This is a genomic window from Deinococcus betulae, from assembly GCF_020166395.1.
GTDB classification, from domain to species: Bacteria; Deinococcota; Deinococci; order Deinococcales; family Deinococcaceae; genus Deinococcus; species Deinococcus betulae.
In genome coordinates this window covers 1-54725 of record NZ_JAIQXU010000009.1, presented here as the reverse complement: position 1 = coordinate 54725, position 54725 = coordinate 1, and the positions used below count along the sequence as shown (strand labels likewise).

The 54725-nt window shown below is 67.1% G+C and carries 59 protein-coding genes, 1 tRNA gene and 1 pseudogene; 31 read left to right on the top strand and 30 right to left on the bottom strand.

Going from position 1 to position 54725, the window contains the following annotated elements:
- Positions 1-85 precede the first annotated feature (85 nt).
- The 5 genes from K7W42_RS08855 to K7W42_RS08835 all read left to right on the top strand — a co-directional run bounded on the left by K7W42_RS08855 (position 86) and on the right by K7W42_RS08835 (position 2896).
- Positions 86-1078 carry an Ig domain-containing protein gene (locus K7W42_RS08855; protein WP_224573999.1) on the top strand — a complete coding sequence of 331 codons (993 nt, stop codon included), beginning with the start codon at positions 86-88 and terminating at the stop codon, positions 1076-1078.
- Positions 1075-1533: a hypothetical protein gene (locus tag K7W42_RS08850; protein WP_224573998.1), complete on the top strand. Its 459-nt coding sequence runs from the start codon at positions 1075-1077 to the stop codon at positions 1531-1533. The genes K7W42_RS08855 and K7W42_RS08850 overlap by 4 nt, the downstream gene beginning before the upstream one ends.
- Positions 1530-2051, top strand: a complete 522-nt coding sequence (locus K7W42_RS08845) for a hypothetical protein (protein ID WP_224573996.1) — start codon at positions 1530-1532, stop codon at positions 2049-2051. Before K7W42_RS08850 ends, K7W42_RS08845 begins: the two co-directional genes overlap by 4 nt.
- Positions 2052-2159: 108 nt before the next feature.
- Complete coding sequence (locus K7W42_RS08840) at positions 2160-2360, top strand: RNA-binding S4 domain-containing protein (protein ID WP_157459369.1); 201 nt, start codon at positions 2160-2162, stop codon at positions 2358-2360.
- A 2-nt stretch (positions 2361-2362) separates the two neighbouring features.
- Positions 2363-2896 (top strand): DUF1684 domain-containing protein, encoded by a 534-nt coding sequence (locus tag K7W42_RS08835; protein ID WP_439648858.1) that lies wholly within the window; start codon positions 2363-2365, stop codon positions 2894-2896.
- Positions 2897-2936: 40 nt separating this feature from the next.
- Here K7W42_RS08835 and K7W42_RS08830 read toward each other — a convergent pair whose 3' ends face one another.
- Positions 2937-3581: a ComF family protein gene (locus K7W42_RS08830; protein ID WP_224573994.1), complete on the bottom strand. Its 645-nt coding sequence runs from the start codon at positions 3579-3581 to the stop codon at positions 2937-2939.
- Positions 3578-4087: a hypothetical protein gene (locus K7W42_RS08825; RefSeq protein WP_224573992.1), complete on the bottom strand. Its 510-nt coding sequence runs from the start codon at positions 4085-4087 to the stop codon at positions 3578-3580. Before K7W42_RS08825 ends, K7W42_RS08830 begins: the two co-directional genes overlap by 4 nt.
- A gap of 434 nt (positions 4088-4521) precedes the next feature.
- On the opposite strand from K7W42_RS08825, the gene K7W42_RS08820 reads away from it, so the two are divergent.
- On the top strand, positions 4522-4800 hold the full coding sequence (locus K7W42_RS08820; RefSeq protein ID WP_157459366.1) for a hypothetical protein: 279 nt from the start codon (positions 4522-4524) through the stop codon (positions 4798-4800).
- Between the two features lie 336 nt (positions 4801-5136).
- On the opposite strand, the gene K7W42_RS08815 is transcribed toward K7W42_RS08820, so the two are convergent.
- The 6 genes from K7W42_RS08815 to gatC all read right to left on the bottom strand — a co-directional run bounded on the left by K7W42_RS08815 (position 5137) and on the right by gatC (position 10780).
- Positions 5137-5574: a hypothetical protein gene (locus K7W42_RS08815; protein WP_224573990.1), complete on the bottom strand. Its 438-nt coding sequence runs from the start codon at positions 5572-5574 to the stop codon at positions 5137-5139.
- On the bottom strand, positions 5571-6098 hold the full coding sequence (locus K7W42_RS08810; RefSeq protein WP_224573988.1) for a DinB family protein: 528 nt from the start codon (positions 6096-6098) through the stop codon (positions 5571-5573). The genes K7W42_RS08815 and K7W42_RS08810 overlap by 4 nt, the downstream gene beginning before the upstream one ends.
- 351 nt (positions 6099-6449) lie before the next feature.
- Positions 6450-8360, bottom strand: coding sequence for an endonuclease (locus K7W42_RS08805; RefSeq protein ID WP_224573986.1), 1911 nt, complete (start codon positions 8358-8360; stop codon positions 6450-6452).
- Positions 8361-8432: 72 nt separating this feature from the next.
- Positions 8433-9146, bottom strand: a complete 714-nt coding sequence (locus K7W42_RS08800) for a hypothetical protein (RefSeq protein ID WP_224573984.1) — start codon at positions 9144-9146, stop codon at positions 8433-8435.
- A 63-nt stretch (positions 9147-9209) separates the two neighbouring features.
- Positions 9210-10487 (bottom strand): serine--tRNA ligase, encoded by a 1278-nt coding sequence (gene serS / locus K7W42_RS08795; protein WP_224573981.1) that lies wholly within the window; start codon positions 10485-10487, stop codon positions 9210-9212.
- Entirely contained in the window at positions 10487-10780 is a 294-nt protein-coding gene (gene gatC / locus K7W42_RS08790) for an Asp-tRNA(Asn)/Glu-tRNA(Gln) amidotransferase subunit GatC (protein WP_157459359.1), read from the bottom strand. The genes serS and gatC overlap by 1 nt, the downstream gene beginning before the upstream one ends.
- 169 nt (positions 10781-10949) lie before the next feature.
- Here gatC and K7W42_RS08785 point away from each other — a divergent pair, with 169 nt between their 5' ends.
- Both K7W42_RS08785 and K7W42_RS08780 read left to right on the top strand, forming a co-directional pair.
- Positions 10950-12428 (top strand): serine hydrolase, encoded by a 1479-nt coding sequence (locus K7W42_RS08785; protein WP_224573978.1) that lies wholly within the window; start codon positions 10950-10952, stop codon positions 12426-12428.
- Positions 12429-12653: 225 nt separating this feature from the next.
- Positions 12654-13223, top strand: a complete 570-nt coding sequence (locus tag K7W42_RS08780; protein WP_224573975.1) for a flagellar hook assembly protein FlgD — start codon at positions 12654-12656, stop codon at positions 13221-13223.
- A 200-nt stretch (positions 13224-13423) separates the two neighbouring features.
- Here the strand turns inward: K7W42_RS08780 and K7W42_RS08775 are convergent, their stop codons facing one another.
- On the bottom strand, positions 13424-13708 hold the full coding sequence (locus tag K7W42_RS08775) for a DUF427 domain-containing protein (RefSeq protein WP_224573972.1): 285 nt from the start codon (positions 13706-13708) through the stop codon (positions 13424-13426).
- Positions 13709-13814: 106 nt separating this feature from the next.
- Between K7W42_RS08775 and K7W42_RS08770 the strand changes: the two genes are divergently transcribed.
- The 4 genes from K7W42_RS08770 to K7W42_RS08755 all read left to right on the top strand — a co-directional run bounded on the left by K7W42_RS08770 (position 13815) and on the right by K7W42_RS08755 (position 19296).
- Positions 13815-16901, top strand: a complete 3087-nt coding sequence (locus tag K7W42_RS08770; RefSeq protein ID WP_224573969.1) for an alpha-amylase family glycosyl hydrolase — start codon at positions 13815-13817, stop codon at positions 16899-16901.
- Positions 16902-17030: 129 nt separating this feature from the next.
- Positions 17031-17669, top strand: coding sequence for a DUF47 domain-containing protein (locus K7W42_RS08765; protein WP_224573967.1), 639 nt, complete (start codon positions 17031-17033; stop codon positions 17667-17669).
- Positions 17670-17686: 17 nt separating this feature from the next.
- A complete protein-coding gene (locus K7W42_RS08760; RefSeq protein WP_224573965.1) occupies positions 17687-18685 on the top strand; it encodes an inorganic phosphate transporter in 999 nt (332 codons plus the stop codon).
- A 71-nt stretch (positions 18686-18756) separates the two neighbouring features.
- Entirely contained in the window at positions 18757-19296 is a 540-nt protein-coding gene (locus K7W42_RS08755; protein WP_224573963.1) for a GNAT family N-acetyltransferase, read from the top strand.
- Between the two features lie 121 nt (positions 19297-19417).
- Here the strand turns inward: K7W42_RS08755 and K7W42_RS08750 are convergent, their stop codons facing one another.
- Both K7W42_RS08750 and proS read right to left on the bottom strand, forming a co-directional pair.
- Entirely contained in the window at positions 19418-19903 is a 486-nt protein-coding gene (locus K7W42_RS08750) for a DinB family protein (protein ID WP_224573961.1), read from the bottom strand.
- A 186-nt stretch (positions 19904-20089) separates the two neighbouring features.
- Complete coding sequence (gene proS / locus K7W42_RS08745; protein WP_224573959.1) at positions 20090-21574, bottom strand: proline--tRNA ligase; 1485 nt, start codon at positions 21572-21574, stop codon at positions 20090-20092.
- A 111-nt stretch (positions 21575-21685) separates the two neighbouring features.
- Between proS and ybiA the strand changes: the two genes are divergently transcribed.
- The 10 genes and pseudogenes from ybiA (at position 21686) to K7W42_RS08695 (ending at position 30375) form a co-directional block, all read left to right on the top strand.
- Positions 21686-22162, top strand: coding sequence for a riboflavin biosynthesis intermediates N-glycosidase (gene ybiA / locus K7W42_RS08740; RefSeq protein ID WP_224573957.1), 477 nt, complete (start codon positions 21686-21688; stop codon positions 22160-22162).
- A 34-nt stretch (positions 22163-22196) separates the two neighbouring features.
- Positions 22197-23207, top strand: a pseudogene (locus tag K7W42_RS08735) (IS630 family transposase); the annotation flags it as partial.
- A gap of 105 nt (positions 23208-23312) precedes the next feature.
- Positions 23313-23576 (top strand): DUF2171 domain-containing protein, encoded by a 264-nt coding sequence (locus K7W42_RS08730; protein ID WP_224574136.1) that lies wholly within the window; start codon positions 23313-23315, stop codon positions 23574-23576.
- A 197-nt stretch (positions 23577-23773) separates the two neighbouring features.
- A complete protein-coding gene (locus K7W42_RS08725; RefSeq protein WP_224573954.1) occupies positions 23774-24610 on the top strand; it encodes an alpha/beta fold hydrolase in 837 nt (278 codons plus the stop codon).
- A gap of 111 nt (positions 24611-24721) precedes the next feature.
- Positions 24722-26656 (top strand): alpha-amylase family protein, encoded by a 1935-nt coding sequence (locus K7W42_RS08720; RefSeq protein WP_224573952.1) that lies wholly within the window; start codon positions 24722-24724, stop codon positions 26654-26656.
- A 191-nt stretch (positions 26657-26847) separates the two neighbouring features.
- On the top strand, positions 26848-27045 hold the full coding sequence (locus K7W42_RS08715; protein WP_224573950.1) for a cupin domain-containing protein: 198 nt from the start codon (positions 26848-26850) through the stop codon (positions 27043-27045).
- 57 nt (positions 27046-27102) lie between these two features.
- Entirely contained in the window at positions 27103-27525 is a 423-nt protein-coding gene (locus K7W42_RS08710) for a pyridoxamine 5'-phosphate oxidase family protein (RefSeq protein WP_224573948.1), read from the top strand.
- Positions 27526-27683: 158 nt separating this feature from the next.
- Positions 27684-28796: a tetratricopeptide repeat protein gene (locus K7W42_RS08705; RefSeq protein WP_224573946.1), complete on the top strand. Its 1113-nt coding sequence runs from the start codon at positions 27684-27686 to the stop codon at positions 28794-28796.
- Positions 28699-29325 (top strand): diguanylate cyclase domain-containing protein, encoded by a 627-nt coding sequence (locus tag K7W42_RS08700; RefSeq protein WP_224573944.1) that lies wholly within the window; start codon positions 28699-28701, stop codon positions 29323-29325. The genes K7W42_RS08705 and K7W42_RS08700 overlap by 98 nt, the downstream gene beginning before the upstream one ends.
- A 510-nt stretch (positions 29326-29835) precedes the next feature.
- The gene (locus K7W42_RS08695; RefSeq protein ID WP_224573942.1) at positions 29836-30375 is read left to right on the top strand and encodes an HD domain-containing protein; all 540 of its coding nucleotides are present in this window, start codon (positions 29836-29838) and stop codon (positions 30373-30375) included.
- A 110-nt stretch (positions 30376-30485) separates the two neighbouring features.
- On the opposite strand, the gene sufD is transcribed toward K7W42_RS08695, so the two are convergent.
- From sufD to sufC, 8 genes are read right to left on the bottom strand one after another with little or no spacing between them, the layout of a single operon-like run.
- Entirely contained in the window at positions 30486-31838 is a 1353-nt protein-coding gene (sufD, locus tag K7W42_RS08690) for a Fe-S cluster assembly protein SufD (protein ID WP_224573940.1), read from the bottom strand.
- A gap of 31 nt (positions 31839-31869) precedes the next feature.
- Positions 31870-32226, bottom strand: a complete 357-nt coding sequence (locus K7W42_RS08685; protein WP_224573939.1) for a DUF1304 domain-containing protein — start codon at positions 32224-32226, stop codon at positions 31870-31872.
- 48 nt (positions 32227-32274) lie between these two features.
- Positions 32275-32700, bottom strand: a complete 426-nt coding sequence (locus tag K7W42_RS08680) for a DUF7832 domain-containing protein (RefSeq protein ID WP_224573937.1) — start codon at positions 32698-32700, stop codon at positions 32275-32277.
- 5 nt (positions 32701-32705) lie between these two features.
- Positions 32706-34112: a Fe-S cluster assembly protein SufB gene (gene sufB / locus K7W42_RS08675; protein WP_157459339.1), complete on the bottom strand. Its 1407-nt coding sequence runs from the start codon at positions 34110-34112 to the stop codon at positions 32706-32708.
- 18 nt (positions 34113-34130) lie between these two features.
- Positions 34131-34469 carry a DUF4377 domain-containing protein gene (locus tag K7W42_RS08670; RefSeq protein WP_224573935.1) on the bottom strand — a complete coding sequence of 113 codons (339 nt, stop codon included), beginning with the start codon at positions 34467-34469 and terminating at the stop codon, positions 34131-34133.
- A gap of 9 nt (positions 34470-34478) precedes the next feature.
- Positions 34479-34691 carry a Txe/YoeB family addiction module toxin gene (locus K7W42_RS23250; RefSeq protein ID WP_224574133.1) on the bottom strand — a complete coding sequence of 71 codons (213 nt, stop codon included), beginning with the start codon at positions 34689-34691 and terminating at the stop codon, positions 34479-34481.
- 41 nt (positions 34692-34732) lie between these two features.
- Entirely contained in the window at positions 34733-35005 is a 273-nt protein-coding gene (locus K7W42_RS08660) for a type II toxin-antitoxin system Phd/YefM family antitoxin (RefSeq protein WP_224573934.1), read from the bottom strand.
- A 24-nt stretch (positions 35006-35029) separates the two neighbouring features.
- Positions 35030-35785 carry a Fe-S cluster assembly ATPase SufC gene (gene sufC, locus K7W42_RS08655; protein ID WP_224573932.1) on the bottom strand — a complete coding sequence of 252 codons (756 nt, stop codon included), beginning with the start codon at positions 35783-35785 and terminating at the stop codon, positions 35030-35032.
- A gap of 178 nt (positions 35786-35963) precedes the next feature.
- On the opposite strand from sufC, the gene K7W42_RS08650 reads away from it, so the two are divergent.
- The 5 genes from K7W42_RS08650 to K7W42_RS08630 all read left to right on the top strand — a co-directional run bounded on the left by K7W42_RS08650 (position 35964) and on the right by K7W42_RS08630 (position 40493).
- Positions 35964-36656, top strand: coding sequence for a MotA/TolQ/ExbB proton channel family protein (locus K7W42_RS08650; protein ID WP_224573930.1), 693 nt, complete (start codon positions 35964-35966; stop codon positions 36654-36656).
- 4 nt (positions 36657-36660) lie between these two features.
- Positions 36661-37083 (top strand): ExbD/TolR family protein, encoded by a 423-nt coding sequence (locus K7W42_RS08645; RefSeq protein WP_157459335.1) that lies wholly within the window; start codon positions 36661-36663, stop codon positions 37081-37083.
- On the top strand, positions 37080-38861 hold the full coding sequence (locus K7W42_RS08640) for a hypothetical protein (protein WP_224574145.1): 1782 nt from the start codon (positions 37080-37082) through the stop codon (positions 38859-38861). Before K7W42_RS08645 ends, K7W42_RS08640 begins: the two co-directional genes overlap by 4 nt.
- A gap of 105 nt (positions 38862-38966) precedes the next feature.
- On the top strand, positions 38967-39668 hold the full coding sequence (locus tag K7W42_RS08635; RefSeq protein WP_224573928.1) for a hypothetical protein: 702 nt from the start codon (positions 38967-38969) through the stop codon (positions 39666-39668).
- 48 nt (positions 39669-39716) lie between these two features.
- On the top strand, positions 39717-40493 hold the full coding sequence (locus K7W42_RS08630; RefSeq protein WP_224573925.1) for a type III pantothenate kinase: 777 nt from the start codon (positions 39717-39719) through the stop codon (positions 40491-40493).
- A 55-nt stretch (positions 40494-40548) separates the two neighbouring features.
- On the opposite strand, the gene K7W42_RS08625 is transcribed toward K7W42_RS08630, so the two are convergent.
- The 3 genes from K7W42_RS08625 to K7W42_RS08615 form a co-directional block, all read right to left on the bottom strand.
- Positions 40549-41727 carry a zinc-dependent alcohol dehydrogenase gene (locus K7W42_RS08625; protein ID WP_224573923.1) on the bottom strand — a complete coding sequence of 393 codons (1179 nt, stop codon included), beginning with the start codon at positions 41725-41727 and terminating at the stop codon, positions 40549-40551.
- Positions 41724-42485, bottom strand: coding sequence for an SRPBCC family protein (locus K7W42_RS08620; protein ID WP_224573921.1), 762 nt, complete (start codon positions 42483-42485; stop codon positions 41724-41726). Before K7W42_RS08620 ends, K7W42_RS08625 begins: the two co-directional genes overlap by 4 nt.
- 178 nt (positions 42486-42663) lie before the next feature.
- A complete protein-coding gene (locus tag K7W42_RS08615; RefSeq protein ID WP_224573919.1) occupies positions 42664-43683 on the bottom strand; it encodes an SDR family NAD(P)-dependent oxidoreductase in 1020 nt (339 codons plus the stop codon).
- 387 nt (positions 43684-44070) lie between these two features.
- Here K7W42_RS08615 and K7W42_RS08610 point away from each other — a divergent pair, with 387 nt between their 5' ends.
- Complete coding sequence (locus tag K7W42_RS08610; RefSeq protein WP_224573918.1) at positions 44071-44970, top strand: cobalamin-binding protein; 900 nt, start codon at positions 44071-44073, stop codon at positions 44968-44970.
- Between the two features lie 281 nt (positions 44971-45251).
- On the opposite strand, the gene K7W42_RS08605 is transcribed toward K7W42_RS08610, so the two are convergent.
- From K7W42_RS08605 to purE, 7 genes are all read right to left on the bottom strand, one after another.
- A complete protein-coding gene (locus K7W42_RS08605) occupies positions 45252-45458 on the bottom strand; it encodes a hypothetical protein (protein WP_224573914.1) in 207 nt (68 codons plus the stop codon).
- Between the two features lie 141 nt (positions 45459-45599).
- Positions 45600-46541 carry a LysM peptidoglycan-binding domain-containing protein gene (locus K7W42_RS08600; RefSeq protein WP_224573912.1) on the bottom strand — a complete coding sequence of 314 codons (942 nt, stop codon included), beginning with the start codon at positions 46539-46541 and terminating at the stop codon, positions 45600-45602.
- 85 nt (positions 46542-46626) lie between these two features.
- Positions 46627-47787: a hypothetical protein gene (locus K7W42_RS08595; RefSeq protein WP_224573910.1), complete on the bottom strand. Its 1161-nt coding sequence runs from the start codon at positions 47785-47787 to the stop codon at positions 46627-46629.
- 52 nt (positions 47788-47839) lie between these two features.
- Positions 47840-48685 carry a metal ABC transporter substrate-binding protein gene (locus tag K7W42_RS08590; RefSeq protein ID WP_224573907.1) on the bottom strand — a complete coding sequence of 282 codons (846 nt, stop codon included), beginning with the start codon at positions 48683-48685 and terminating at the stop codon, positions 47840-47842.
- A complete protein-coding gene (locus tag K7W42_RS08585; RefSeq protein WP_224573905.1) occupies positions 48682-49755 on the bottom strand; it encodes a CobW family GTP-binding protein in 1074 nt (357 codons plus the stop codon). The genes K7W42_RS08590 and K7W42_RS08585 overlap by 4 nt, the downstream gene beginning before the upstream one ends.
- Before the next feature lie 419 nt (positions 49756-50174).
- Positions 50175-51302: a 5-(carboxyamino)imidazole ribonucleotide synthase gene (gene purK / locus K7W42_RS08580; RefSeq protein ID WP_224573902.1), complete on the bottom strand. Its 1128-nt coding sequence runs from the start codon at positions 51300-51302 to the stop codon at positions 50175-50177.
- On the bottom strand, positions 51299-51796 hold the full coding sequence (purE, locus tag K7W42_RS08575) for a 5-(carboxyamino)imidazole ribonucleotide mutase (RefSeq protein ID WP_439648859.1): 498 nt from the start codon (positions 51794-51796) through the stop codon (positions 51299-51301). Before purE ends, purK begins: the two co-directional genes overlap by 4 nt.
- A gap of 140 nt (positions 51797-51936) precedes the next feature.
- Between purE and K7W42_RS08570 the strand changes: the two genes are divergently transcribed.
- The 3 genes from K7W42_RS08570 to K7W42_RS08560 all read left to right on the top strand — a co-directional run bounded on the left by K7W42_RS08570 (position 51937) and on the right by K7W42_RS08560 (position 53848).
- The gene (locus K7W42_RS08570; RefSeq protein WP_224573900.1) at positions 51937-53115 is read left to right on the top strand and encodes a glutamate ligase domain-containing protein; all 1179 of its coding nucleotides are present in this window, start codon (positions 51937-51939) and stop codon (positions 53113-53115) included.
- A gap of 37 nt (positions 53116-53152) precedes the next feature.
- Positions 53153-53228 (top strand) — tRNA-Lys (locus tag K7W42_RS08565).
- A gap of 233 nt (positions 53229-53461) precedes the next feature.
- Positions 53462-53848: a hypothetical protein gene (locus K7W42_RS08560; protein WP_224573898.1), complete on the top strand. Its 387-nt coding sequence runs from the start codon at positions 53462-53464 to the stop codon at positions 53846-53848.
- A 14-nt stretch (positions 53849-53862) separates the two neighbouring features.
- On the opposite strand, the gene K7W42_RS08555 is transcribed toward K7W42_RS08560, so the two are convergent.
- Entirely contained in the window at positions 53863-54474 is a 612-nt protein-coding gene (locus K7W42_RS08555) for a restriction endonuclease (protein WP_224573897.1), read from the bottom strand.
- Positions 54475-54725: the final 251 nt, after the last annotated feature.

The following is a 54725-nucleotide window of genomic DNA, read 5'->3' as shown; positions in this document are numbered from 1 at the left end:
GTTCCCAGCTCAGAGGACGCCGCCGGGCCGCCCACATGCAGACCTCACCGCAGCAGGGCGGGGACACGGGTAAACTGCTGTGCATATGGCACTTTCCCGTTCGACGGGCCGCGCGGGTGCGTGGCTGCTGGGCGCCCTGCTGGCCGGCGCGCTGGCTGGCTGCGGCCAGGAAATCACCGGCACCTCGGCCACCACCGGGCGCGACGCCCTGGCGTTTGTCGAGGCGCCGTCCGGGCTGCCCCCGGTGTACCTAAACGAGCCGTACACGGCCCCAGTGACCGTGGCGGGTGGAGCGGGGCCGTACACCGTACGCGCGACGGGCGGCACCCTACCGCCGGGCATCAACCTCAAAGGGCAGCAGCTGGTGGGCACCCCCACCAAGACCGGCACCTACACCTTCACGTTGGAAGTCACCGATTCGACCCTCAGCACGAGGTCGAAAACCGTCACGCTGACGGTGCAGGACCTGCCGCCCCTGAGCCTGGCCCTGAACCTGCCGGCCGGCCAGATTCGCGGCGAGACCCGCATTCCACTGACCATCAACGCGCCGCGCGCCGTTCGGGCCGCGCGCTTTGGATGGGAGCTGCCAGCCGGCGTGACCGTCACGCGCGTGCAACCCGAGGGCAGCAACGTGGTGTTCTGGCGCCAGGAGGGGCGGCGCGTGCTGGTGGACATCGGCTTCAAGGCGCTGCCGCGCACCGCTGCGCGAGTGGCGCTGCTGACCGTCAAACCCACTGCCATGGTGACCCTCGCCAGCCCTGTCCTGGCCTACGAGGGCCGCGACGGCGAGGGCAAGTTGCTGGCCCAGAAGCTCTTCCCCGACGAGGAAAAGAAGCTGGCCGAGCAGAAGGCGGCGGAACAAAAAGCCGCTGACCAGAAAGCGGCGGAGCAGAAGGCCGCAGAGCAAAAAGCAGCCGAGCAGCAAGCGGCGCCGGCCGTAGCGCCCACGACCACCCCAACCGGGACGTCAGGGACGACCCCGGCGGCGCCAGCCCCAGCCACACCAGCGCCGACTGTTCCAAGCACCTCACCAGCCCCAGTGACGCCCCCGCCGGCGGCGCCCGGAGACCAGAAATGAGGGCCATCCTCCGCACCGCCCTGACCGGCGCGGCCCTGCTGACTTCGCTGGCCGTGGCCACCACCGCCCCCACCCTGACCCTGGCCCAGCAGGCCAAGAAGGCCGAGGTGATTGTGCGCGCCAAGCTGGGCACCAGCGTGGAAGTCAAAGACGGCGCCGTGACCTATCTGGTTTACCCGCTGACAGTCACCGAAACCATTGCGGGCGACCCCGCGCAGCTGCCGAAGCAGGAGGGCGCCCCGGCCCTGTTCGTCCTCAAAGACCTGGCCGACGTGCCGGCCCTGCGGCCGGGGCTGGAGGTGGTGGCGCTGCTGTACACGGCGCGGCTGGACAGTCCCTTTGTGGGCTTTAACCAGGGCTTTTACCCGGTAACCGACGGGCGTGTGGACGCCGGCACCATCACCGACCCGGCTAAGCTGCGTGAGGCCCTGGTGGCCGCGCGGGGAACGCCATGAAGCGGGTGCTGCTGACCCTGCTGCTGCTGGCCCCTCTAGCCAGTGGCGCCCAGGCCGCCACCGTCAAACTGCGGCCCCAGGGCGACGAGCTGACCAGGGCGGTGCAGGCGGCCCTGACGGCCCTGAGCAGTCCCGACCTGCCGGTCACGCTGGACACCAAGAGCGGCGTGGTGCTGGCCCTGGGCGGCGCGGCGCCCTTTAACCCGGATGTGGCGGCGCGGGTGGTCACCGTCAACGGTGAGCGGCGCATCGAGTTCAACCCGCGGGGGCCGCTGCCGCTGCAAGACGCCCTGCGCGCGGAGCTGGCGCGCGAACTGCGCCTGACCGACTGGACGCCCGCCTCTGCCCGTACCCGCCTGAGCGGCGCCGACCTGAATGGCGACGGCAAGATTGACCTGGCCGACCTGGCCGTGCTGATGAACAACCACGGCAAGACGACCCCGGTGGGTGACCTGAGTGGCGACGGCAAGGTGGACGACGCCGACGTGAGATTGTTTGCCGCGCAGTACAGGCCCTGAGGGCAAGCCTCGATTGACCGCACGATTCCCGCACTGCATGGGCCGGTCAGGGCTGAGGGACCGGCCTCTCACGGTTCCGGGCGGCCCAACCCTGTTACGCTGCCCGGCATGACGAATGAACAGGACACCATGGACCTTCAGGATTTCCTGAAACTGCGCGGGCTGGTCGAAACGGGCGGCGAGGCCAAGTTCCGGGTGCAGGGCGGCGAGGTGCGCCTGAACGGCGACATCGAAACGCGCCGCCGCAAGAAGCTGCGCCGGGGCGACGTGGTGGAATACGCCGGGCAGCGCGTGAAGGTGGACTGGTAAGTGTGACCGCCTACGCGGACGCCCTGCTGGACTTTCGCCGCCGCAAGGATGAGCATTTTGCCGCTGGCAACGGCCCCGTGGACGCAGCGACCTTTCGCGGCCTGAGCTACTTTGCGCCCGATGAAGCGTGGGCGTTTACCCTGCCGCTGACCCAGCTCCCCCAGGACGCCAGCGCCGAGTTTCCGCTGGAGACCAATACCGGCGAGGTGCGCGTGATGGCCCGCTACGGCGAGGTCACGGTGCCGCTGCCTGGCGGCCAGCACACCCTGCTGGTGTTCGCCCCCCTGGGCGAGGAGGCGCCGGCGCGCGTTTTCCTGCCATTCCGGGACGCCACCAGTGGCACTGAGACCTACGGCGCCGGGCGTTACCTGGACGCCCCGCTGGATCAGCAACTGGGCGGCGACGGCCCCCTGATCCGGGTGGATTTCAATCTGGCCTACCACCCCTACTGCGCCTACAGCCCGCAGTGGACCTGTCCCCTGCCGCCCCGCGAGAACTGGCTCAGTGAAGCCGTACCAGTCGGGGAAAAACTGTAGGCAGAAGGCGCTGCGCGGGAAATCACCGCGCACCGCCTCTTCATCTGGCCACCACGGCCATATACACCGCCTGTACGCCAGAGGCCAGCAGCGCTTCCTGGCAAGCCAGGCCTGTTTGACCGGTGGTAAACACGTCGTCCACCAAGAGCACCGCGCCTGGCGGCAACATGGCAGAACCCCGCTCAAAAGCCCCCCGGAGGTCTTCCCGTTCGGCGGCGCGGCGGCGGGCCTGCTGGGCGCCTGCCTGCGTGCGGCGCAGGGCGTTCACGCACGGCACTCCCAGCCCCGTGGCCAGAGTGCGGGCCAGCAGTTCGGCTTGGTTAAAACCGCGCTCGCGTTGACGGCTGGGATGCAGCGGCACCGGCACCACCGCCTGCACCGCCCACTCGGCGGGCACGCCAGCAGCCAGGGCGGACCCTAGTACCCCGGCCAGTTCGCGCACCTGGGCGTATTTCAGTGCCCTCACCGCACGCCGGCGGGCCCCCGAATACGGCCCCAGCGTCAGTAGATGCGCCTCGGGACGTGGGCGCAGGGGGCTGAAATGCTCCACACGTGCGCGCAGGGCCGCGCGGCACGCTGCACAGAGACCCGCCTGCGTTCCCAGTTGCGCGCCGCAGCCGGGGCAGGGGCGGGGCAGCAAGGCACGGCCCAGTTGCCCCAGCCGGGCCAGCAGTGGTCCACTCATCCGCTCAGCTCGTCCAGAAACAGAGGTGGGCGGGTGGCCTCAACGCGCTGCCAGGCCGTGTTCAGGCCGTCGGGGTCCAGCATGGGTGCGGCCAGGGCAAAACAGGCAAGGTGGTGGGCGCACACCTGCGCCACCCCGGCTTCGCCCAATCGGGCGCGTTCTCCCGGCGTCAGCAGGGCCGCAAACGCCGCCGGTTCGCCCAGCGCCGGGTGACTGCCCTCACGGATGGCCGCCCGCAAAAAGGCCGCCACCTCGCCCGGATTCAGCCAGAACCCAAACATCAGCTGGTCCGACAGGCTGTCCAGGCGCCGCATCCACACCGCGTCCAGGCCCTCACGCACCAGGCGGCGGGCCAGTTCCTGACGTTCCAGCCGCACGGCCGCGTAACCGGCCAGGGTTAATTGGTCCCCCGGCGGCGCCACCCGGCCCCCCACGGCGCGGCGCAGGCGGTAAGCCAGCACATACCCCTGATATTCCTGCAACAGTTCGGACACCGGGGCCGTCACACGGGCAGTCTAGGCCAGAGAAGGCAAGCACACTGTCGGTTTGAGCGGCGCAATCAATGGCACTGTGCTAGCGGAGGCTGTTCTCTTGTACGGGCGTTGGTTTAGCCCTTGCGGTGAGAATGACCTATTGACTAGGGCGGTGGCAGACCGTTGGTGAGACAGAAGCCCTACCAGTGGAGGTACGCCCAGCCTGAGAGCGCCTCCCATATGAGGGCCCCCAGACCAGACACACCCCTTTTTCACGCCCGTCCAACAGAGCTGGGTCATGCTGCGCCCATCAGCAAGAACACCCCGGCGGGGGGACAAAGGCCACCAGGCCACCCCGTAAGCTTGAAAGCGAACCTCAAGCCGTGCCCCGCTGTCCACACCGTCCCGGACACTGCTGTCGTCTGCCGTTTTCTTCGCCGCTTTCCCCCTCCAAGGAGCAAAGACCTATGCACCTGCTGCGCCGCGCCCACGCTTTCGAGTACCGCGCCCCCACTGGCGATGACCGCCTGGGGACGGCCGATATCTGGACGAACGCCGGCGCCACACGCGCCGTGGTGGTCTTGCAAGGGATTCCGGCCAGCGACAGCGCCCGCGCCCTGTCGGCCCTGCATGACTCGGCGCTGCCGTACCTGCTGCGCCCCGACACGCGCCTGCTGGTCCTGAACCTGCGCCCGCGCGCCCAGGGCGAGAAGGCCCGGGCAACCGTCCTTCCCCTGAGCGCGTAAGGCAGCGCCGGGCAGGCATAGGGTGGCGTCGGTCTCCCCAGCGGTATTCAAGGGGACAGTAAGGTAACCGATACGCCAACAGACGACGATGGCCCCACTGATACCGGCGGGGCCATTCAAGTGGCTGGAGAGAGCAGCGCCGTCAGGCAGGCAGATGTAGAAAGGAGGCGGGCGCGATCCCACTTAGTGAGCGCTCTAGACAGCGGGCTGTGTCAGCGGAGTCGCTAAGAATGGATGACGAAGTCAACTGCGCCCCCGCCCCGTTGCAGACCAGCATTGGCATGTCCCCACAGGCTTGCTGATTCCCTCTGAACGGCCGTCGCCCCTCCCTCTTCCCTACTCCAGCACGAAGCGCACGCCCGGTTCAAAGGTCACCTCGGCCACCCTGGCGCGCGGCAGCACGGCGTTACGGCGCCAGGGCATCCAGTCGGTCTGCCCCTGAGCGCTGCGCAGAAAGCCGCGCACGCCGACCTCCACATAGCGGGCCGGGCCAACCAGCAGCGCAGCCAGGGCCGCGCGGACGACTTCCGGGTCGCGCAGGGGACCAGTCAGGCGGGCTGAAGGCACACCTGCGTCCGTATCCAGGCTCGCCTCCTCCCCTTCCCGGCGCAGGGCCGCCGGATGCGGGCGGTAGAGGTCCAGTGTGAAGCCTTCCAGCATCAGCAGCGCCGCGCGGGCCTGGGCTTCGGGGAGTGGCTGGGCAAAGGCCACATGCAGGTCCAGTTCAAAGCCGCGCACCCCCTTGTCGGTGCGGGTCTGGGCGGGCTGCGTCACGCGCCGGCACTCCGTTCCAGGGCGCGGCGGTGCTGGTACAGGTGGGCGGTCACCATCCTCACCCAGTCCAGGGCGTCCAGCTCGCCAAAAAAAGGATGCCAGAGGGTGCGGCCCGGCGTGGCGCGCAGGTCAGCAGTCACCGTGTCCAGCGCAGCGCGGCCCTGTGCCCAGCGGTCTGGCCACTCGGCCCAGGCCACGCCGGCTTCACTGGGACGGGTGTGGGGAGGCGCCACGCGGCGGCCGTCCGGCGTCAGTTCGCCGGGGGTCTGGGGACCGGGGCGCACCTCGCGGTCAGACAGCAGCAGGCCAATGCCGCGCGCAATCCCGCTGTTAATCAGCAGGACGTGTTCGGTCTCCTGGGCCGGGGTCCAGTCGCGGCCCGGCTGCACCTGCGTCCAGTCGGCCTGCCGGCCCTGCAGGTGGGCTTCCAGGCGGTCAAATTCGCGGTTCAGACGCTCGCGGGTAGCCTCGGGCGTGTCGCCAAACGCCGCCAGCACCGCGCGGTCAAAGGGAGAGGTGGACATGGGCGCAGTGTACGCCGGGGCCCGCTCCGTCAGGATTCAGGTTGCTTTTCACAACTAGGAAAACTGAGTGCCCTGGTTCAGAAGTTCGCACGCGCAGAAGCAAGGCTCTGCACTCGGACGGCGGCCTTCATCGCCTTGATGTTGAGAAGGTGATTCATCAGCGCTGCCAAACCCCGCTCTGAGGGGGGTACATGAACTGCTGACCGCTCCTCCCTGCATCCCGCCTCATCGAGACTTTGAGTGAAGCGGTGCAGTCAATCCTTGAAACCAGCCGTAAGCAGAGAATTCTCGGATCTGAAGGGAGCAACCTGACGTCCTCTCAGCAGATAGATGCTCCAGATGACAGCCCGCTCAGCCCCCCAGGCCCGCTGTAAAGTCCAGCTCAGCGGCCCACTCCGGGTGGTCAATCAGCGGGTTGCGGTTGCCCTGCGCGGCAAAAATCGCGGCGTTCCGGTGGCGTTCCCAGTCGCCCGGAGGCTGCGCCGCGTGCCAGGCCAGCAGGATCGCCAGGTGCCGGGGCGCATACTGGCGCACCACGCCGGGATACCGCAGCAGGAAATACAGCGTGGCCCGCGCCGCCGCACCTTTGCCCGCCGCCGGCTCGAATTCGCCCGGTTCACGCCGGCCACACTCGCTGCGCAGCGCCTCGCCGAAGTCGGGAAAGTCAAAGTACGGCGTGTTGCCCCGGAACGAGTTGCAGTCTGGCTCGCAGGCAAACAGGTGATGCAGGTCACCGCGCATGGGCTCGCGCGCCCCAAACCAGCTTTGCGGCACCACATGCTCGCAGTTGTAGGGAAAAGCTGCTTCCAGGGTGTCGGGGTGGAGCCCCTCCTGCGCGGCCAGGCGGGTGCGGCGGTCCTCGGCAGCCTGGTCGGCGGCGATCAGTTCGGCGGGACTGTGAACACGGCCCGAGTACAGGCTGCGAATCTGCCCGTCCGGCCACAGGTCCACCCAGGGGTACAGCTCGCGCGCCGGGTTATACCGCCTGGGCCGGGTGTGGGTGCGGGTCAGCAGGGCGCTCAGGGCCGAAAAGCGCTCGGCTGGGAGGCTGCTGTCCGGCAGATCGCCGTAATAGGCGGCGGCCTGGGCGGCGTCGGCGGGGTCCAGGTAGGGCTGGGCCTCGTCGGGGACTGGGGCAGCTGCAGGGGCCACCCGCAGCTTCAGCGTGACGGGCAGCGTCACCGTGCCGTCGGGAGTGGGGGTCACGGTGCCTAGATTCAGGGTGCTGGCGGCTGGCACGGCGCGTTCTGTGGGCGGCGCAGGACGCGGGGCGTTCAGCAGGTCACGGATCAGCGGCGTCTGGGCCTCGGGGCGGCCGCGCAGGTCCTGCAGAATCCGGCTGACCCGCACGCCCTCGTTGGCAATCCAGTCAATGACAGTATCGGGGTCGCCGGGCGCGGCGGGGCGGCCATCCCGGCGCAGCACCCGGCCCTGCGCGTCGGTGCGCGGCACGCCGCTGTGATGCAGCGCCACGACCTCCCAGGCGTCGTTGAACACGGGACTGCCGCTGCTGCCGGGCGCCGTGTCGGTCTCGTAGTGGAGGAAGTCCGGCAGCCGGTCCACCAGCCGGTTTTCCCGCAGCGCCACCTGCTTGGGTTCGCCGCTGGGGTGCTGAATGATGCTCAGGGCTTCGCCAATCACATGCTTGTCGGGGGCGTCCAGCAGCGGCAGCCAGCCGAAACCCGCCGTGTCCCCGGCAACAGCCACCAGCGTGTAATCCAGCGCCTCATTCGTGATGAACAGGGTCTCCGGTGCCAGTGGCAGGGTCACGCGCTCCCGCAGGGTGCCGTCCAAGCGCAACTCGTACCAGAACTCCGCCTGCGCGGTGCGAGCGTCCTCGGCCGCGCCCAGCACGTGGTGGTTGGTCACGATCACCTGCGGGCTGCACAGCCAGCCGGTGCCGTAGCCCACCGTGCGCCCCTGCGCACCCCGCAGCACGATGCGCGCCACGGCATTGGCGGCCGCCCGCGCCTGTTCCAGATACGCCACGCCCACGAGGTCGTTGGCGCCCAGCAACCGCTCCAGGTTGCCGCGTGCCTCTGGGGGCAGGCGCGGGGCCACGTCGGCGGGGGCTTCCTCGCCGCGCGCCAGCGCCTGGGCGTCGGGCAAGGGCACATGCAGCCGGGTCAGGCGGGCGGCCAGACGCTCGGGGCTGTCGGCCACCTCACCAAAGGTCAGCCCCTCCAGCCGGGCGCGGCGCTGCGACTGGCGCAGAGCAAAGCGGGCCTGCGTTTCCTGCACGACCTGACTGGGGGTATCCATGTGACCAGCATAACATTCTGTCCACAGTTACTTTTTTAAAAGTTTTTTGAATTAAACAGAATGCCCATCGGCTCAGGGCTTGGGAAGACTGTCACTCAGAAAGGTCCAGGTGACACCGCTGCCCAGGGTATCGCCCTGCACCGTGACCGTACTGCGGTAAATCGTCTGCCCGAACGCCTGCACCTGTCCGGTGGAGCGCGACTGCACGGCCAGTGCATTCCAGCCGGTCTTCAGCGCCAGGTTCACACTGCGCGCTTCTTCCAGCAGGACAGTGGGCTCTGAGGTGCGGCTGCGGCACACCCGCTGCCCACTGACGGTAACGTCGTGGGGCACGTACAGCAGGTTCACAGCGGCCTCACCCCGCCGGGCACGCAATTGGGGCGGCAGAATCGCTGGACTGTTGGCGGCGCCGAGGGCCGGTGCGCCCACAGGCAGGGAGGTCAGCACAAACGCCTCGGTGCCCGGGCAGCTGAGTGTCACCGTGTTCAGCGAGCAATCGGCGCCTTCCCACAGACCCAGGGCGGTCAGCAGGGAGGCCCGTGGCAAGCCGGCGGGCGGCTGAGCAGCACTGACGGTAAAAGCACCGTTTGCCGCCACCTCCCCTATCGCCGCGCCGCCCGCCACCCAGCGCAGGGTCGCAGCCTGGCCCGGCCACCGCTCGGCGCGGCCCGAGAGGCTCAGGGTCTGACCGAGTGCGCTGCTGGACAATGGCGGCAGGGGATTAGGGGTCAGCGGCGGGGCGCAGGCGGTCAGGGCCAGCACAGGGGCCAGAACAAAACGCTTCACGCCCCTAGCGTCAAGGGCAGGCGCCGCCGCTGTGGCCGCACCTGCCCCGCTGGCCGCCCTGACTTACCGCACCGGCTGGCCCAGGGTCGCCTTGCCGCCCAGATAAGGACGCAGGGCGGCGGGCACCCGAATGGTCCCATCGGCCTGCTGGTGGTTTTCGAGCAGCGGCACCAGAATGCGTGGCGCGGCGATGCCGGTGTTGTTGAGGGTGTGCGCGTACACCAGCTTGCCGGCCTCGTCGCGGTAACGCAGCCCCGTGCGCCGCGCTTGCCAGTCGCCCAGGTACGAGCAGGAGTGCGTTTCGCGGTACAGCCCCTCGCTGGGCACCCAGGTTTCGATGTCGTACATCAGCACCTTGCCCGCGCCCATGTCGCCCGTGCAGTTCTGCACCACACGGTAGGGCAGCTCCAGCGCCGTGAGCAGCGCCTCGGCGTTGCCCAGAATGGTCTGGAACCAGCGCAGGCCCACTTCCTCGCTGGCCTCACACAGCACGTATTGCTCGACTTTACGGAACTCGTGTACGCGAATCAGGCCGCGCACGTCACGCCCCGCCGACCCGGCCTCGCTGCGAAACGCCGCGCTGATGGCCGCGTAAGTCATAGGCAGCTGGTCAAGGGTCAGCTGCTCGCCGGCATACAGGCTGTTGACGGGCACTTCGGCGGTGCCGGCCAGCATCAGCTCGTCGCCCTCAATCTTGTAGACCTGATCCTCACCGCCTGGAAAGTGCCCGCTGCCCACAAAAGCGTCTGGGCGGGCCAGTGCAGTAGTCGACAGCGGCGTAAAGCCGCGCCCCGCCAGGAAGTCCATGGCGAACATCAGCACGGCCATTTCCAGCATGACCGCGTCACCTTTCAGCAGGTAGCTGCGGCTGCCCGACACGCGGGCCACGCGCTCAGGGTCGCTCCAGCCCTGGCGGGTCAGCAGGTCCACGTGGTCCAGCGGCGCAAAGTCGAAGGTGGGCAAGGTGCCCTCACGGCGCAGTTCCACGTTCTCGCTGTCATCCTTGCCCACCGGTACGCTGGGGTGCGGAATGTTGGGCACGCGCAGCAGCAGCTGTTTGAGGTTGTCCTCATGGGCGCGCAGGGCGGGTTCCAGGCCCCTGAGTTCCTCGGCCAGTTCCTTGCCCTTCTGAATCAGGGCGGGGCGCTCATCGGAGGTGGCTTTGGGCACCAGCTTGGCGTTGGCGTTGCGCTCGGCCTGCATGGCCTCTATGCGCTGCTTGAGTTCCACGAGTTCGCGGTCCAGCCGCAGCACCTCGTCAATGTCCAGGGCCACGCCCTTGACCTGAACAGCATGCTTGACGGCGCCGGCATTCTCCCGAATAAATTTGAGGTCGAGCATCAGCCGGCCTCGACTGTACGGGGCACGCGGATATGTCCGTCGGGCAGGCTGTCGGGCGCCAGAGCCGTCACGACCGATTGCGGCAAAACCTCGCCGGGCACGTCGTCCCGCAGCACATTCACCAGGTTGACGGGGCGCTGCATTTCTTCAACCCCACTCGTGTCCAGTTCACCCAGTTGCTCGAAGTAGCCCAGCATGCGGTTCAGGTCACTGTGCATCGCCGCGCGTTCTTCTGGGGTCAGGTGCAGCCGGGCCAGCTGCGCGAGGTGGTCGAGTTGGGCCGCGTCAATCATGCCGAGCAGTATAGAGAGCATTCAAGGGCCGGGCGGCAGCCCCCGGAAGGCCCGCAGGGCAGCCAGCAAAGCCTCTGCCGGGTGACCAGCCCAGGAACGCCCTGGCCCGCAGTCGGGCCACGCCTGACCTCTTTGGAACCTCTGGCACCATTCGCGCGTAAATCAGAGCATGCGACCTCTTTCCGTCCTCGCCGCTGCCCTGACCCTTACGGCCACTGCCCAGGCCCAGACCCCCGCTGCTGTCGCTCAGGCGGTCACGCGCCTGCTCAGCGGCCAGGCCCAGGAGGCCGACTTTGCGCCGTCCTTTCTGGCGCAGGTGCCGTTTCAGGCGCTGACTCTGAACCTGGACGCCCTGCGCACCCAGTACGGCGCGTTTGTGAGGGTTGAGGAACAGGGCGGGACGCTGCGGGCGGTGTTTGAACGCGGCGCGCTCCTTCTTCCCTCGGTGTCACTGGATGACCAGGGCCGATTTGTCACGCTGCTGTTTGCCCCGGTGCCGCCCAGCACTGCCGAGGCCGCCGGGCGCGAGGCGGCGCTGCGCGCCCTCTTTGAGGTGCCGCTGAGAACCGACCTCCTGACCCCGGAGTTTCTGGCGGCTGTGCCCGCCGCAGAGCTGAGCGCGCTGCTGGACAGCATCCGGGCAGAGTCCGGCACGCTGCAAACGGTCACCATCGAAGGCCAGGGGGCCCTCCTGACCTTCTCGGACGGCACGGTGCGGGTCACGAGCCTGACGCTCGACCCTCAGGGCCGCATTGCCGGGCTGCTGCTGGCCCCGCCGCGCGAGGCCGTCAGCTTCGCCTCGCTGGAGGAGGCCCGCGCCGCCTTCGCCGCCCTGCCCGGCCAGGTCAGCCTGCTGGTGCAGGAGGTGGGCGGCTCTGGGCTGGCCAAACCCGTGCTGGCTGAACTCAATGCAGGGCGCCCGCTGGCGGTGGCCTCGGCGTTCAAGCTGGCGGTGCTGGGTGAGCTGCAGGCCCAGGTGCAGGCGGGCACGCGGGCCTGGACCGACGAGATCACGCTGCAGGATGCCGACCGGGTGCCGTCGAGTGCGGCGCTGGAGGGCGCCCCTGCTGGCAGCCGCTTCACGCTGCGCGACCTGGCCGCGCGCATGATGGCGGTCAGCGACAACACCGCCACCGACCTGCTGCTGCGCGCCGTGGGCCGGGCGGGCGTGGAAGCGCGGCTGGGCCAGGCCGCCCTGCCCAGCACCCGCGAGGCCTTTGCCCTGAAAAACCCGGCCAATGCAGACTTGCTGCGCGCCTACCGCGCCGCCACCCTCAACCCGACGGCCCGGCGCGCGGTGCTGGCCCAAGCGGCCACGGCGTCGCTGGCTGGCCTGGAGGGCTGGGGCAACCGCCCCCTGGCCCTGGACGTGGAATGGTTCGTCAGTGCCCGGCGGCTGTGCACCCTGATGGCCGGTGTCTCGGCCCTCCCCGAAACGCAGCTGAATCCGGGGGTGGCCAGCGCCGCCGACTTTCGGGCGGTCAGCTACAAGGGTGGCAGCGAGCCCGGCGTCCTGAACCTGACCACGCAGGTCACCACCCAGGCGGGCCGGACCCTGTGTGTCACCGCCACCTGGAACGCCCCACAGGCCCTGAATGAGGAGCGCTTTACCGACCTCTACGGAGCACTGCTGAACATGCTGCGGTAATCCACTCAGCACAGAACCTCACCTCTGGGGGCAGATCACACCCCCTCAATGCCGCCTCCGCCGCGGACTCTTGCGGTCACTCGTCCTGTTCGCCCCAGAGCGGCTGAGGTTCTGCCGTTCACCGCGCTGGGCTCCGCTGTCCGTGACCTGCTCTGTGGGCAAACCCTCACGCTTTCTTCAGCGGGCCTCACGCAGCGTCAGGCAGCCCGCCTCAGAGTGAAGGGCATGACCCCGCGTCTTCTTCTGACCGCTGCCCTGCTGGGGACGTCCCTGGCCCACGCCCAGACCACCATCTTCACCATTCCGGCGTTGCCGCCAGGCCGCACGGCGCCGGCCACGCCTGCCACGCCGGCCCCCACCACCCCGGCAGCCCCCAGCACCGGCGCCAACACCCTGCCCACCACGGGCGAGGTGCTGGAGATCCCGCACAGCGCGGCCCTGAGCGGTGCAGGCAGCCTGAAAGTCGGACAGGCCGACACCTGGACCTTTACCCTGAGTAACCAGGGCGAGGAACCCATCCGCCTGGAACACGGCGCCTGCGACGTGCGCTTTGAGGTGCTGAACGCCGCTGGCCAGGTGGTGCGCCCCAATCCCACCGACACCATCTGCACCCTGCAAATCGTGCTGACCGAGGTGGGACCAGGCGAAACGATGGACGTGCAGGCCATCCGCTGGGACGGGCGCGACGCCCAGGGCCGCGCGCTGCCAGCAGGCGAGTACATCATCCGCGCGGTCTTCAGCGGCGCGGGCGTGCGCATTGTCGCCGAGGACTTTCCGGTCACGCTAGAAAACTGAAGTCGGGTCAGTAGACGGGCGGAGAGGCAACCTCTCCGCCCAGCCTTTCGCCCCTACAGCGGCTAGCGGCCATTTTCCTGCCTTGCCTGCCTCAGAGCGGTCAGAGGACGCCGAGCATGACACCCGACTCTGCACTCAGGAAGGCACCGAACGGACTGCGCCGGCAGTGGCCCTCCTTTCGACCAGCGCCACCTCGTTCTTCAATCCTCAGACACCTGCACGCCCTTCCAGAAAGCCACGCGGCCCTGAATCTGGCGGGCGGCGTCTTTGGGTTCAGGGTAGAACCACGCCGCGTCCCTGTTGTCCTGACCGTCTACAGACAGGGTGTGATAACTCGCCTCGCCCTTCCAGGGGCAGGTGGTGTGGGTGGTGCTGGGCCGCAGATATTCGGCCTTCACACTGTCAGCCGGGAAGTAATGGTTGCCTTCCACGACCACCGTATCGTTCGACTGGGCAATGACGGCGCCGTTCCAGGTGGCTTTCATAGGCCCCAGGGTAAGCCGTGCCCAGTTGGATAACCGTCAGCCTTCCCCCCGACCTGCCGGCTCCCATTGACATTCGGAAGCGCTTCCCCATTCAATAAAGCTCTACATGAAACGCTTCCAGACCTTCGGGCATGCCGGTGCCCTGATTGCCCTGACCCTGTCGCTGTCGGCCTGCCACCCCTTTCGCTCGCCGGAAGCGGCGCCCCGCAGCTGGCAAGACGAGGTGATCTACTTCGCCATGACCGACCGCTTTGCCAGCGGCAGCGCGGCCAACGACAACGGCGCCAACCGGGACGCAGGTGACCGGGCCGATAAAACCAACCCTCTGGGCTGGCACGGCGGCGACTTTGCCGGCCTGAAGGCCAAGATTGAAGAGGGGTACTTTAAGCGCATGGGCTTTACGGCCATCTGGGTGACCCCGGTGGTGGTGCAGGTGCCGGCCATTCCCGTGGGCAGCGGCCCCAACCAGGGCAAGGCGTTTGCCGGCTACCACGGCTACTGGGCCGAGGACTTTAAAAAGATTGACCCCCACTACGGCACCCTGGCCGAGTACCAGGCCCTGATTGACGCGGCGCACAAAAATGGCCTGAAAGTCATTCAGGACATCGTGGTCAACCACGCTGGCTACGGCGCAGCCCTGACCAAGACCAACCCCGAGTGGTTCCATACCGACAACCCAGACGGCAACCCGAACACCGACGACGGCGACTGCCAGCAGTCAAGCAACAAAACCACCGACTGTCCTCTGGCCGGCCTGCCAGACTTCAAGCAGGAATTGCCCGCCGTGACCGCGTACCTGAATGACTTTGTGCGCTACTGGCGGGACACCACCCAGATTGACGGCTTACGCATTGACACCATGAAGCATGTGCCCGATAGCTACTGGCAGCAGTTTTTCGCAGCGGGCGGTGCGGGTGACCCGGCCAGACTCTGGTCGGTGGGCGAGGTGTTTGACGGCAACCCGGCGTACCTGGCGGGCTTTATGGACAAGCTGGGGTCGCCCAGCGTGTTTGACTTCGCGCTGTACTTCGCCATGAAAGACCACCTGACGAGTGCCGGCGGCAATCTGGACCGCGTGGCCGACGTGTTCGCGCAGGACGGCGCCTACCGCGACCCCACCCGCCTGACCACCTTCGTGGACAACCACGACGTGCGCCGCTTTGTCAGCGAGGTCGCCGAACGGGGCGGCAGTGCGGCGCAGGCGGCTGAGCGGCTGGACATGGCGCTGTCCACCATTTATTTCTCGCGCGGGACGCCCAGCGTCTGGCAGGGCACCGAGTACGCCCAGACCGGCAAGGGCGACCCCTACGATTACCCCCTGGGCCAGGGCAACCGCGAGGACATGGACTTCAGCCGACTGGCGGGCAGCACCCTGGATGAGCGCCTGGGCACCCTGGCTGCCGCACGCGCCCAGTACCGCGCCCTGACGCGCGGGGCCCAGCAGGAACTCTGGCGTCCTAATGGCGGGGCTCCCATGCTGGCCTACCGCCGGGTGGTCACGGGCGTGAACGGCGCCGCCGGGCAGCCGGTGGTGTTTGTGGTCAACGGCGGCGACACGGCCCTGGACCTGTCCACCCTCAGCGGCGGCGGGATTCCGCTGCTGGGCACTTTCTCGGGCACGGCGCTGACCGAGGTCACCGGCAAGGCGAACACCCTGACCGTCAGCAGCGGCAAACTGGTGGGCACCGTGCCGCCGCGCAGTGTGCTGGCCGTCACGGCCCCCGCCGGCGCGGGAGCGGCGGGCACCGTCAACCCCAGCTTGCCCGAGGTGGCGGCCCTGAGCGTCCAGGCGGGCGACAGCGCTGCCCAGCTGTCATGGACCCCCAGCAGCGACGCGAAGGTCAGCGGCTACCGCCTCTATGTCCGGCAGGGCGGCGCCGAGCGCCTGGTGAATTTTGCGCCGCTGGGCCGTGACCAGGGGACTTATCTGCTGAGGGGCCTGAGCAACGACGTGGCCGCCACCTTCCGCGTGGTGACGGTGGACGCCAGTGGCGCCGAAAGTAAGGGCAGCAGCGTGACAGGCACGCCCAGCAGCGGCAACACCGTCAAGGTCACCTTCACCGTGGACGCCCGCAGCCAGGGCAACGGCCCTATTGAGCTGCGCCGCTTCGACACAGGCCAGCAGGTCGAATTGCCCATGACCCAGACCTCGCGCGGTCTCTGGAAGACCGAGGTCACGCTGCCCCTCTTCCGCGAGATCAAGTTCAAGTTTGGCAACGACGGCCCTGGAGCCAAAAACAGCGGCTACGAAGGCCCCGGCCAGGGCGACCGCGCGTATGTGGTGGGCGTCAGCGGCGCCTACACCGGCACCTACGACTTCATTGACAAGCCTGTCCCGACGGCGACCATTGAGGGCCAGGTGACCGGCGCAGGGCAACCCCTGAGCGGCGCCCTGGTCGAGGCCACCACGGCTGACCCGAACCTCAACTACGCCCTGACGTTTGCCGACGGCACCTACACGCTGTTCGCCCCAGCCGGCGCCCAGACCCTGAAGGCCAGCGCCGGCGGCTATCTGGACGCCACCCGCGCGGCCACGGCCCCGCAAACCGGCGCCGACCTGACCCTGAGCCGCGACACCCGCACCAAGTACAGCATTGACGGCAACTTGGCCGATTGGACGGCGCCCAAAGTGACCGTGCAGAGCCCGGCGGAGGGGGTCTTCGGGGCCAACAACAACTGGCTGAGTCTGCGCGCCGACAGCGACAGCCAGTACCTTTACCTCGCCTACACCTACCGCGTGGCAGGTAACAGCGCCATTCTGTATCTGGACACAGGCGCAGGCGGCGCGGCCCAGGCCGACAATTTTGACGCCTGGAAGCGTGCCGCCACCTTCAGCGGCGGCGTGAATGGCGTGGACGCCTTTGTGGCCCGATACGAGAACCAGACCGCACAACTGCGGCGCGTGCAGAGCGCCTCGGCCACGCCGGAAGTGAACGCCGCTGACTACTTCCAGGCCGCCAGCGGCACCTTGCCCGAGCAAACCGTGGAGTTGGCCATTCCCTGGACGGCCCTGGGCCTGAGTGCGCCGCCCGCAGGCGGCGTGAAGGTCATGGGCGGCATCTTTGGCGGTGACGGCTACGGCGCCGGCGACATCATCCCCGACGCCGGCAGCACACCGGGGGGCGCCAACACCATTGGCAGCGACGGCGAGCAGCGGCGCGCGACCTTCACGGCGCCGATCACGGTGCCCTGACGCCCGCGCTTCCCCATCACTTACACTAGACCCCTAAGCGGGAGGCCCACCCAGACGCCTCCCGCTCCGCTTTGCCCGCCCGAGCTGACATTTCTATGACATTCGGGCACAAGATTCGGGAGGATTGTCATGGTTCTGTCTAAATTCATGCCCAGCAACCCCAAGTTCAGCGAGAAGTTCACGGCGTCGGCGCGCAATGCCCACGCCACAGCCCAGGCCCTGGTGGACCTGCTGGAGAACTACACGGATGTCGAGGCCAAGGTCCAGCGCGTGCGCGACCTGGAACACGAGGGGGACCGCCTGACCAGCGAGATCACCAACCTGCTGGCCGAGTCCTTTATCGTGCCGTTTGACCGCGAGGACATCATCAGCCTGAACAACGAGCTGGACGACCTAGTGGACGACATGGAAGACGCCGCCCGCAAGCTCAGCCTGTACGGCGTGCAGCAGCCGCTGCCCCAGATGGCCGAGCTGGCGCGCGTGGTGGCCGCGCAGTGTGACCTGCTGGCCCAGGGCATGCCGCTGCTGGAGCAGGGCAGCCGGGTGGGCGAACTGACGCGCATCACCAGCGAAATCCGGGCGCTGGAAGACCAGGGCGACACCATCAGTGACCAGGTGCAGCGCCACCTCTACGACAGCGTGAAGGATGTCCCGGACATGATTCGCGCCATGCGCGGCGGCGAGATTGTCAATCTGATTGAAGACGCCAGCGACCAGGCGCAGCGCGTGGCCAAAACCATCGAGAGCATCCTGCTCAAGAACGCGTAAGGACTGACGGCCCAACTATGGAAACGGCTCTGATTGGCCTGATTGTTATCGTGACACTGGCCCTGATTTTTGACTTTATCAACGGCTTTCATGACACCGCCAACGCCATTGCGACCAGCGTGGCCACTAAGGTCCTCACCCCGGCCCAGGCCATCGCCATGGCCGCCGTCTTGAACGTGGTGGGCGCGCTGACGGGCACGGCGGTCGCCAAGACCATCTCCAAGGACATCGTGCCGCAGGAGTTCGCCACGCTGGAACTGGTGGGCGCCACGCTGCTGAGCGCGATTTTCTGGAACCTCTTTACCTGGTGGAAGGGCCTGCCCAGTTCGTCCAGTCACGCCCTGGTCTTTAGCCTCGTGGGCGCCGGGGTGGCGGCGGGTGGCTGGGGCATCATCATTCCCAAGGGCGTGCAGAAAACGCTGACGGGCCTGGTGACCAGCCCGGCACTGGGCTTCCTTATACCGATTCTGCTGATGTTCCTGCTGTCGTGGCTGGTGCTGCGCTGGATGAAGCCGCGCGTGGTGACCCGCACCTTCCGCACCCTGCAAATTTTCAGCGCCGCTTTCATGGCTTTTTCACACGGTGGCAACGACGCGCAGAAAACGATGGGCATCATCACCTTCGCGCTGGCGGCCTACCTGGGCACCGAAATCGAAACAGTGCCGCTGTGGGTCATCCTGTCGGCAGCGGCCGCGATGGGTGCCGGCACCGCTATTGGTGGCTGGCGCATCATCAAGACGATGGGCTTCAAGGTCGTGGACCTCAAGCCGGTGGACGGGTTCGTGGCCGAAACCAGCGCGGCCCTGATTATCGAAACCGCCAGCCGCCTGGGGATTCCAGTCAGCACCACGCACACCATCTCGACCAGCATCATGGGCGTGGGCACCACCAAGGGCTTTAAAAAGGTCAAGTGGCAGGTGGCCGGGCGCATCGTGCAGGCGTGGATTTTTACCATCCCCGTGTGCATCGCGCTGGGCTGGGTGTTTCACAAAATCATCCTGGCGCTGGGCGTGTAACGCCGGAGGCCAACACGGAGACGCCGCACATGCAGCACGCGGCGTCTTTTTTGGTCTCTACACTGCCGGGCGTGCCTGTTCTGACCTTGCGTGACCGTCAGCCCGGTGACCTTCCTGTCCTGTGGCGCTGGCTGCACGGGGAACCGTCACCCGCCTGGCAGCAGTGGGACGCCCCCTATTTTCATGCGGCGCGCCCACCGTCAACCACCACCCTGGAAGACTTCATGGCCCGCGTGCAGGCACAGGAGCCTTCGTCAGACCGGCGCATCATTGCCCTGGACGGCCAGTGCATCGGCCAGGTGACGAGAAACGAAGAAGCCCCCACGGGCGGCGGCTGGTGGGAACTGGGCATCCTGATTTACGATCCACAGCACTGGGGCGGCGGCCTGGGCACGAAGGCCCTGCGGCAGTGGACGGCCGCCACCTTTGCCGAGACAGATGCCCACGTCATCACGCTAACCACCTGGAGTGGTAATGGGCGCATGATCCGCGCCGCCGAGCGGGTAGGCTACCGCGAATGCGCCCGGATTCCGGAAGCGAGGCTGTGGCAAGGCCGCCGCTGGGACAGCGTGAAACTGGCATGCCTGAGACGGATGGCGTCCGATTCCTGAGGTTTCGGGAAAGCACCACATCCTCATCCATCTCCCGCAGCCCGTCTCCTTTGCTTCTCGCTCCGCTCGGGTTGACCGTAACGAGTCAACCGCAATTCATATGAGGGACAGCTAGCCGCCCTCAGGCTTCATCCGTTGACAGGCGTTCGAGCAGCACCAGCTGCCCCAGGTGATAGGCATTGTGGTCCGCCACCAGCAGGAAGGCCCGCAGCCAGGTCTGGTCATCTTTGCCGTTTGGCACGAGGGCCAGCAGGTCGGTGTGCGGGTCATCCAACAACTCCAGAAGCGCGGCCTGGTCCTGCTGGAAGGCTTCTACCTGCTCCTGCCAGTCCTGCGCGCTTCCCTCTTTTTTCTGCGGCCAATAGGCTTGTGGCCAGGGCACCGCCTCGTAAGGTGCTGGCCGTATGAAGTCCAGAATGTCGCGCTCCGTAAAGCGCAGGTGCCACAGCACCTCGAAGGCGGAATACGGCACGCCGGCCCACCGCCGGTTGATGCTGTCCAGCGGAAAGTCAGCCAGCACGGCCTCTGCCGTCAGGTGGGCTTGCCCCTGGGTCAGCAGGGCGCGCACATGGGCCCGCAGGGCGGCGTCGGTAGCGGCAGGCAGCATAGGCCAGTGTAAGCGGGGCCAAGACCAAACCGCCGCCTGATACTCAGGCGGCGGCTCATCTTCGCTCAAGGGCACTGGCGTCTGCCCATTGTCCGTTTGCTCGGATCCTCTGCCCATTCTCCGTTTCGTCGGCTCCCCAGTCAGAGCAATCTGTCTACCAGAGGTTTTCCCACTGCCCAACCGCCCTTAGTACTGACGACCGAAAATCACGCGCTTGCCGTAGGCGCTGGGCCGGCCGCACTTGACGCAGACGCCCTCTCCGGCTTCGTGGAAGAACTCGGCGTCGTCCAGGGGCACATTGCGGGTGGTGGCCTTGGTGTCGTCCTTGATGCTCTTTTCGCACGCCGCGTCGCCGCAGTGGTAGGCGCGCGCCCAGTTGCCGCCCTCAATGGCCTCTTGGAAGGCTTCGTAGGTGTCCACGGTCAGGGTATGGTTCAGCAGGTACTCGGTGGCGCGGCCATACAGCCAGTCGTGAATCTCGTCCAGGCGGGCCGTCATGCCGCTGACCGCCTCAGCGCGGGCCAGGGTTTCTTTTTCCTCGCCGTTGCGGTTTTTCACGACCACAACGCCGCTCTCCAGGTCACGGGGGCCCAGTTCAATCCGCACGGGCACGCCCTTGAGTTCCCAGTCGTTGTACTTGAAGCCGTTGGTCACGCCGTCGCGCTTGTCCACCTTGACGCGCAGCCCCTGGGCGCGCAGTTCGGCGGCCAGCTTTTCGCCTTCCTCGACCATCTGGTCAAAGTTGTCTTTGCGGCCCACAGGAATCACCACGACCTGAATGGGCGCGATGCGGGGCGGCATGATGAGGCCAAAGTCGTCCCCGTGCGTCATGATGATCGCGCCAATAATCCGGCTGGAAATCGCCCAGGAGGTCGTGTGGGCAAATTCTTCTTTCTGCTCGCGCGTCTGGAACTTCACGTCGAAGGCCCTGGAAAAGTTCTGGCCCAGGTAGTGGCTGGTGCCAGACTGCAGCGCCTTGCCGTCCCGCATCATGCCTTCAATGGAGTAGGTCGCCACGGCGCCGGCAAAGCGCTCGCTGGCGGTTTTCTCGCCGCGCACCACGGGCAGCGCCAGAATGTCACGGCAGAACTCGTGGTAGATGTCGAGCATCTGGCGCACTTCGGCGCGGGCCTCGGGCTCGTCGGCGTGGGCGGTGTGGCCCTCGTGCCAGAAAAACTCAGAGGTGCGCAGAAACGCCTTGGTGCGCAGCTCGGCGCGGAACACGCTCCCCCACTGGTAGTGCAAGAAGGGCAGGTCGCGGTAGGAGTTGAGCCAGCCGCTCCACATGTGCCCGATGATGGTTTCGCTGGTGGGACGCATGACGTAGGGCTCGGCCAGTTCCTCGGTGCCGATTTTGTTCACCGTGAACAGCTCGGGGGCAAAGCCTTCAACGTGGTCGGCTTCTTTCATGATGAAGCCCATGGGAATCAGGGTCGGAAACACCAGTGACTCGTGGCCCGTCGCCTTGAAACGGTCATCTAGCCAGCGCACGATGTTTTCCCACAGCGCGCTGCCGTAGGGCCGCACGACCATGGCGCCGGCCACCGGGCTGTTGTCGGCCAGGTCGGCCTTTTTCACGACCTCGTTGTACCAGTCGTTAAAGTCCACGCTCTGGGGGGTGACGCCGTACTGCGCCGCTTTCTTGTCCTGTTTGCCGCCGTCTTTCGTCATCGCCCCGCATGATACCGGGCGCGGGGACAAGCTGAATCGGCCAGATAGAAGAGGCGGGCCAGGCCAGGTGGCGCAGGACACGCACGCAGGCGAAGGACAACACTGTCACGCATGACCGTGCCCACCCACTACTTTTACCGGACGGCGCACCCGTTCTCCAATTTTCACCCAAGCCGTTTTGTCGAGCACGGCGTGACCTATCACTGGGCCGAGCAGTACCTGATGGCGCGCAAGGCCAGCCTGTTTGGCGATGAAGCCACGCTGGCACAGATTCTGGCCGCCTCTACCCCAGCCGAATGCAAAGCGCTGGGCCGCCGGGTCACGCCCTATGACGACGGGCTGTGGGCGCAGGTACGCGCCGAGATTGCCCTGGACATGCTGCGGCTGAAGTTCGGGCAAAACCCGGACCTACGCGACTTTCTTCTAGGCACCGGAGCGGCCGAACTAGTCGAAGCGGCCGCCAATGACCGCATCTGGGGCATAGGCTTTGACGAAGCCCAGGCCGAGGGCGCGCGGCAGGCCTGGGGGCAGAACCTGCTGGGCAGGGCACTGATGGCGGTGCGGGCCGAGCTGACGGGCACCTATTGATCACTGCGTAAATAGGTAGCATCTGTGTGTGACCGTGCCTCCCTGGCGACCCAGCCGCCTCACCCGCAACCAACTGGAAGAACGACGTCTCGCCGCTCAACCTGTACTGAACGACACCCGTCGCACGACCCGCGCCTGGCGCACCAGTTCGGCGTCGCTGAAGTCACGATCCGGGCCTGGCGAGCCCGGCTCAGACGGAACGGCGAGGACGCGCTGCGCGCGTTCCGCGCCACCGGCCGCCCCGAGAAGCTCACGGGCGCACAGCAGGACGAGATCGGTCTGATCCTGGATGGTGATGCCCGATTACACGGCTTCGAGACCAGCGGGTGGACCACGTCAAAAATCCGGCATGTGATCGGTGTGACGTACGGCATCTGGCTTGATGGCGCGCATCTGTCGCGAAAACTGAAACGCTGGGGGTTCTCGTATCAGCGGCCCGCGGTGCGGGCCGTAGAGCGCAATGAAGACGACATTGCCAGCTGGGTGCGCGTCCACCGGGACGCGCTGGGAAAAAAAAGTCCGTGAAGGTGCCACACTCGTGTTCCTGGACGAGAGTGGCTTCAGCCTGAAAACAACGAAGGTCCGCACGTGGGGGCGCTGCGGCCAGACTCCCATCATCCCGACCAAACTGCGCTGGGAGCACCTGTCCGTGATCGGTGCCATGACGACAGGTGGACAATTTCTGCACCACACGCACCGCGGCGCGGTGCGCTCAGCGCAGGTCGTGGAGTTCCTTGCGCATGTCTTGCGCCACGTGGCCGGCGAAGTCGTCGTGGTGCTGGATCGAGCCATGATCCACCGGTCAAAAGCCGTTCAGGCGTTCGTGCAGGAGCACGAACGCCTGTCGTTGGTCTACCTGCCGCCGTATGCGCCGGAACTGAACCCGATTGAATTGATCTGGGCAGATCTCAAGCGGAATGTGGTGGGGAACTTCTGCGCGCTATCGGTGGCAGCGTTGAAAAAGCGCTTGACAGTCGGATGGCAGCGAATCCGGCGCAGAGGGTTGCCACTGGCCTTCATCCGGGGTACGCCCTTCACCGCGTCGTTATCGATTGAAGCAAGAATCAGTAAGCATTCACTCAAGGCCGAGTTGAAGTGCCCTGAATCTTCCTGCCATCAGGCGGCCATCTTGGCGGCACACACTGGCGGCATGACCCAGAATCAAGCCGGTGAAATCAGCGACCGCATTGCCCAGAGCGTCAAAACCCGTCTGGAACAGGGCGGCGACCACCTTCAGGTGAAAGACGTGAACGGTGAGCACGTGGGCACGGTGGACCATCTGGAAGACGGCCGCGTGAAGCTGACCAAAAACGACAGCGCCGATGGCCAGCACCACTATGTCGAGCTGTCGCAGGTCGAGAGTGTGGATGACGTAGCGGTGTACCTGAACGTCGAGCGCAGCGCCCTCGCCTGAGCGCAGACCCCCTCTGTCCACCACTGCGGCTGCCTTGCGGTGGTGGTTTTTGTGGCCTGCCGCCGGTTTTCAGGAGCGGCCAACAGTTCCTCAGGAGGCTTAAAGGGGCGCCTCAGAGAAGCGCGGCTGTAGGCCTCTACGGTATGAAACGCACGCTTTAACCATTTCTCTCGCCCTTCTCTCCCCGGAGGTTCTCCATGCCGACCATTCAGACCAAACACACCCTGGCCCCGCAGACCGAGCTGTATTACGAGACCTACGGCGAGGGCCGCCCCGTGGTGCTGATTCACGGCTGGCCGCTCTCAGGCCGGATGTGGGAAGCGCAGATTGACGCCCTGCGCCACGGCGGTTACCGGGTCGTCACCTATGACCGCCGGGGCTTCGGGCAGTCCGGCAAAACGGCCACCGGCTACGACTACGAGACCTTTGCCCATGACCTCAATGACCTGCTTGAGGGCCTGAATCTGAACGACGTGACCCTGGTGGGCTTCTCGATGGGCGGCGGCGAGGTCAGCCGTTACGCGGGACTGTTCGGCACCCAGCGTCTGCGCAGCGCCATGCTTGTGGCGTCGGTGGCGCCATACCTGCTCAAAACGGCCGACAACCCGGACGGCGGCCTGACCCAGACCGAGGTCGAAACCATGGTCGAGCAGGTGGCCAAGAACCGCCCGCAGTTCCTGGCGGGCTTTACTCAGAAATTCCTGAACTGGCGCGAACACAAGGGCAAGCTGGGCGACGAGTTTCTGGATTTTGCGGCCAGCCTGTACCTCCAGGCCTCGCCAGTGGCCACCCAGGAGTGCGTGCGCGCCTTTGGCATGACTGACTTCCGGGCCGACCTGGCCAAACTAACGGTGCCCACGCTGGTCGTGCACGGGGACAAAGACCAGATCGTGCCGCTGGAAGCGAGCGGGCAGCGCGTGCCGCAGTATCAGCCTGGGGCCGAACTGCATGTCATGAAGGGCGCGCCACACGGCCTGAACGCCACCCACGCCGAGGACTTCAACAAGATTCTGCTGGATTTCGTGGCCCGCTGACCGCCACGCCCCGCCGGGCCGCCAGCCCCAATGACCGGGGCTGGCGGCCCCTTGTCATGGGGCGCCCCTGAAATATGGAAACAGTTCCAAATTCAGTCTATGCTGGGCGATATGGCTCAAGTTGACCCCCTCCTGCCGCTGGATGCTGGGGCTGTGCGGCACGCCTTTGACGATGACCGCGAGGCCGACACCTTCGCCCTGCGCCTGAAGCGCTACGGCCCCGAACTGCAAGAGAGCCTGCGGGCGGTGTACGGCGACCAGATAGGGGCCCTGCTGCCGGAGCTGTTAGAAGTTATGCTGCATGCCTTTCACACCCGCCCCGCGGACCTCAAGCGGCTGGATGAGGCCCGGCTGCTGCGCCCGGACTGGTTACAGCAGCCGGACATGGTGGGCTACGTGGCCTACGCTGACCGCTTTGCCGGCACCCTCCGGGGCGTGCAGGACCATGTGCCGTATCTGGAGGGGCTGGGCATCAAATATCTGCACCTGATGCCGCTGCTCCGGCCCAGGGACGGCGAGAACGACGGCGGCTACGCGGTGGCCGATTACCGCGCGGTGCGCCCTGACCTGGGCAGCATGGATGACCTCTCGGCGCTGGCGGCCGACCTGCGGGGGCGGGGCATCAGCCTGGTACTGGACCTCGTGTTGAACCATGTGGCGCAGGAACACGACTGGGCGCAGCAGGCGCGTGCCGGAGACCCCATCTACCGCGACTACTTTCATCTCTTCCCTGACCGCAGTGGGCCAGACCAGTACGAACGCACCCTGCCTGAAATCTTTCCTGATTTTGCGCCGGGCAACTTCACCTGGAATGACGAGGTGGAGGGCTGGGTCTGGACCACCTTCAACACCTATCAGTGGGACCTGAACTGGAGTAATCCGGCGGTGCTGCGCGAGTTCGTCGAGATTATCCTGTACCTGGCCAACCGGGGCGTGGAAGTGTTCCGGCTGGACGCCATCGCGTTCCTGTGGAAACGGCCCGGCACCGACTGCCAGAACCAGCCCGAGGTCCATCACCTGACCCGCGCGTTGCGGGCCTGCGCGCGGATTGTGGCCCCGGCGGTGGCCTTCAAGGCCGAGGCGATTGTGGCCCCTGCCGAGCTGATTCATTACCTGGGCACGCGGGACCACCACGGGCGGGTCAGCGACATGGCGTACCACAACAGCCTGATGGTACAGCTCTGGAGCAGCCTCGCCAGCCGGAACGTGCGCCTGTTTGAAGAGGCCCTGCGCGCCTTTCCGCCCAAACCGACCAACACCACCTGGGGCATGTACGTGCGCTGCCACGACGACATCGGCTGGGCGGTCAGCGACGAGGACGCGGCCCGTGTGGGCCTGAGCGGGCCAGGTCACCGCCACTTTCTCAGTGACTTTTACAGCGGCGAGTTTCCGGGCAGTTTTGCGCGCGGGCTGGTGTTTCAGCACAACCCGCAGACCGGCGACCGGCGCATCAGCGGGTCGTGCGCCAGCCTGGCTGGCCTGGAAGCGGCGCTGGACGCGGGCGATCCCCGGCAGACAGACCTGGCCGTGCGGCGCATCCTGCTGCTGCACGCCGTCACGCTGGGCTTTGGCGGGGTGCCGCTGCTGTATATGGGCGACGAACTGGCGCTGCTGAATGACCCCGACTACGGCGACACCCCCGAACACGCCCTGGATAACCGCTGGGTCCACCGCCCCCGCATGGACTGGGTGCGCGCGCAGGAAGTAATGGCCGACCCCAGCACCCCGCACGGGCGCGTGAATGCGGGCCTGCGCCACCTGATTGCGGCGCGCCGTGGGCTGGCCCACCTCCACGCCAGCGTCGAGAGCCGCCCCGTGGACAGCCCCGACCCCTGCGTGCTGCTGCTGCGCCGCGACCATCCGCAGGGCGTGCTGCTGGGCGTGTACAACTTCAGCGAACACACCATCAACTTTCCGGCCTGGGCACTGCGCGATCAGCTGGGGCCGCAGGCGCTGGACCACCTGGCGGGCAGCGCCTTTACCTTCGGGCACGCGCCAGTGGTGCTGGACCCCTACCGTGCCCTGTGGCTGACCGCTGCGCCGTGAACACCGGGCGCGGCCCTGATGGGTACTCCAGCGCAGCTTGACACCTGGCGGGCTGACCACGGCTGGACCACTGCCTGGCGTGGCGGAAGCTACGAGTGTCATCACGACCATTCCATCGCCCCTGAAGTGCTGGCGGTGATGCGCGGGCAGGCAACGGTCACGCTGGGCGGCGTGGGCGGCCCGCAGGCGACGTGCTGGTCGTGCCCGCAGGCACGGAACACGGCAACGCCGGAAGCAGTCCCGACTGTCTCGTAGTGGGCGCCTCTGCCAGGGCCCGTGACTGGGCCCTGTGCCGCCCCGAAGACACGAACCCGGCAGAGGCTGTGCGCCGCATCGCCCGTGTGCCCGCCCCTGAACGCGACCCCGTGACCGGCAATCCCTGGGCGTAACCAAACGGTCAAGGCCGCTGCATCATCCGGCGCGCGGGGCTACCTACCATCGGAGGCATGGCAAAACCATCCATGAAAGCCCTGGCACAGCTGATGCGCGGCCTGGACTACTGCCTCCTGACCACCGTGACCAGCTACGGCCACCTGGGGTCGCGGCCCATGAGCAACAACGGCGAGGTGGACTACGACGGCACCAGCTATTTCTTTACCTGGGCCGAATCCCGCGCCGCGCGCGACATCGAGAAAAACAAACACGTGCAGCTCAATTTTCAGGCCCAGAAACGCACGCTGTTTATCGCCGTGCAGGGCGAGGCGACCCTGACCAGTGACCGCGAAGCGATGGAACCCCACTGGCAAGGCAGTCTGGAGCAGTGGTTCAAAGACGGCCTGGACACGCCGGGGCTGACCATGATTCAGGTTGAGGCGCGGCGCATCAAATGGTGGGGCGAGGAAGAAGGCGAGCTGGAGCTGGAGCGGTAGCCCCAGGGCAGGGCCGCTGGGCCCGGCGACCAGGCAGGCAGAAGGGCGGCCGCTGGTCGCTTTCCTCTGGTCGCCCTCCTTTTCACGGGGATGCCAGAGCTGACTTGAGCCTCCTGTTCTGCAAGGTGGGTGTCAGACGCGCGGCTTATCCTCAGGGGATGAACGGCGGGGCCACCACAAGAAGCGCGCGGGGCCAGCCGACCGATACAGAGCGGCTGGACTTAGACGCGCAGTTGGCCCAGGCAGACGAACTGCTGGTGGTGGACCCGGCCCGCGCCGAGGCTGTGGCGCGCGCCGCAGCCGCGCAGGCCCAGCGCGACAGAGACCAGTTGAGGTTTGGGCAGGCTCAGGTGCTGCTGGGGGCCACACTGTTTTTTCAGGCCCAGTACGAGGACGCCCAGAAGGCCTTTGGGCGGGCGCTGGACGCCGCCCGGCAGCAAGGGGACCAGGCGCTGGAGGCGCGGGCACTGAACGGAATCGGCAACGTCATCAGCCACCTGGGCGACTACGCCGGGGCGCTAGAACGCTTTCTGGATAGTTCGCGGCTGGCCCTGGCTGCTGGGGACGAGCAGGGCCGTGTCCGGGTGCTGAACAACATCGCCGCCGTCTGGTCCGAGCTGGGTGAAAACGCCAGCGCGCTTCAGGCGCATCAAGAAGTGGTAGAGGTGGCCGGGCAACTGGGCGACAGCGCCCTGCAAAGCAGCGCCCGCGTCAATCTGATGGTGGATTATCACGCGCTGGGCGACTATGAGCAGGCCCTGGCGCTGGCCAAAGACATACGGCCAAACCTTCAGACCAGAGACCTGAAACAGCATCTGGTCGTGACGCAAGCGTATGAAGGAGACAGCCTGCTGCGACTGGGCCAGCTGGACGCCGCCCGGCAGACCCTGCTGAGCGCCCTGCCGCTGGCCGAGGCCATCGGGGAACAGGTGCATCTGTGCATGATGCTGCTGAGTCTGGGCCTGACCTACTTGCAGCAGGGCCAGACGCTGCTGGCGCTGCCTCACCTGGAGCGCGCCTTGCAGCTGGCGCAGGAACACAAGATCAGCGGGCAGGAACGGGACGCGCTGGGCGCCCTGAGCGAGGTCCATGAAACCCTGGGCGACTACCCCGGGCGCCCTGAGCGCCCTGCGGGCTCACCACACGCTGGAACGCCAGATTCATGCCGAGGACGTGGACCGCAAGACCCGGTTCCTGACCGCGCAGTTTCAGCTGGACACCCTGCGGCGCGAGGCCGAGCAGGAACGTCAGCGCACCCAGAAGCTGCTTGAAGACCACACGGCGCTGCAAGAGGACCACGCGCTGCTGGCCCACCGGGCCGCCCATGATCCCCTGACGGGCCTGGCCAACCGAGCGCACTTTCAAGCGGTGGCTGAACAGACCCTGCAACGCGGCCAGGCCCTGCCGGTGGGCCTGCTGTTTCTGGACTTGGACGGCTTTAAGGCGGTCAATGACACCCTGGGCCACGACGCCGGAGACGACCTGCTGCGCCAGGTGGGGGCGAGGCTGCGCGCCGAGGTGCGCCGCGAAGACCTGGTGGCCCGGCCCGGCGGCGACGAATTTACCGTGTTGCTGCCGGCCCTGCGCGACCCTCAGGACGCCCGCGCTATTGGCCTCAAGCTCTTGCAGGCGCTGTCCCAGCCTTTCACGGTGCAGGGGCAGTCGGTGGCCATCAGCGCTTCTGTGGGCGCAGCCGTGGCCCCGCAGGACGGCCTGGCATTTGCAGAGTTGCAGCGCCGCGCCGATGAAGCCATGTACCGCGTCAAACACAGTGGGCGCAACGGCGTTCAAACCGCCTGAAAGGACGACGTGGGCCGCTGTGAACAGGTGGCCAGTGTCTGTGAAGAGCAGTTCGCGCTGAGGCGCCGTTCTCCAGGTGGACTTGCCCCAGAGCCTCTTCGGAAGACGACCTCTATACACTTATGGGGAAGGAGTTGACGCGCTGGGTTCAGGCCAGGAGAGCGAACGGCGCCCTCACGCCTTGGTCAGAGGGCAAAGACGTTCAGAGTGCCGCCCGGTCTCTGTGGCCTGACGCCACGGAACAGCGGTCTTCCGTTCTGCTGATGGAGCACCAGCACGTCCCCATCAGCCTGCCGTCTGTTCCGCCTATACACCGCCAGCGCATCAGTTTTCCTCTCTTCATAAGGAGTTGGCTCAGTCTCCAACTCCGCCCGACTTGAACCGTTCTTGCGAACGGTGGGAACAGCGTCTGTCTCAACTCCACTGATTCTCAGGGCTATCACTCACTCTCTCCGACTGCGTGAAAGCACAAAAGGCTCATGCCGGCCGAAGACCTTTATATGCTGCCTCATGCCGCCGCACCTGCCCGCCCAGTTGGAGTTTCTGCTCATGTGTGACCGCCTCAAGGCCGTAAGGCGCAGCACCTTTCTTCACGACGGCAGCCGACCCGAGAACAGCGCTGAACATTCCTGGCACCTGGCCCTGATGGCACTGACCCTGGCCGAGTACGCCGCGCCCGGCACGAAGCTGCCGCGCGTGGTGGAACTGCTGCTGACCCACGACCTGGTCGAGATTCACGCCGGAGACCTGCACTTTGCCGCCAGCCCCGAAGCACACGCCCGGCAGCTGAGGGCTGAGACCGAAGCCGCCGAACAGCTCTTTGCCCTGCTGCCCGAGCCGCAACGCGCCACTTTTCACGCCCTGCATGCCGAATTTGAGGCCGCGCAGACGCCGGAAGCCCAGTTTGCCCGCGCGCTGGACGCCCTTCAGCCTCTGCTGCTGACCTGGGCCGGGGGCGGCCTGGGCTGCGCCATGCGCGAGCCTGACCTGACGGCCGCGCGCCTGCGGGCGCTCAAGGAGCCTCGCCTACGCGCCTTTCCGGCGCTGTGAACCCTGGCTCAAACGGTGCTGGCCGACGCGGTGGAGGTCGGAACCCTCCCGGCATAACAACGCCGCCCGGCCTTAAAGCGGCGGGGCGGCGAAGGCGGCCGGCTCTGGCGTTAAACCGCGCCGACCTTGCGGGCGATGATCCCCTCGATGTACTTCACGACGCTTTTCAGCGGCACGCGGCCCAGCACATCTTCCAGGAACGCCGTGACGAGCATCTTCTCGGCCGTTTCCCGGCTGATGCCGCGCGAGCGCAGGAAGAACAGGGCTTCCTGATCCACCGGGCTGGTGGTGCTGCCGTGCGAGCAACGCACGTCGTTCGCATTGATTTCCAGCTGCGGGACCGAGAAGTTGCGGGCTTCGCTGGACAGCATCAGGGTGCGGTGCTTCTGGTAGGCGTCGGTCTTCTGGGCCCCCAGGTCCACCTTGATCATGCCGCTGAACACGCCGACACTGGCGTCGTCGTTCACGCCCTTGTACAGCAGGTCGCTGTGAGCATTACCGGCAGCGTGGTGCTGCAGGGTGTAGTGGTCAAAGTGCTGGTTTTCGTTGGCAAAGTACAGGGCCAGCATCTCGCTGTCGGCGCCCTGGCCGCGCAGGTAGCTCTGCATCTCGGTGCGCGACAGGGTGCCGCCCATCGTAACTACCAGGCTGTTCAGGGTGGCGTCGCGCTCCACGTCGCCGCGCTGGCGCTGAATGTGGGTCACACCCTCGCCCCAGTTCTGAATGGACACGTAGCGCAGGCGGGCGCCGGCCTTGACCACCAGTTCCACGGCGCCAATCGCGTAGGTGCCGGGCAGGGCGTCACTGGCCTGCTCATCAATGAAGGTCACCTGGGCGTTGTCCTCGGCCACGACCAGCGTGCGGGTGGCGGTGTAGGTGCCGGCCTCGCTCATGACGCGGAAGGAGCCCAGGGGCAGTTCAACCTCGACCCCACGCGGCACGTACACGAACGCCCCGTTGGTCCACAGGGCCGCCGCCAGCGCCGAGAACTTCCCTTCGCTGGGGTCAGGGCTCTTGCTGGGGGTGGTGCCGGGCGCGGCAATCGTGGTGTCGTCGGGCACTTCGGCGGGCACCACGGAATAGAGGTACTGCTGCACCTTGTCGGCGTGCTGCTCTACGGCCGTTTTTAGGTCGGTAAAGATCACGCCCTTCTCGGTCAGCTCGGCGGGCAGTTCGGTGCGGTAGACCACGTCGGGGCCGTCCAGGACCAGAAAAGCGCCCACGTCGGTGCCAGTCAGGCGCTCCTGCACGCTGACGGGGAGGGCCGCCACATTGCTTACGGCGTCACGCTTGCCGTGGGGGCGCAGGGCCGTGAAGTCCACGTCCACCTGGGTGTATTTCCAGGCTTCGACGCTTTCGGTGGGCACCTGCAAGGTATTGAAGAGGTCCAGGCTTTCGCGGCGCTTGCTCGTCAGCCACTCGGGGCCGCCGTGCGCGGCCAGTTGATCGGTGAATTGGGTCATGGGGTCTCCTGAAACAGCGACTCTGGCGGCGTCAGCGGCCCAGCCAGAGCAGCAGCAGTCCCAGCGTGGCCGGGACCGTCTGAACGAAATGGATTCTTGGGTTGCGGGTGGACGTGGCGCCGTACACGCCGGCCACCAGCACACACAGCAGGAAAAAGACCTTGACGGAAAACTGGTCGGTCACTAGGCCCCAGAGCAGGCCAGCCGCCAGGAAGCCGTTGTACAGCCCCTGATTCGCCGCGAGGCTCCGGGTCTGGGCCGCCAGGGCGGGCGTGGTGCCAAACGCCTTCATGGCGCGTGGGGTTTCCCAGAGGAACATCTCCAACACCAGAATGTATACATGAATCAGGGCGACGGCGCCCACCACAACATTGCCAAGAAGGGTCATGTTTTCCTTTGCAAAAAGAGGCCAGCGGGACGCCGCAGCTGTCTCACCTCAGCGCCCGGCCTGCCACTCGGCATAGCGCTCATCAATCAGCCCAGCCACACGGACGGCGCTGTCCCAGGTGTCGGGCACATGGTAGAAGGACGGCAGATCGTCAAACAGGTTGAAGTAATCGTTGAGGTATTCTCCGCCGCCCATCTCAGAGGCGTAGTAGTGCCGGGCGAAGGCATTGCCCTCTGCCGTGAGCATGTCACTGGTCAGAACCCCACCCCAGGCCTCAAACACCTGGGCGCCGGTCTGGTGCCGACCTCGAAGCGCTTCGGCGTCGGCGGCGAGACCATCTGCCAGGAGATTTCGCCCGGCCAACCAGCTGATAAACATGCCGGTGTGAACGAACCCCTGTGACGGCGGCAGCTCCGGCGGAAAATCGCCGTCATAGTGCCACTTGGCCTTGTCGTAGCAGACGCCCCCGCCCATGCGCCTTAGCCGACCGAGCCTTCCATTTCCAGTTCGATCAGGCGGTTCAGTTCGACGGCGTATTCCAGCGGCAGTTCCTTGGCAATCGGCTCAATGAAGCCGCGCACGATCAGGCCGGCGGCCTCGTCTTCGCTCAGGCCACGGCTCTGGAGGTACAGAATCTGGTCGTCGTTGATCTTGGAGACGGTCGCTTCGTGGCCCACGCTGGCGTCCTTTTCCTCAATCTCGATGTACGGGTAGGTGTCGGTGCGGGCTTCCTCATCCAGCAACAGGGCGTCGCACTCCACGTTGGTCTTGCTGCCTTTGGCGCCTTCGTAGATTTTCACCAGGCCCCGGTAAGAGCTGCGGCCTGAGTCCTTGGAAATGCTCTTGGAGACGATGGTGCCGCTGGTGTGCGGGGCAAAGTGGACGATCTTGGCGCCCGCGTCCTGGTGCTGGCCGCGTCCGGCCATCGCGATGCTCAGCACTTCGCCACGCGCGCCTTCTTCCAACAGGTAGCAGGCGGGGTACTTCATGGTGACCTTGCTGCCCAGGTTGCCGTCCACCCATTCCATCACGCCGTTGCCGTACACGGCGGCGCGCTGGGTCACGAGGTTGTAAACGTTGTGGCTCCAGTTCTGAATGGTGGAGTAACGGAAGCGCGCGCCCTCTTTCACCACGATTTCAATGACGCCCGAGTGGAACGAGTCGCTGGAGTACGCCGGGGCCGTGCAGCCCTCGATGTAGTGGGCCTGCGCGCCCTCGTCAATGATGATCAGGGTGCGCTCGAACTGCCCGCTGCTTTCCGCGTTGATGCGGAAGTACGTTTGCAGGGGAATGTCCACCTTCACGCCCTTGGGCACGTACACGAACGACCCGCCACTCCACACGGCGCTGTTCACGGCCGCAAACTTGTTGTCTTCGGGCGGCACGATGGTGGCAAAGTGCTCGCGGAACAGCTCGGGGTATTCCTTCAGGCCGTCCTCAATGGACAGGAAGACCACGCCCAGCTTTTCCCACTCCTCTTTGAGGTTGTGGTACACCATCTCCGACTCGTACTGGGCGCCTACACCAGCCAGTGCGGCGCGCTCGGCTTCGGGGATGCCCAGGCGCTCGAAGGTTTCTTTGACGTCCTGCGGCACGTCGTCCCAGGAGCGGGCGTTGAAGCCTTCGGGCTTGATGTAGTAGTAGATCTCGTCGAGGTTCAGGCCGCTGAGGTCCGCGCCCCATTCGGGCATGGGCTTGCTCAGGAAGATGTCCAGGGCCTTGAGACGAAAATCCAGCATCCACTGGGGCTCGTCTTTGGCCTTGGAGATCATCTCGACGACGTCGCGACTCAGGCCCTTGGGGGCCTTGATGGCGTAGCGTTCAGGGTTGCTCCAGCCGTATTCGTAGCTGGTGTTGATTTCACTTGCTTCAGGATTGACGGTCATGCAGTCTCCTTAGGTGGGTTAGCAGGGGCGGGTGGGCGTGGTGGCGTCGGCCACCACCGGTTCGGTGGGCGTTTTTTCCTTTACCCCGAGCAGGCGCCACTCGGGCGGCGAACAGGGCGGGCGCTCCTTGGCTTCGTCTTTCACACTCAGGACGTAGCGGTGGCCGGGCTCGAAGGTGAAGCCCTGAATCTCGTTGTTCAGCGTCACCCAGGAGCCGTTTTCGGGCTGGCGGTATTCCAAGCAACTGGTGGAGGCTTCACACGCTCCTGCCGCTTGCCGCAGCTCGATGGTCGTGCCCTGCTGGGCACAGGCCGTCAGGGCCAGCGCGGCGATAAGGGGCAGAAGGACAGGGCGCATAGAAGCTCCTTATTCGTAGTGAGAGCGGCAGGCAATGACCGTAATCGCGTCATCGTCTACGGCGTACACGAGGCGGTGTTCAGCAGTAAGGCGGCGGGACCAGAAACCCGCGTACTCATGCTTGAGGGGTTCGGGCTTACCTGTGCCCTCAAAGGGTGTGGGGAGGCATTCGTCCAGCAGGCGGTGAAGCTTCCGGAGCAGCTTCGGCTCATGGTGGTGCAGCCACAGATAGTCGGCTCAGCCATTGGGCGTGAAACTCAGGTTCACTCGGGCGCGTCTGTCTGCAAGTCCGTCAGGTTCTTGCGGATGGCCCGGCCCTGGCGGTACTGCTCCACCGAATCCAGCAGGTGGCGGCGGTTGGCCGGGTTGGCCAGCAGGTGATGGGTTTCCTTCCAGGCTTCGTACTGCTCCAGAGGAATCAGGACCACGGCCTCGCCAGAGTCAAGCGTGATAATGGTTTCATCACTGTTCTGGACGGTTTCCTGGGCAATGCGCTCCAGGTTGTCTTTGGCAAACTTCAGCGAGTATGCGGTCATGAGTCCTCCTGCTGAATCTGTCCCTTATGCCGTCGCCAGTTCCTTGACCCAGTCGTAGCCCTGGGTGTCCATCTTCTTGGCCAGCTCAGGGCCGCCGGTCTGCACGACTTTGCCGTCCAGAATGATGTGCACCTTGTCAGGCACGATGTAGTCCAGCAGGCGCTGGTAGTGGGTAATGATGAGGCCGCCCAGGTTTTCGCCGCGCATGGAGTTCACGCCCTTGGCGACAATCTTCAGCGCGTCCACGTCCAGACCGCTATCGGTCTCGTCCATGATGATGTAGTTGGGTTCCAGCATCAGCATCTGCAGAATCTCGTTGCGCTTCTTCTCGCCGCCAGAAAAACCTGCGTTCAGGTAGCGCTCCACGATGCTCTCGTCCCATTCCAGGGTCTTCAGGGCGCTTTGCAGCTTGCCGTAGAACTCGGCAAAGCCCACCTCTTCGCCTTCGGCCTTACGGGCCTGCATCGCCAGGCGCAGGAAGTTGGCGATGGTCACGCCGGGAATCTCGACGGGGTATTGGAAGGCCAGGAAGACGCCCAGGCGGGCGCGCTCGTCAGGTTCCATCTCCAGAATGTTCTGCCCGTCCACCAGGATTTCACCCTCGGTCACGGTGTATTCGGGGTCGCCCACAATCACTTTGGCCAGGGTGCTTTTGCCGTTGCCGTTTGGCCCCATGATGGCGTGCAGTTCGCCGCGCGGGACGACCAGGTTAATGCCTTTGAGAATGGGCTGTCCCTCCACAGAGGCGTGCAGGTTGCGGATTTCGAGCTGGTGGGTCATGAGGCTCCTTCGGGAATCACCGGGGGTTTGTTAGGAATGATTCCTACTTACTGGCCTATTTTACCCGCCAGAGACTGCAAAGTCGAGTGAGTTGCTGGGGATTGCGGCCGTGTCCTCATGAGGGAGGCGCACCGCTTTTTCACGCTCCCCACGCGGGCGCGTGCTACCCGTAGGGGCCATGACCAGCCTCGATTTACTGCGCGCCGCCGGGCCTCTGCTCTGGGTGCTCCTGGCCCTGTCGGTGTATGTGGTGTACCTGATTGCCGTGCGCGCGCAGGCTCTGGCGCGGCTGGGACAGGACGCCCGCACCCTGACCGAGCGCGCCCGCGCCGTCACCGCCGAAAGTGGCCCCGCCGCCGCTCTGGCCGAAGTCGACCGCGCCGCCCACCCTAGCCCCGCTGCCGGGGTGCTGCGCGCCGGATTGGCCCGCGCTGACCGGGGCGTGGACGCCGCCGAGCGCGCCATGCAGGCCGCGCTGCTGGACGCCGAGGAGCGGCTGTATGCGGGCCTAAGCACCCTGGGCACCGCTGCGCAAGTGGCGCCGCTGCTGGGCCTGCTGGGCACCGTGATCGGCATGGTGCGGTCGTTTCTGGTCTTCAGCCAGACCACGGCGCCTACACCCGCGCAACTGGCCACCGGCATCAGCGAGGCGCTGGTGAACACGGCGGCGGGGCTGGTCGTCGCCATCCTGGCCTACGTGGCGCGCGGCGCCCTGCGTGCCCGCGCTGACCGGATTGCCACCCAGGCCGAGCAGGTGCGCGAGGAACTGCCGGGCTGGCTGATCCGCGCCCCGGCGGCCCCGGTGTGGGCAGGGTCAGCCCCAGAAGCGCCTTTGCCCGAGGTCGCCCTGAATTTCGGCGGAGCGCGCTGAACGCATGACCCGCCGCCTTCGCCGCCGCCACCGGGACGCGGACCCTATCACCTTCGACTTTGCCCCCATGGTGGACGTGGTGCTGCTGCTGCTGATTTTCTTTTTCCTGACCAGCACGCTGGGCGCCCGGCAAAACGCCCTGCCGCTAGACCTGCCGCGCGCCAGCAGCAGCGTGCAGGAAACGCCGGACCTGCCCGTGGTGAGCGTCAACCGCGCCGGACAGATTTTTCTGAATGGCAAGGAAACGACCCTGACCCGCCTGGGGGCGCTGCTGAGGCCCCTGGCGGCGACCAGTGGCGGCGTGGTGGGCCTGCGCGCCGATGAGGGCGGGCGCTACGGCACCGTGGTAGGAGTCATGGACGAGATTAAAAAGGCAGGCGGCACCCGCCTGGCCCTGGGTACCGAGACCCCAGAGGCCGCGCCGTGACCGCCGCGCCCTTCCCACGCCCGCGCGAACGCCACGAAGGGCGCCGCGCCGCGCTGGCGACCCTGCTGCTGCACGCCGCGCTGCTGGGCGGGGCGCTGCTGTGGCGCGCGCCGCCGCCAGCGGCGGGCCCGGTGCCGGACGCGTCCCGCGCCCCCCTGGAGGTGGTGACGCTGCGCCCGGTTCCGGTGACGCCGCCCACCACGCCCACGCGGCCCCTGACGCCCCCAGTGACGACCACCTCGCCCGCCCAACCTCAGACCCCGCCAGTGGCGGCCACCCCACCAGCCGACGCAACCCCGGAGCCGACGCAACCACCCACGCCCCAGCCCACCCCACCCACAGCGGCGCCGTCTCCGGCCGCCACAAGTCCCGTCCCCGAGGCAGTACCGGCGGCGCCTGGGAGGACAGCGGCCCCAAGCTCTCCGCTAGTGGCCGTGCCTGGGGCCAGCGAGCCAGTTCTAGCTCCCTCCTCCCCGGCACCGACCTCGCCCACTCCCGTCGAGGCCACGCCTGAAGTGCCTGAGCCAGCGCCAGTGTCTCCGGCTTCCGAGCAGACGCCCACCCCAGCCGAAGCGGCGCCTGCACCAGCGTCGGCTGAGCCCATTCCAGCCCCAGCGGGCGAAGCGGTCACTGCACTGCCCCGGCGCGAGGACCTGACCCCAGAGACAAACCCGGCTTTGCCGGCCACCGCTTCCGCTGGCCAGGACACCGCCTCAGGGCCGCCCGAACCGGCCGCTGAAGCTCGGGGGTCAGCAGATCAGGCCGTACCCACGTCAAGCACACCCGAACCGGAGCCGGCAAGGGGAACGCCCGCGCCTACCCCACCCGCTGAGGCAGCGGCGCGGCCGGTTGCCCCGACCACGCCTACAGCCTCTCTTCCGGCCACGCCGGTGTCGCCTGCCCGTGGACCACAGGTGGACTCTGGCACCCCTGAAGCCGCTCAGGCCAGCGCCCGGCCCAGCACCCCGGCCACCTCTATTCCAGCTGTGCCCGCAGCTTCTGCGGCGACCACCACTAGGCCGGCGCCAACCACGCCTGCCGACTCTGCGGCGGCCTCCAGCACCCGGCCACCGTCCACCCCACCAGCCACCGACCCCGCCCAGACCACAACCCGCCCCGCGCCCTCGGGCCAGCCGTCCGCTGGAGCACCCGCCGACGGAGGGACGCCAGTTGCGAGCCGCCTTGGACCACCCAGCCAGGGAGAACCTTCGGCCGCCACACCGGGGTCGCGGCCGGCTGGTCCAGCGTCACCTACCGGAGGCCCAGACGAGGGCGGCGGGGCACCTGGCCGCCCTGGGCCGGCCAGTGGGACAGGTACGGCCGACACCCCAGGAGCAGGGGCACGCGCCGCGCCGGCTGCATCAGGGGCCAACCCCGTTCAGACCCCCTCGGCCCCCCGACCAGCGGCGGCCCCGGCCGCCAGCAGCGCGCGCCCTCTGGGCTGCACGGTGGGCATTGACGTGCGCGGCCTGGGCAATTTCCAGCGTGACATGACCAGCATCGTGTATGCGGGCGGGCAGCAGCTGTGGCCTGACGCCGAACTGATTAAGGGCGTGGGCAGCGCCCTCGTTCAGGAGGGCAATCTGCACACCTACGTCACCACGGAGGCCGCGCTGGCCGCCTTTCCCAATCTCACCCGCCTGAAGGCCGAGCGCATTCAGGCCAGCCGCTTTGCCCCAACCTCGAGCGTCTTTACCGACGTCAGCCTCTCGCCGGAATCCGCCGCGCAGTTCCGGGCAGCGGGTGAGGCCTGCCGCGTCGTGTACCTCAAGAACTGAGGAGGTCGTGGTGGGGGGCTCTGCCCATCACGACGCTCTTTGCCCACTCTTCGCCCCGTCCGGTTCATCAAGGTGACCGGCGACCGACTGAATAAGGAGACCCCTATGCCCACCCCCCGCCCCCTGTTGGCCCTGAGCCTCATCTTGCTGCTGACGGCCCCCGCCCAGGCCTGGGTACCCCAACTGGACGAAACGAGCGCCAAAGCAGTGATTGACAGCGCCTACAGCCGCCGCGACCCGGTGCCGACCTACCTGAGTCTGAATCTGGAGGTCAAAGACGGCGCCTTTGTGGCGGGCCAGGCGGCCGTGACTACCTTTGACGGCGGCGACGCCTGCCTGGCCGACTGGCTAGCCGCCCCCGGTGACTTTGCGCGGGGCAGCCGCCCCCTGGCCGTGACCGCCAGCGGACAGGCCGATGGGCTGTTCTTTCAGGCCCAGGCCGCCCGCGACAGCTTTAAGAACCTGACGGTCAAAGACGCGCTGGCCGAGGACGCCGCCAAGGGCCGCCTGCCTGCCGGGCAGTTGCGCGTGGACCTTGCCGTGCGGGGCCTGCCCAGCGAGAAGGCCAGAAGCGCCTATCTGGTGCGCCTGAAGGGCAAGGGGGGGCAGCTGCTGGCCCCCGCCCGCAGCACCTATGTCAACGATTTCAAGCAGGAGGGCAGCACCTGGGGCGGTACCCTGGTCTACTACTTCGAGCCTCTCAAGGCGGGCCTAGGGGCCACCGACCGCGCCGAGCTGCTCTTGCGCACCGAGGCCGACACCAGCTGCGCCTACAGCATTCCGCTGGACCTGAGCCTCTTTCAGTAGGCGGGGGCGCCGAACACGCCCGGCCACGCGCCCCGTACAATGCGGGGCGTGCCTGCTTTTCCTCTCCTGGCCGCAGACATTGGCAACACCAGCACCGTTCTGGGCCTGGCCGATGAAGGGCTGAACCTGACCCACACCTGGCGCGTGCGCACCAACCGCGACGTGTTGCCCGACGACCTGGCCCTGCAACTTCAGGGGCTGTTCGCCCTGGCAGGAGCCGCGCCGCCCCACTCGGCCATTCTGAGCAGCGTGGCGCCGCCCGTGGGCCAGAACTACGCGCTGGCGCTCAAGCGGCATTTTGGGGTGACGCCCTTTGAGGTCAGCGCGACCAACCTCCCTGACGTGCGGGTGGAGCTGGATATCCCCGACGCCGTGGGGGCCGACCGCCTGTGCAACCTGTTCGGCGCCGAGCAGTACCTGAGCGCCCACGAATACGCCGTGGTGGTGGACTTTGGCACCTCCACCAACTTTGACGTGATCGGGCGGGGCCGCCGCTTTATAGGCGGGGTGCTGGCCACGGGCGCGCAGGTCAGTGCCGACGCCCTGTTCGCCCGCGCCGCCAAGCTGCCGCGCATTGCGCTGGAAGCTCCCCAGACCGCCATTGGCAAAAACACCACGCACGCGCTGCAATCGGGCCTGGTGTACGGCTACGCCGAGATGGTGGACGGCCTGCTGCGCCGCATCCGCGCCGAATTGCCGGGGCCAGCGGTGGCGGTGGCCACCGGCGGCTTTGCCCGCACCGTGGAAGGCATCTGCCGGGAGATTGACCACTACGACGACACCCTGACCCTACGCGGCCTGGTTGAACTCTGGGCCAGCCGCTAAAGAGACAGAGAAAGGGAGAGACCGAAGCGCGCCTCTCCCCTTCCCTATTCCCACCTTAGGCCCAGGGGTTCAGAACCACCTTGATGCAGCCGTCGTGCTTGTCGCGGAACGTCTTGTAGAGGGCTGGGGCCTCGTCCAGTGAGGCGCGGTGGGTGACCACAAAACTGGGGTCAATCTCGCCGGCTTCAATGCGCGAGAGCAGCGGGGCAATATGGCGCTGGGTGTGGGTCTGGCCCATCTTGAACGTCAGCCCCTTGGCAAAGGCCGCGCCCATCGGCACTTTATCGATCAGGCCGCCGTACACGCCGGGCAGGCTGACGGTGCCGCCCTTGGCGCAGCTCAGCAGCGCCCAGCGCAGGGCCGTGATGCGGTCAAAGCTCAGTTTCAGCCTCTGCTTGGCCGTATCCACCAGAGCGCCGGGACCGTGCCCGTGGGCCTCCATGCCCACCGCGTCTATGACGTGGTCGGGGCCGCGCCCCCCGGTGGCTTCGCGTAGGGCCACCAGCACGTCGTCCTGCTCGTAGTTGATGACCTGGCAGCCGGCCGCCTCGGCCATCGCCAGGCGTTCGGGCACGCGGTCCACGACGATGACGTGGGCCGCGCCCAGCATCTGCGCGCTGCGGGCCGCAAATTGGCCCACGGGGCCGGCCCCGAACACCGCCACCACGTCACGCCCCGGCACAATGCCGCAGTTCTCGGCGGCCTGGTAGCCCGTGGGAAAGATGTCGGTCAGGAACAGCACCTGTTCGTCGCGCAGGTCGGATTCAATCTTGTGGGGGCCAATGTCGGCAAACGGCACGCGCACGTACTGGGCCTGCCCACCCGCGTAGCCGCCGTACATGTGCGAGTACCCGAACAGGCCGCCGCCGCTGACCCCGCCGTACAGCGCCTCGGCCATGCGGTGATTGGGGTTGGAGTTGTCGCAGGCGCTGAACAGGCCCCGCCGGCAAGGGTCGCACACCCCGCAGGCGATGTTAAACGGCACGACCACGCGGTCGCCTGGCTTCAGCTTTTTCACGTCGCGGCCGACTTCCACGACCTCACCCATGAACTCGTGGCCCAGGATGTCACCCTTTTCCATGCTGGGAATCACTCCGTCCAGCAGGTGCAGGTCCGAGCCGCAGATGGCCGTGGAGGTGATTTTGATGATGGCATCGGTGGGCAGCAGCAGCGTGGGGTCGGGCACGGTCTCCACGCCGACCTTGTTCGTTCCCTGCCAGACAATCGCTTTCATGCGGCACCTCCCTGGGGCGCGCGGCCGCTGCTCTGGCCCTCGGTGGTGGGGGCAAAGCCCAGTTCCTGTTCCCGTTTAAAGCGCATCAGGTCATCGCGCAGCTGCTGGGCAGGTTCCTCGCCAGTCAGGCGGGCCACAATAGCGCCCGCCGTGCCCGCCGGGGGGCGGTAGGTCAGGCGCACCACGACCTCGGTGCCCCGGTGACCGGGGGCCGCGCGGAACAGGACTTCCCCATGGTTGGGCACCGCCGCGCCCTCCACACTGGCCCAGGCCAGGCGCTGGCCCGGCTCGTCGGCGGTGATGTCGGCCTCCCAGCTCACCTCGCCGGTGGGAGCCTTCACCGTCCAGCGCGAGCGCCCAGCGTCCAGCACCTCTACCCGCTCCAGATGGGTCATCAGGCGGGGGAGGCCAGCCAGGTCGCGCCAGACGGCATACAGTTCGGCGGCGGGTTTGCCGACCGTCACAGCGTCACTGACCAGCACCTCGCCCTCTTTGTTCTGACGGATCTTCAGGGCTGTCGCCAGTGGGTTACGTCCGGTGGCCGCCAGGGCCACCAGGCCAGCCCCCACCCCACCCAGCACGATTTTTTGCAAGGGGCGGGCGCTGCGCAGGCCCGCGCCCATCAGGGCCACACCCACCGTGCCCACCACCGAACGCTCGCGCGCGGGCATGTGGGCCCCGGTGCTGTGGGTGTCCGGAGTATCGGAAGCTGAATCGGAAAGGGCGGGAGGGGTGGGCTGGGTGTCGTCCTGACTCATGGTGACCTCCTGAAAGCTGTGGGAGCAGTCAATCCAGCGCGGGCGGGTAGGAGTGCGGTCTGCCTTACTGTGTGACCACTGCCTCAAGGCTCAGGTCCTCTCTGCTCGCCCAGATGACAGCGGCGTCAAGGCGGTGGCCAGGGGCCTTAGGGCTGCGCTTGAGTTGCCGCAAGGTGTCTTAAGCTTCAGCCTCTCCCCCATTCTGTCCGGCTGGTTTCTGGTTGAACTCGGCTTCGGCAGCACTTTTCAGCGGATTGGCACGGGTCAGGGCGGTTTCGACCTCATGGCCAGTCACCGCCTGCGTGGTCCGGCCAGGGCCGGGCAGCAGGCGGCTGCCCAGCGCCAGCAGGTCGGCGGTCAGTTGCGGCGCCAGTGCCTGCGCGGTGCTCAGCAGCCAGGCGGGGGCGCCAATGGTGGCCTCGGCGTCGCCGCGCACCAGGGCCGTGACGATGCGGCGGGCCGCTTCATGGGCATCCAGAGTCAGCCCCGGCAGGTTGTCCAGGGTGGCAAACAGGGTGTACTCACGCGCCTGCTGGCCCTTGATGGGAGCGTTGCGGGGGCTGCCAGTCCGCATCAGGCCCGGCAGCACGGTGGTGACGGTCACACCCTCGCGGGCCAGTTCGGCGCGCAGCGCCTGGCCCAGCCCCGCAGCGGCAAACTTGCTGACCGAATACGGCGCCAGATGGGGCACGGCCACCTTGCCGCCCAGCGACGACACGATGACCACGCGCCCGCCGCCGCGCAGGTGCGGCAGGGCGGCGCGCACGAGCCGCAGCGGCGCCAGAGCGTTGACCTCCAGAGACTGCCGGAAATCGGCTTCGGTGGTGTTGGCCAGCGGTCCCACCTGAATAATGCCGGCGTTGTTGATCAGCACGTCCAGGCGGCCGTGGGCGCGCACCGTTTCGGCCACGGCCCGGTCCAGGTCAGCCGCCTGGGTCACGTCACCTGCCACCACACTGACACGCCCTGGCGCATTCAGGCTGGCCTGGGCGCGGTGCAAGTCGGCCTCGGTGCGGGCCATCAGCGTGACGCGCGCGCCACGGGTCAGCAGTTCCTGGGCCAGCGCCAGCCCCAGCCCCCGCGAGCCGCCCGTGACCAGCGTCACCTTGCCGCTGAGGTCATAGGGGGGCGTCAGGGCGCGGCGGGCGAGGGTCGCCCCCACAGCGGCGGCCAGCAGCAGACGTTTCGGGATTCGCATACGGGCATTGTGTGCGGCCAACCTTAAAGAGCAGCCCTGCATGAAGAGGACGACAAGTTCAGATTCAGGGGTATGGTCCTGGCCTGTTGACAGGGGCGCATAAGTGGCGGGCGTAACTTGTGGTCGTCGCTTCGGTCAGGGACGGCAGGGGGCGTGTCCGCCCTTGGAAGGCCCTCACCTGCATACAGGAGATGCTCGCGCTACAGGGCAGCGCAGGAACCCTGCAAAACGTTGACCTGCCTTCTGACAGCCGCTGACCCAGGAGACACCAGGGCAGAGACCAGGAGGATGACCAATCGCCCCTGATCAGACGGGAGTTATGGTGTGTGCCGCCGACCGTCACCAGCTTCACGTGGACCAGGCGCGACTGCTCTACCCTGGGACCCTATGACGCTCACTGCGCCTGCCCGCATTGTTAGCCTGCTGCCCAGCGCCACGGATTTGCTGTTTGACCTGGGGCTGGGCGGGCAGGTCGTGGGCGTCAGCCACTCCTGCGACCACCCCGGCGCGGCTGGCCAGCCGGTGCTGACCCGCTCGATCGTGGACGCCGGCGCCCCGCAGGCCGAGATTGACCGCGCCGTGAGCGAGGCGGTGCGCGAGGGCCGCGCCCTGTACCAGGTGGACGGCCCGCTGCTGGACACTCTGCAGCCCGACCTGGTGGTGACGCAGGGGGTTTGCGAGGTCTGCGCGGTTACCCCCGGCACCATTGAAACGGCGGTGCGCTACCTGCCGGGCTGCCTGCCCGCCGCCCAGGTGCTGAGCCTGGAAGGCCGCAGCGTGGCGGGCATTCTGGACGATCTGCGTGCCCTGGCGGGCGTCGCCGGCGTGCCGGAGCGCGGCGACGCGCTGGCCGCCCAGGCCCGTCAAGACTGGAACGCCGTGGTGCCCGTCAACCACGCGCCGCGTGTGCTGACGCTGGAATGGACAGACCCGCCCTTTTACGGCGGCCACTGGGTGCCTGAACAGGTGGAGCGCGCCGGCGGCGTGAATGTTCTGGGCGAGGCAGGCACCGACTCGGGCCGCGCCACCTGGGCGCAGATTGAGGCGCTGGACCCGGATGTCGTGGTGGTGATGTGCTGCGGCTTCGACCTGCCCGAGAATCTGGGCTTTGCCCGCACCCTGCTGGGACGCGAGCTACGCGCCGTCCAGACGGGGCAGCTGTGGGCCACCGACGCGAACGCCCTGTTCAGCCGTCCGGCCCTGGGCGTGGTGCGCGGCGCGGCGGTGCTGGCCGATCTGCTGCGCGGCCAGTCCACGCCGGGTGCCAGCATGCGGGTAACGGCCTGAGACGAGCAGACTGAGAGCAGCTTTCCGTTGCTTTGACGCTGAGCCGTCGCCACCTGCTCTCGCACGAAGGCTGCTATCGGCAAGCAAAGACCCGCCCCGCTGCGCCGTCTCGCGAGGCCGCTCAGGCACGTCCACAAGAAGAAGTCCCGCAACCTCTGGACGGTGCCATCCGCCAGTGCAGCCTCTCAGTACAGGCCGCTACCTCTTCCTCAAACATGGGCATGGCTGTGCTCACAAGAAGCAAACGGGACGCCCTCAACCTGATGCAGGCCAGTTGCGCCCTAACCTGCCCGCCAGGCCCGCCACCACCCCCGCACCGACCAGCCCCAGGCGGCCAACGTGCCCAGACCCAGCACGGCCACCACCAGGGGCGGCCACCCCACGCCAGCCGCATACAGGGTCAGCAGGGCGCCCAGCACCCCCAGCCCAAACACCGACCAGAACAGCAGCCCCAGCAGCTGCACCACCAGACCAATCAACGCGTCCATGCATTCAGGGTGACGCAGGGGGCATGATGGGCGGATGGTGGCCTGTAGGAGCCAGAACTGAGGGCATGGAACCTCACACGGGCGATTCTTTCAGGTCTCGTCCGTCGGCACGGCGCACAGCCAGCAAGCAGCGCGACCTGCTTAGCTGTGACCCACCAGACGGCGCACCAGGGCGTCGTAGCCCTTGGGGTACACCGGGAACATCTGACGGCCCTGGGTGTTCCACAGCACGTCGAAGCTGCGGTAACTCATGTAGGCGAGCGGCCCCACCATGCTGTCACTGACCCACACCAGCCCGGCCTGGTCGTCGTAACCGCGCACCACCCGGAAGTGCGGCACCTGTCCCGTGCGCTCGAACCACTGCAAGACGATGACTGGAATGCCCAGCGCCAGCAGCCGCTTAACCTGTGACAGCCGCGCCTGACGCACCGTCAGGGTATTCAGGCCAAACTTGGAGAGTTCCGGGGCGATGGCGCTGATCTGCATGTAACCGCCGCCAGGCCGAGCTGTGCGCTGAATCACGTCCTGACCGATCTTTACCCGGTAAAAGCCCAGCACCGAGGACAGCGCGCTGGGCCCACAGTTGTTGTAGGTCTGATAACTGAAGGACAGCCCCGGCAGGTAGGTGCGAATGGGCGCCTCGTCTCCCACCGGCAGCCCCAGGTCCGTCAGGGCCCAGCCGATAAAACTGACCACAGTGGCGGGCGGCGCCGCCGTCCAGGCCCGTGGGCCGGTCACCTGGGCCGGGTCCGGGCGGGGGCTGCCGGGCAGCGGCGCCGCAACCGCCGGAATCGCTGCCGCGCGCGCCGCCGGCGGGGCGGCGGTGACTTGCGGCGCAGTCGCCTGGCCCGCGCCCGACGCCGCTGGCAGCTGAAGCACCTGCCCTGGCCGCAACGCCGCGCCACTTAGGCTGTTCAGGCGCTGCAACGTCTCGACCGACGTACCCATGCGCCGCGCCACGGCGTACAGGGTGTCCCCGGCCTGCACGGTGTAGGTGCGGGCATCTGCCGCGCCCAGTGCGAGGGCCAACGCGGCGCCCAGAGCCCACAGGGACCGGCGCCCACCAACCAGCTGTTTTCCCATTGACCGGGTCATCTTAGCGCCGCTGACCCGGCCCAAAGATGTGACGCAGGGCCAGCCACAGACCCCAGCCTGCCCACCTTCCAGTTCAGTGCTGCTCTCCGGTGGCCTGGGTCAGCGCCAGCATGGCCGGCGTTCCGCCTACCGCCAACCGGCGCGTGACTTTCAGGTCGGCCAGGGCTACCTCCAGCACCTCACCTGTGGCTGGGCTGGTCAGGTAGGCGTGGGCGGCGCCCAGCGTCATGGTGGGCCGCACAGCCGCCTTGTCGGCCGGGTCGGTGGGGGCCACCAGTCCGGCGCTGCTCAGCACGCGGCCGGTGGGGGCGTGCAGCAGGTGCAGCGCGCCGTCGGCCGTCAGCACCGCGAGGCGCTGCCCATCCGCAGTGAAGGCAAACTTGAGGGGCGTAGCGGGCAGTGCAACAGCCGTCAGGGCCGGGTCGGCCGCCGTCCAGCGGGCCAGACCTGCGCCAAAGTTGCCGTACAGCGCCGCACTCCGCTCATGCGCGGCCACCGTGCCGACCCGCGTCCCCGCCGGGGTGCCTGCCGGGTTGGGCAGCTTGCGCGCGCTGACCGTCTGCCGCTGGACAGTCACGGCCAGCACGCCGTCGGTGCAGCCAAAGTAGGCGACCGCGCCCTGCACCGCCTCGCCGTGCAGGCCAGGGCAGGGCACGTCCAACGTCTTCAGTAGGCGGCCGGTGGACAGGTCGTAGGCGTCCACCCGGTTCAGGGCCAGATACCCGCTCAGCAGCACGTCACCCAGCAGGGCCGGGGCGCCGTGGTCGGGGGCCGCCACCTTCACCAGCCGCATGTCATTCGTTTTGCCCAGCAGCAGCTCGCCAAAGACGGCGACGTCACCGCCCTTGTCATTAAAGATGGCAATCTGGTCGCCGTGGGTAAAAAAGTGGGTGGGCTGCTGCCCCACGTTCAGGGTGGCCAGGATGTGGGGCGCCTTCTGCACGAGGTCACGGTGGTCGCCGTGGTCAATGGCCCCCAGCCCAGAATGCAGCACGGTCACGCGGTCGTCGTCGCGGTGAATGGCGTAGGCGTAGGTGCCGCCAGGGCCAGCGTACAGGCCACTGAGCTTGCCGGGCGTGCCAAAGCTGGCCAGCGGGGTGCCGTCTGCCAGGTTAATGACACTCAGGGCGTGGGTGCGGGCGTCAGCGACCACCAGGCGCGCGGCAGTGGTCTCGGCCAGGGCGGGGGTCGTCAGGGTCAGGGCAGCGGTCAGCGAAACAAGGATGGGGCGCATGGTCAAACTCCTGTGAAAGAAGGCGAACGGGGTGGGTGAGAGGGCTGGACCGCTATTTCAGAGCCAGCAGGAGGGTGTCGCGGTTGCGGCGCATCATCTCGGCGTAGCCCGGTGTCTGGGCGCTGCCTTCGGGGTCCAGCACATAGAGAGGCACGCCCGCTTCGGCGGCGACGGCGCGGGCAGGGCCAGCGGGCAGCTGCGGCTCGGCAAAGACGGCCTTTACCCCTAGGACACGAATGGTCTTGACCGCCTGAGCCATCGTCTGGGCGCTGGGTTCCAGCCCTTGCAGCGGGGCCAGGGTGCCGACCACCCGCAGGCCGTAGGCGCGGGCAAAGTACCCGAAGGCGTTATGAAAGGTCAGCAGCGCGCCGCCGCGCACCGGGGCCAGCGTGCGCTCAAGTTCGGCGTGCAGCCCCGTCAGGCAGCGCGCTTCCTGCTCGGCGCCCAGGCGGTAGGCAGCGGCGTGGGCAGGATCAGCCTGAGCCAGGGCGCCGCCCACGGCCACAGCCGCCTGCGCCATCAGGCCGGCGTCCAGCCACCAGTGGGGGTCGGTGGCCCGGCCGGCGCGCAGCCGGGGAAACGGCAGGGTGTCGCCCAGCTTGACCACAGCGGCGCGGCTGCCGCTGGCCCGCACATACCACTCCAGCCAGTCGTCGGCGCCCAGCCCGGCCATGATGACCACATCGGCGGTTTTCAGGCGGGCAATGTCGCGCACCGTGGGGTCAAAACTGTGCGGACTGGCCCCCACTGGCACGGCGCGCTCCACCTGGGCGGCGTCTCCGGCGACGCGCGCGACCACGTCGTACAGCGGCTGAAAAGACACGGTGACCTTCAGCGGCGCGGCGCTGGCGACTGACAGGGCCGCCAGCAACGCTGTCGCCGCCGCTCCGCGCCTCATGGGTGCTGCACCGCGGCGCTCAGGAGGGCGTCCAGAGCGGCGCCGTCCAGATCACGGCCAATAAAGACGATCTCGCTGAAGGCCTGGTCCGGCGAGAGCCACTCGCCGGCCTGTTCCAGCGCCAGCTGCCGCCCCGTGTGGTTCCAGAGGGTTGCCGCGCCGTCCCCCAGGTTGACCCAGCCTTTCGAGCGAATGACGTTGCGCGGCAGGCCGCTGGTCAGGGCAGCGGTGAAGCGCACGGGGTCAAAGGGCTGCTCGCTGCGGTAGATATGGGTGCCCAGGCCGTAGGTCTCGGACTCGGGCGTGTGCACCTTCTCCAGTTCGGCCATCCAGGCGTCCAGCTGACTGGCGGTGTCAAAGTCAAAGAGCCCCACCCCCAGAATGTCCTCGGCCGACACCTGACCCCGCACGGCGTCCAGCACGCGGGCGCGCGGATTGGAAAGCCGCAGGAGCCCGCGCAGCGCCGCCACATCGCCCGGCGCCGCCAGGTCCAGTTTGTTCAGGACCACCAGGTCGGCAAACTCCAGCTGCTCGGCCAGCAGTTCGCCAAAGCCCCGCTCCTGGTCGTCACCGGGAATGGCGTCGGGCCGGTTCCAGAGCGTGAAGAACTGGGCGCTGTCCACCACCGTGACCATCGCGTCCACATGCACCCGGCCAATGAGGTTGGGCAGCTCTGGCTGGCCGTCTTCCGGTGCCAGGTCCAGTTCCTCAGGGGTGAGGCAGAAGGTCTGGGCAATCGGCAGCGGCTCGCCAATCCCGGTGGACTCAATCAGGATGTGGTCCAGTTCGCGCGTGTTGACCAGATCAGCCACGGCGTAAAGCAGGTCGCCGCGTAGCGTGCAGCAGATGCAGCCGTTGGACAGCTCAATGGTGCCCTCATCGGTCTTGACCACCAGATCGGCGTCAATGTTCACGGCGCCAAATTCATTGACAATCACGGCAATTTTCCGGCCCCTGGTCTGGGTCAGCAGGTGATTGAGCAGCATGGTCTTCCCTGCCCCCAGAAACCCGCACAGCACGGTGATGGGGACAGAGGACGACAGGGACGAGTGAGAAGAAAGCACAGTCATATTTGATATTGATAACACAGTATCAATACCCTAGGGAAGAGTGGGCTGGATGAGCTGGCTGGACAGGCGTGCTAGGGATGCCTGATCTCAAGAGAGGAATGTCGTGCAGCAGCGTCAGTTCTGAGTCCTGGGAGCTGCAAAAAAGCCTCCCATCAGAGATGGCTCTCAGCGTCTGCGCCGCCGCTATCCGTGTCTACTTGTCCTCACCCAGCGGGCTTGCAGACAGGTTCAGGGTGTAGACAAATCACAGGAGGACGCGCGACCTGGGAAAGCCCCAGCCCTGCCGACACCACGGCCCCGCTATGTACTGCTCCCGCCTACCTGGGTCTTTTTCAGAGCATGCAGCCGCTGAAACCGCAGCGGTACGTCCAGCCCACACCACCACCGGCGCTCATACGCCTGCCAAATTCGCCACCGCTTTACGGAATGAGCGTCAGCAGTTCGGCCAGGCGGGCCTGCAACGTTTCCTCATCTGGCGCCGTCAGGTTGACGTGACCTAGCTTGCGCCCGGCGCGCCACGCCTTGTGGTACAGATGAACATGGGTGCCGTCTAGCGCGTCAATCCCGGCCCAGTCAGGGTGCAGCGGCTGACCGTCCGGGTCAGTTGCGCCCACCACGTTGACCATGGCGCAGGGGTGCAGGGGGCGCCAGTCGCTGAGCGGCCAGTCCAGCACGGCGCGCACCTGGGCCTCAAATTGACTGGAGGCGCCGCCGTTCTGGGTGAGGTGACCACTGTTGTGCACCCTGGGGGCCACCTCGTTGACCAGCAGATCGCCGCCCGCCACCTGAAAAAACTCAAGGGTCAGCAGCCCCTCCAGCCCCCAGGCTTCCGCCACAGCGGCGGCCAGCGACCGGGCGCGGGCCTCGGTGCCCGCCGGCACGTGGGCCGGAAAGACGCTGCTTCTCAGGATGCCCGCCCGGTGCACATTTTCCACCAGCGGCCCGCAGGCCACCTGACCCGAGGGAGCGCGCGCCACCGCCAGACTGAGTTCCCGCTCGAAAGGCACCAGGCCCTCCAGCACGCAGGGCACGCCGCCCAGTTCCGTCCAGGCGGCGCGTAGGCCCTCAGTGGTGGTCACGCGGGCCTGGCCCTTCCCGTCATAGCCCAGTTCACTGGTTTTAAGGATGCCCTGACCGCCCACCTGGTCCAGGGCGCCCTCCAGGTCGGCGGCCGTTTCAATGGCAACAAAGGGCGCGGTCTCGGCCCTTGCCGCGCGCAAGGCTTCTTTCTCCCGGACGCGGTGCTTGCTACGCGCCAGCACCTCGGCGCCGGGTCGCACCGGCACCCGGCCATGCAGGGCGCTGAGGGCCGGCACCGGCACATTCTCGAATTCCAGCGTGACGGCGTCGCAGGCGGCCAGCTGCTCCAGGGCGGCGGGGTCGGTGTAGGGGGCCCGCAGGTGCGCGGCACACAGCCGGGCCGGAGCCTCGGGATCCGGTTCCAGCACCGTCACGCGCACGCCCAGCGGCAGGGCCGCCAGCGCCAGCATCTGGGCCAGTTGCCCGCCGCCCAGAATCCCCAGCGAGGGCTGTGAAGCGCGGCTCATGCTGTGCCCGCCTGGGGGTGACCATCAAAGAAAGGGTGGTCCAGCACCGCCTGGGTCTGGGCGGCCCGGAAGGCGTCCAGCCGGGCGCGCACGGCCTCGTCGGTGGTGGCCAGCAGGGCCGCGGCAAACAGCGCGGCGTTTTTTGCCCCCGCCGCCCCGATGGCAAAGGTGGCCACCGGCACCCCGGCGGGCATCTGCACGATGCTCAGCAGGCTGTCCTGACCGCTCAGGGCGCGCGACTGCACCGGCACACCCAGCACCGGCACGCGCGTAAAGGCCGCCAGCATTCCTGGCAGGTGCGCCGCGCCGCCCGCCCCGGCAATGATGCAGGCCAGGTTCAGACGCTCGGCCCGCGCGCCGTAGGTGGGCAGCAGCGCCGGCGTGCGGTGCGCCGACAGCACCCGCACCTCGTAGGGCACGCCCAGGTCTCCCAGCAGGTCCAGCGCGCCCTGCATGGTCTCGAAATCGCTGCGGCTTCCCATCACGACGCCCACGCGGGGGGGGCGGCTCTGCACGGCAAGGTCAGTCACGGGCTGCATGCTAACGCGGGGCCTGCGCTGGTGCCGGGCCGCTGCTGGACAGGAAGAGACGCCCCCCTCTGCCAGGTGCCTCCCCAGTGTCTTACCCTGGCCCTGTGTCCGAGCGTCCCCCTACTGCCCCTGACTACGCCTGGCTGTATGCCCGCACCCGCGCGGGCCGGGCTCGTGGCCCAGAAGGCGCGCGGGCGCTGCTGGACCGCCTGGGCCGACCCGACCGCGCCTTTACCAGCGTGCGCGTGGTAGGCACCAACGGCAAGGGCAGCACCTGCGCCATGCTGGAAGCCGGCCTGCTGGCCGCCGGGGTCCGCACAGGCCGCTTTACCAGCCCGCACCTTCACGCCTACGAGGAACGAATTCGGCTGGGCGGTGTGAACCTGCCGCCAGAGCGCACCGCCGCCTTTATTACCTGGGCACAGACCCACACCCCGGACGCCGCTTTTTTCGACCTGACGCTGGCCCTGGCCTGTCAGGCCTTTGCGGAGGGCGGGGTGGAGGTGGCGGTCATGGAGGCAGGCGTCGGTGGCCAGAGCGACGCCACGCAGGTCCTGGAGCACGTCTCGGCCGTGGCCCTAACCAATGTGGGGCTCGACCACACCGCCACCCTGGGCGAGACGGTGGCGGCCATCGCCCTCGACAAAGCCGGGGCCGCGCAGCCGGGCGTGCCGCTGCTGACGACGGCCGAAGGCGAGGCGCTGGCAGTTATTAGGGAGGTCGCCCAGGAACAGGGGGCGCCACTGCTGACCCCTGCCACCTACCCGGCCCTGTTTTCCCTGCCGCGTCCTCCAGCCCTGGCCGGCGCACATCAGCTTCAGAATGCGGCCCTGGCAGCCGCAACCCTGCGCACGCTGGGCTTTGACTCAGGGGTTGAGGCGGCGCTGACGGCCGCCCACCCAGCCCGGCTGGAACGCCTGAGGGTGCAGGGCAAGACCGTGTTGCTGGACGGCGCGCACAACCCCCACGCCACCCAGGCGCTGGCGCTGGCCGTGCCGGCGGCCGACGTGCTGCTCTTTGGCGGCTTGGCCCGCAAAGACACGGCGGCCACCCTGGCCCCGCTCCTGGCGGTGGCCCCGGTGCGGGTGTTCACCGCACCTGGCGACCTGGCCGCACCGCCCGCCGAACTGGCCACCCTGTACGGCGGCGAGGCTGATCTGGACCCAACGCGCGCCCTGGCCCGTGCGCTGGCCCTCACTCCGGCGGGCGGCACCCTGCTGGTGGCGGGCAGTCTGTACCTGGCGGGGACGGTGCGGGGCCTGCTGGCGCCAGATTTGGCTTGACAGTCTCTTTTGGGCCCCTTATACTTTCTTCCGCTCTGGGTCGTTAGCTCAATTGGCAGAGCAGCTGACTCTTAATCAGCGGGTTGTAGGTTCGATTCCTACACGACCCACCAGACACAAAGCCCCGCCTAGTGCGGGGTTTTTTGATTTTCCTTCCTTCTGCATAGTCCTGATTGATTCTGGCACTACCCCAATACAGTGGTTCTGCATCAGCTCGCGCGCTTGCACTGAAGGTTGCACTGGTCAGTTCGGCCGCTGATCTCAATGATGCTGCAGCCTTTCGCAGGGTCTTCGGACAGCACCTTGGATTGAGGTTTGCCTTGAGTCCGTGGGTTGATGGCCAGACATGCCGCTGGTCAAGCTGAGTGGTATGGAATACGTCCAGGCCATTCTGTTGCAACTCGCCTTTCAGGTGCCGCTCCTGGCGCTCTGGATCTTCGGAATTGTGATGGCGGCTCAGCGGCGCAGGGTCTACCCCGCCTTGACTTGGGTGGTAGTGGGGTTGACCGCACTGTGTCTCCTGCGGCTGGTGAGCACCGGGGTCAACATCGGGCTGCCCCTGTGGGCATCCGGGCGGGGGTATTCGGCGGTGGCGACAGGGCAACTGCTGGCAGTGACCGGAATAGGCCAGCTGGTGGTGGAACTGGGCGCGTGGGTTTGCCTGCTGGTGGGGCTGTTCGGCGTCATGCGCCCACAGCCGTCCGGCGTGCGGCACAGTGTTGTAGAGAAGTGATGCCAAGGGGCTGATTAGCCGAGCCAGTCGCCCGCGTGGGGCAGCAGGTCACGGGGCATGCCCTTGCCAATCCTGGCGGCCTCTTGCAAGCGGAAGAGGTCGGGAGCGGTCCATAAGGGAACCTTGTTGGCCCCGGCGAGCTCGACAGCGGCCTTAGTGTAGCCCGGCCCACTAGTGAACACGACCGCATGTGCGCAGCCGTAAATAGCCTTGCTGGCCACGACTTCTTGCACGGCCTTGTTGCCGAGCTTGTTGGTGTAGTGCTTGACCTGCACCGCCACTTTGACGCCGCCGGGCGCGGTGGCGATCACGTCGGCGCCCTGGTCACTGGTACCGCGATTGGCACGGGCGCTCCAGCCGGGCAGGGCGTCAATGACTTGCGCGACATGCAACTCCAGCTCGCGGTGGGTGAGCGCGCGCAGGTCACTGAGGGCCAGGGTACGTGCTCGCCTGCGCTTATGGGCGTACAGAGAGAAAGGAAGACCGATCAGCGCCCCGAGAAAGATGAGCCCAGTCAATGGGCGAAGGTCAGGCAGGGCAATAAAGGCAATGAAAGAGAGAACCACCCCCATGATCCAGTGGGCGGGATGGTCCTCAGCGGGCTTCTGTGTTTTACGGCGGGCCACAGCTTCAGGCTAGCGCTGCGAAGAACTGGCCTCAGCCCAAAATGACGAATACCCCTGGCAGGGGCATGGAGAGATCTCACTCTTCAGACACCTTCTGCTTTCTCAACCCTTGTTGCTATTCAGGACAAAAACTACAAAGGCTAAGAAAAAAGCGCAAGCATAAATGAAACTGAGTCACCTCGAATAGGGGTTGACAGTCAGGGCATCAGCCGCTGAGGTCAATGAATTTCAGATTGTGTGCGAGGACGTTT

What these genes read in the sequence shown, in the direction of transcription:
- K7W42_RS08855 (WP_224573999.1), top strand. Translation starts at nt 86, where the DNA reads ATGGCACTTTCCCGTTCGACGGGCCGCGCGGGTGCGTGGCTGCTGGGC.
- K7W42_RS08850 (WP_224573998.1), top strand. Translation starts at nt 1,075, where the DNA reads ATGAGGGCCATCCTCCGCACCGCCCTGACCGGCGCGGCCCTGCTGACT.
- K7W42_RS08845 (WP_224573996.1), top strand. Translation starts at nt 1,530, where the DNA reads ATGAAGCGGGTGCTGCTGACCCTGCTGCTGCTGGCCCCTCTAGCCAGT.
- K7W42_RS08840 (WP_157459369.1), top strand. Translation starts at nt 2,160, where the DNA reads ATGACGAATGAACAGGACACCATGGACCTTCAGGATTTCCTGAAACTG.
- K7W42_RS08830 (WP_224573994.1), bottom strand. Translation starts at nt 3,581, where the DNA reads ATGAGTGGACCACTGCTGGCCCGGCTGGGGCAACTGGGCCGTGCCTTG.
- K7W42_RS08820 (WP_157459366.1), top strand. Translation starts at nt 4,522, where the DNA reads ATGCACCTGCTGCGCCGCGCCCACGCTTTCGAGTACCGCGCCCCCACT.
- K7W42_RS08810 (WP_224573988.1), bottom strand. Translation starts at nt 6,098, where the DNA reads ATGTCCACCTCTCCCTTTGACCGCGCGGTGCTGGCGGCGTTTGGCGAC.
- K7W42_RS08805 (WP_224573986.1), bottom strand. Translation starts at nt 8,360, where the DNA reads ATGGATACCCCCAGTCAGGTCGTGCAGGAAACGCAGGCCCGCTTTGCT.
- serS (WP_224573981.1), bottom strand. Translation starts at nt 10,487, where the DNA reads ATGCTCGACCTCAAATTTATTCGGGAGAATGCCGGCGCCGTCAAGCAT.
- gatC (WP_157459359.1), bottom strand. Translation starts at nt 10,780, where the DNA reads ATGATTGACGCGGCCCAACTCGACCACCTCGCGCAGCTGGCCCGGCTG.
- K7W42_RS08785 (WP_224573978.1), top strand. Translation starts at nt 10,950, where the DNA reads ATGCGACCTCTTTCCGTCCTCGCCGCTGCCCTGACCCTTACGGCCACT.
- K7W42_RS08780 (WP_224573975.1), top strand. Translation starts at nt 12,654, where the DNA reads ATGACCCCGCGTCTTCTTCTGACCGCTGCCCTGCTGGGGACGTCCCTG.
- K7W42_RS08775 (WP_224573972.1), bottom strand. Translation starts at nt 13,708, where the DNA reads ATGAAAGCCACCTGGAACGGCGCCGTCATTGCCCAGTCGAACGATACG.
- K7W42_RS08770 (WP_224573969.1), top strand. Translation starts at nt 13,815, where the DNA reads ATGAAACGCTTCCAGACCTTCGGGCATGCCGGTGCCCTGATTGCCCTG.
- K7W42_RS08765 (WP_224573967.1), top strand. Translation starts at nt 17,031, where the DNA reads ATGGTTCTGTCTAAATTCATGCCCAGCAACCCCAAGTTCAGCGAGAAG.
- K7W42_RS08760 (WP_224573965.1), top strand. Translation starts at nt 17,687, where the DNA reads ATGGAAACGGCTCTGATTGGCCTGATTGTTATCGTGACACTGGCCCTG.
- K7W42_RS08750 (WP_224573961.1), bottom strand. Translation starts at nt 19,903, where the DNA reads ATGCTGCCTGCCGCTACCGACGCCGCCCTGCGGGCCCATGTGCGCGCC.
- proS (WP_224573959.1), bottom strand. Translation starts at nt 21,574, where the DNA reads ATGACGAAAGACGGCGGCAAACAGGACAAGAAAGCGGCGCAGTACGGC.
- ybiA (WP_224573957.1), top strand. Translation starts at nt 21,686, where the DNA reads ATGACCGTGCCCACCCACTACTTTTACCGGACGGCGCACCCGTTCTCC.
- K7W42_RS08730 (WP_224574136.1), top strand. Translation starts at nt 23,313, where the DNA reads ATGACCCAGAATCAAGCCGGTGAAATCAGCGACCGCATTGCCCAGAGC.
- K7W42_RS08725 (WP_224573954.1), top strand. Translation starts at nt 23,774, where the DNA reads ATGCCGACCATTCAGACCAAACACACCCTGGCCCCGCAGACCGAGCTG.
- K7W42_RS08720 (WP_224573952.1), top strand. Translation starts at nt 24,722, where the DNA reads ATGGCTCAAGTTGACCCCCTCCTGCCGCTGGATGCTGGGGCTGTGCGG.
- K7W42_RS08710 (WP_224573948.1), top strand. Translation starts at nt 27,103, where the DNA reads ATGGCAAAACCATCCATGAAAGCCCTGGCACAGCTGATGCGCGGCCTG.
- K7W42_RS08705 (WP_224573946.1), top strand. Translation starts at nt 27,684, where the DNA reads ATGAACGGCGGGGCCACCACAAGAAGCGCGCGGGGCCAGCCGACCGAT.
- K7W42_RS08695 (WP_224573942.1), top strand. Translation starts at nt 29,836, where the DNA reads ATGCCGCCGCACCTGCCCGCCCAGTTGGAGTTTCTGCTCATGTGTGAC.
- sufD (WP_224573940.1), bottom strand. Translation starts at nt 31,838, where the DNA reads ATGACCCAATTCACCGATCAACTGGCCGCGCACGGCGGCCCCGAGTGG.
- K7W42_RS08685 (WP_224573939.1), bottom strand. Translation starts at nt 32,226, where the DNA reads ATGACCCTTCTTGGCAATGTTGTGGTGGGCGCCGTCGCCCTGATTCAT.
- K7W42_RS08680 (WP_224573937.1), bottom strand. Translation starts at nt 32,700, where the DNA reads ATGGGCGGGGGCGTCTGCTACGACAAGGCCAAGTGGCACTATGACGGC.
- sufB (WP_157459339.1), bottom strand. Translation starts at nt 34,112, where the DNA reads ATGACCGTCAATCCTGAAGCAAGTGAAATCAACACCAGCTACGAATAC.
- K7W42_RS08670 (WP_224573935.1), bottom strand. Translation starts at nt 34,469, where the DNA reads ATGCGCCCTGTCCTTCTGCCCCTTATCGCCGCGCTGGCCCTGACGGCC.
- K7W42_RS08660 (WP_224573934.1), bottom strand. Translation starts at nt 35,005, where the DNA reads ATGACCGCATACTCGCTGAAGTTTGCCAAAGACAACCTGGAGCGCATT.
- sufC (WP_224573932.1), bottom strand. Translation starts at nt 35,785, where the DNA reads ATGACCCACCAGCTCGAAATCCGCAACCTGCACGCCTCTGTGGAGGGA.
- K7W42_RS08650 (WP_224573930.1), top strand. Translation starts at nt 35,964, where the DNA reads ATGACCAGCCTCGATTTACTGCGCGCCGCCGGGCCTCTGCTCTGGGTG.
- K7W42_RS08645 (WP_157459335.1), top strand. Translation starts at nt 36,661, where the DNA reads ATGACCCGCCGCCTTCGCCGCCGCCACCGGGACGCGGACCCTATCACC.
- K7W42_RS08635 (WP_224573928.1), top strand. Translation starts at nt 38,967, where the DNA reads ATGCCCACCCCCCGCCCCCTGTTGGCCCTGAGCCTCATCTTGCTGCTG.
- K7W42_RS08625 (WP_224573923.1), bottom strand. Translation starts at nt 41,727, where the DNA reads ATGAAAGCGATTGTCTGGCAGGGAACGAACAAGGTCGGCGTGGAGACC.
- K7W42_RS08620 (WP_224573921.1), bottom strand. Translation starts at nt 42,485, where the DNA reads ATGAGTCAGGACGACACCCAGCCCACCCCTCCCGCCCTTTCCGATTCA.
- K7W42_RS08615 (WP_224573919.1), bottom strand. Translation starts at nt 43,683, where the DNA reads ATGCGAATCCCGAAACGTCTGCTGCTGGCCGCCGCTGTGGGGGCGACC.
- K7W42_RS08610 (WP_224573918.1), top strand. Translation starts at nt 44,071, where the DNA reads ATGACGCTCACTGCGCCTGCCCGCATTGTTAGCCTGCTGCCCAGCGCC.
- K7W42_RS08605 (WP_224573914.1), bottom strand. Translation starts at nt 45,458, where the DNA reads ATGGACGCGTTGATTGGTCTGGTGGTGCAGCTGCTGGGGCTGCTGTTC.
- K7W42_RS08600 (WP_224573912.1), bottom strand. Translation starts at nt 46,541, where the DNA reads ATGGGAAAACAGCTGGTTGGTGGGCGCCGGTCCCTGTGGGCTCTGGGC.
- K7W42_RS08595 (WP_224573910.1), bottom strand. Translation starts at nt 47,787, where the DNA reads ATGCGCCCCATCCTTGTTTCGCTGACCGCTGCCCTGACCCTGACGACC.
- K7W42_RS08590 (WP_224573907.1), bottom strand. Translation starts at nt 48,685, where the DNA reads ATGAGGCGCGGAGCGGCGGCGACAGCGTTGCTGGCGGCCCTGTCAGTC.
- K7W42_RS08585 (WP_224573905.1), bottom strand. Translation starts at nt 49,755, where the DNA reads ATGACTGTGCTTTCTTCTCACTCGTCCCTGTCGTCCTCTGTCCCCATC.
- purK (WP_224573902.1), bottom strand. Translation starts at nt 51,302, where the DNA reads ATGAGCCGCGCTTCACAGCCCTCGCTGGGGATTCTGGGCGGCGGGCAA.
- K7W42_RS08560 (WP_224573898.1), top strand. Translation starts at nt 53,462, where the DNA reads ATGCCGCTGGTCAAGCTGAGTGGTATGGAATACGTCCAGGCCATTCTG.